This window comes from Sphingobium phenoxybenzoativorans (genome assembly GCF_001757355.1).
In the GTDB taxonomy this organism is placed as follows: domain Bacteria; phylum Pseudomonadota; class Alphaproteobacteria; order Sphingomonadales; family Sphingomonadaceae; genus Sphingobium; species Sphingobium phenoxybenzoativorans.
In genome coordinates, this window is the sequence record NZ_MINO01000036.1 from 1 (window position 1) to 40,512 (window position 40,512).

The following is a 40,512-nucleotide window of genomic DNA, read 5'->3' on the forward strand; positions in this document are numbered from 1 at the left end:
CCAATATGGGCGATCACGGCGCTGACCCTTAGCCCGATCGCCCTCATTCGCCATCTGCTGCGCGTCGCGGCCCTGTTCCTGATCGTCGCCCTGGTGCTGGGGCTGGGGATGCCGCTCATCGCGGAAAAGCTGCTCGGCCTGCCCCGCGATTCCCTGATCTACCAGGCATTGATGATGCTGACGGGCCTAGTCGTCATCCTCATCGTCCTGCGCGCCCTCTTTCAACCGCTAATCCTGCGCTATGGTGGCCTTGACGGCGACGACACGCACGGCTCGGCCCGCTTCGCCACGGCGAACGAGACGCGCGCCCTCGCCCGCGCCGATACCGGCCTGCTGATCGGCCGCGACATGAAAACCCGCAAGCTGCTGCGCTATCCCGGCCCCGCCCATCTGCTGACGATCGCGCCGACGCGCACCGGCAAGGGGGTGGGCACGATCATTCCCAACCTGATCGACTATCCCGGCCCGGTCGTGTGCATCGACCCCAAGGGCGAGAACGCCATCGTCACCGCGCGCGAGCGCGCCAGGTTCGGTCCGGTCCATATCCTCGATCCGTTCGGCATCACCGGCCTGCCCTCGGCCGCCTTCAATCCGCTGGATCGGATCGACCCCGCCGGTCTCGATCTCGCCGACGACGCCATGACGCTCGCCGACGCGCTGGTCTATGACGCTCCCGGCGAAGCGGGCGAGGCGCATTGGAACGACGAAGCCAAGGCGCTGATCGCCGGCCTGATCCTCCATATCGTCGCCAGCGAGCCGCCCGCGACCCGCACCCTCGCCACGCTGCGCGATCATCTGACGCTCGCCCCGCAAGCCTTCGCCGCCCTGCTCTCCGACATGCAAGGCTGCGGCGGCCTGGTCGCGCGCGCCGCCAATCGCCATCTCGGCAAGTCCGACAAGGAAGCCTCCGGCGTGCTGTCGGCCGCGCAGCGCCATACCCATTTCCTCGATTCCCCACGCATGGGCCGGGTTCTCGGCCGCTCGGATTTCGCGTTCGCCGACATGAAGGCGTCGCCGGCGACAATCTTCCTCGTCCTGCCGCCCGATCGCATCGCCGCCTATGCCCGCTGGCTGCGCCTGATGATCGCGCAAGCCCTCACCGATCTGTCGCGCGGCGCGGTCCCTGCCCGCCCCGTCCTGTTCCTGCTCGATGAATTTGCCGCGCTCGGCCGCCTCGATCCGGTCGAACGCGCTATGGGCCTGATGGCCGGCTACGGCGTCCAGCTCTGGCCGATTTGCCAAGATATTCACCAGCTCCGCACGCTCTACCGCGAGCGCGCCGGCACCTTCTTCTCCAATGCCGGGGCGTTACAGATATTCGGCGTCAACGACCATGACAGCGCCAAGCTCGTCTCCGATCTGCTCGGCCAGGAAACGGTGATGTTCGAGACGATGAGCCGCGCTCTCGATGCCGACGAAACCGGAATCTCGTTCGGCGTGCAACATGTCGGCCGCCCGCTGCTGACCCCCGATGAAGTCCGCACCCTGCGGCCCGATTTGCAGCTCCTGTTCCTCGCCGGCCAGCGCCCGATCGTCGCCACCAAGCTCGCCTATTATGTCGATCGCGAGTTCGCGGGACGGTTCGATCCGGTGCAGCCCGTTTAAACGGCTTCAAGCGCAAGCATCATAATATCATTTGTATATCTAACCGATGGCGTTCCGCCATATATCGGCATCCGTGAAATCGTCCGAAAGCGTTGAAAATCTACCGCTGCCGCGCGAAAGGTGAGTTTTGGGGTATCGGCTCACTTTTCGCGGGTCGGCGCGGCGAGGCGACAAGGATCTACTTTCAGAAAAATCCTGCCCTGGGACGCCCATAGAGCGGCTTAGCACGTTCGACTCTCCCCGACCTATCGAACGCCCGAAATGCCGTCCAGCGGCCCGGAAATCGCACCAGTAGCGACGTTTCCGCCTGCCCTGCCCTCTCGAATAGATCGCTGCCCTATCCGCCTGGCTTTTCTGGAAAGCCAATTGCGACAGTGGAGCTGGGCGCGGTGCTGGAAGGTTGGGCGCTACGGTGCGACTAATCTCCCTTTATAATTAAAAGCGTGCCGGCGAAGCCGGCTCATCATGGGGGATGCCGGGTGGGAGGATGGCTTTAGCCATCCGGGGCGGCCGAAGGCCGCGAGCCGGCGGGGGCGAAGCCCCCAAGAGGCGGCGCTTTTCTTCTTCTTCAGCAGCGGCGCGGGATAGCGTGGCGAGTTATCCACAGACGAACCTACCCCAAAGCTCACCGTTCGCGTTCTGATTCAAAGATTCTTCTTAGATTCAAGATTCAGGGTGCCTCAAACCCGCAGAAAACCTAGAGAAATGGCCTCGAAAAGTGAGTGTTGGGGTCGAGTCGCGTGAGTTTTCGGGTAGCCTTCGGTGAGCTTTGGGGTCGGTAAAGGTGAGTGTTGGGGTCGAGTCCGGTGAGTGTTGGGGTATGGGCATTTTCATCGGTGAGTTTTGGGGTATCCCCTCCCTATGGTCGAACGGCGAGCTTTAAGAATTGCCTAGCTCACTTTAATTGCTAAGGTGAGCGCATGAATCATGCAACCTCACCTGTAAATGGCGGAAAGGCAAAGGTTGCCCTGGACGGCGACACCGCTCTGACCCTCGCGCAAAAGGGACGCGGCAATCCCTTTGATCCCGCCAATTATGGAGAAATTGTCAAACCCGGCGAGCTGGTCGATATTGTCGAGCTGTCCCCCCTCACCCTCGCCGATCGGCGAATCTATAACCTGCTGATCGCCAACGCCTGGGAGCGGATCGGCGAGCCGGTCATCCACCGCATCCCGAAAAGCGCGCTCAAAGGCACGCACCAGGGCAATGAGCGCATAGAAAGCTCGCTGCTGCGCCTGATGGGCACCATCGCGATCGTCACGATCCGCAAGGGCGGCAAGAGCTTTAAGCGCCGCGTCCAGCTTCTCGGCCCCAGCGATGAAAGCCTCGAAAAAGACGGGTTCCTGCATTACCGCATCCCCGAAGAACTGATTGAGATTTTGCGTAACAGCGAGGTCTATGCCCGCCTCAAGACGCAAGTGATGTATTGTTTCGAGTCGAAATACGCGCTCTGCCTCTATGAAATGATCGAGCGCCGTATCGGCCTCGAATACAAGCAAAGCGAGGAGTTCACTATCGCGGAGCTGCGCGGCCTGCTCAACGTGCCGGAAGGCAAGTTGGAACGCTTCGCCGATTTCAACAAATACTGCCTCAAGGTCGCTCAAGAGGAAATCAACAAGCTCTGCCCCTTCTGGGTCGAGTTCACCCCGATCAAGAAGGGCCGCAAGGTCGAGCGGGTTTCGATGATGTGGCTTCCCAAGACCATGAGCGGCCGTCGCGACGCGCAAAACCTGATCGACCAGCATAGCATTGTGCGGCGGGCGAAGCTGCGCGGAGACATACCCGAAATGCCGGTGCTGGTGGATTTCAGCGCGCCAGCGGCCCAAAGGTGAGGCCCTACCCCAAAACTCACTTTTCGCGCGCTGCGCCTGCCTAGCCTGCGACGCCCATCTCCTCGCCGGCCCTATCCCTCGCCAGCATCGAGCGCGCGGCTCACCGTGAACTGAATCCATGCGCTGCGGCTGATCCCGCGCCGCTTCGCCGCCGCATCGACCTTCGCCAGCAAAGCGCGATCGAACCGCAACATGACCGGCGACTTGCGCGGCCCGTCCTCGGCCGCCTCCGTGATCGCCGGCGCTGTCGGTTTCGCGGCACCGGCTATGAAGGCGTCGGCCGCGTCGTCGGTAACGGGCGGCTTGGGCTTGCTATTCGGTTTACGAGCGATAGCCATTTTCATTCACTCCGCTATCATTATGCTATACAAATACCGCACTGACCAATGCGGCCAGCTCGTCTATCGCCTTGGCGTCGCGCGGGGATTGCTCGACCACCGCCCTGCCCTCGGCCGCCGCGTTCGGGAACGCTTTGCGGCGCACGATCGACGTGGGCAGCACCTCGATCCCCTCAATATCGCCGATCATCTGCAAGGCCGCCTCATTGTCGCCGCCCTGCGGGTCCGCGCCGTTGAGGACCGCGACGGCGCGCAGCCCCTCGTTGATCTCGCGCGCCTCGGCCACCAGCGCCGCCACCTGGTCGAGCGCCCACACGTCAAAGCTGCGCGGCTGCACCGGCACCAGCAGCGTGTCGGCCACGGTGAGCGCGGCGCGCAGCGAGCCGGTATCGCGTCCGCCTACGTCGATGATGATGTCATCATATTTGGGGGCGAGCTGGCGGACCTGGCTGCGAAGAGCCGCGCCAGTGAGCGCGACGGCGGTATAGCCAGCCTCGCCAAGCCGCTCGGCGCGCAGCTCCGTGAAGGTAAGGGCGGTTCCCTGCTCGTCGCCGTCCACTAGCAGAAGGTCGCGGCCCGCAAGCGCGCGCGCGACCGCGAGGTTCACGGCGAGCGTGGTCTTGCCGACGCCGCCCTTGGTGTTTCCGACCGCCAATATCATTCCGCTCTCGCTCCGCTGGCAATGTGCGCGCTATATAGCAGCGTTTGTAATGCTAGGCGATATACATTTGATGGCGGCGATTATTCGCCGCCCTCCCCCTCGTCCTCGTCGTCCAGCGGTTCGTGCTCCATCTGGCCATGATCCTCGATCGGGCAAAGCGGCGCTCCGGCCAGCTCAAGCCACTTGCGCGCGGTCCTCACCGTATAGCCGCACGTCGCGCACTCACATTTGAGCATCCGGGTTTTCTGCTTCTTGGGAGCGGTGGATTCGCCGTCCGTATCGAGACGGGCATGGGGGAGGGGGCCAACGGCTTTTAGGATCGGCGCGATAGCGACAAGAAACGCCTCGCCCGGTGTCGTCGCCCGCATCGGCCCGACCAGGCCAAGGCCAAGGGCGACCCGTTTAAACGCCTTCCCATGCCCTGCCGGGATGCCCACGGCCGCGTGGACCAGTTCATGCGCGAGGATCGCCGCGATCTGCGCCGGCATGGCGTCGGCCGCGTGGGCGAGGTCGGGACGGATAAAGATTTCAAAATGCCCATCTGCACTAAGCCGGTTGTCCCAGCACTCGCCGATCGCCTTGCCCTTGCGGCCCGTGCTGGTGAAGCCGATCGCCACGCGGATATGCGCGGGCAGGGGGGCGTCCAGCGCCTCGAACAGCGGGGCCATGCCCGCCGCCACCGCATTGAGCCAGCTTTCCCGGTTGTCCTGCGTCATCGTTTTTACTCCCTTCAAATCGCCTGTCCGGCGATGGCCGTGCCATCGGCCGGAACACGGACGCCCAAGAACGACGACAGGAGAGGGGGGCAGCGGGAATCTGCGGGAGTGGTGCGGGCGGGCGCTTCGCGCCAACCCGGTCCCGCTGATTCCCGTTGCTGGGGAGAGGGGGACGGAACGCCCTCTCCCCACGCAAATAAACGACACGCCGGCGCACGCCGGCACGACAGGGCAGGGGCAAGGCCCCTGCCTCACGCGAGGATCGTCACGCTTATGCGCCAAGACCGCTTGCGGGCTTGGTCGGAGCGGTCACGCGGAGATAGAGCCGTGCCCGAAGGGTCGCGCCCGATATTGCCTTTTAATGTCCATATGACAGCGTAACGATAGCGTTATGATATACAGATGATTGATTTCTACTCGCCTTGTCGCCGGCTCATCGCTTCGCCAGTGGCGGACTAGAGCCATCTAGAAAAACATCCCATAGGATGTTATATTAAGCGCGATGCAAAGAGTCGTATTAGATACCTCGGTTATCGCCACGGCGCTGCGGAGCCAAACGGGAGCGAGCTTCGCCCTACTGCGCGCCGTCGAGTATGGCCGCTTGAAGATACTCGCCACGCCGTCGCTGTTCCTCGAATATGAGGACGTGCTGAAACGACCGGAGCAGCGGCAAGTGTCGGGGCTGACGTTGGAGGCCGTGGACGAACTGCTTGGCGAGCTGGCGGCGCTGATCGAGCCGGTGGAGGTGCATTTGCTGTGGCGGCCGCAACTACGCGACCCCGACGACGAAATGGTGTTGGAAGCGGCGATTAACGGGCGGGCCGATGCGCTTGTGACTTATAATATCCGCGATTTCCGGGGCGCAGCCCCGCGCTTCGGAATCCGGTTGATGCAGCCCGCCGATCTGTTGAAGGAGTTATGACAATGAGCAAGGCGACCTACCCGCTCAAGCTGCCAACCTCGATCAAGGCGGCAGCGGCGCGACTGGCAAAGGAAGATGGCGTTAGCCTCAATCAATGGATCGCAACGGCGGTCGCGCAGAAAATTGGCGCGGTCGAGACGGCGGCCGAGTTCTTCACGCGCCGCGCGAAGGGCCACACCGGCAGCGGCCTGGGCCGTATTCTCGACAAGGTGCCTAATCGGCCGCCCGAAGCCGGCGACGAATTGCCGGAAGGCTGGACGCTCGATCGCCTGCGCCAGTAATCCGGCATGAGGGCCATCTTCATCCGGCACGGCGAAAGCACCGGCAACGCCGGCGTGCCGTGTCACGATCTGGCGACGATCGAGCTGACGGAGCGCGGCCAGGAACAGGCCCGCGCGGTCGCGGCGAGCTGGACGGAAGCGCCCGCGCTTATCGTCACGTCGCCTTATACCCGCACCCGGCAGACGGCCGCGCCGACGATCGCGCGCTTTCCCGGCGTGCCGGTGGAGACGTGGCCGATCGAAGAATTTACCTATCTCCAACCCTCCCGATGGAACGGCACGCGCAGCGCCGAAAGGATGCCGCACCTCGAACGCTATTGGAGCGCGGCCGATCCTGATTATTGCGACGGGGAAGGGGCGGAGAGCTTCGGCACGCTGCTACGGCGCTGCGAGGCCGCGCTGGCGCGTCTCGCCGCCATGCCTGCTGACTCGCTGGCCTATGTGTTCGGGCATGGGCAATTCATCCAGGCCGCACGCGCAATCGTCGCCGACGCTCATATGGATGACCGGGCCAAGATGCGCGCGTTCTGGCGCAAGGGGGAGCCGCCCGCGATCGGCAACGCGCAGCGGGTGGGGTTTCATTGGCAGGGCGACCGCTGGGCCTGTGGGCCAGCGGTCGCCGCCTAGATCAACACCCGCTCCACCTCGTCCAGCGTCACGTCATCAGGCCGTCGATCGTAGAGCTGGGTGGTGCGCGTCGAGCTGTGGTTCGCCATCGTCGCGGCCGTCTCCAACGTGCCGCCATTCTTCAAATAGGTGGTGATCCCGGTCGCGCGGAAACTGTGATTGCCGATCGCCGTGCCGATCTCGGCCGCCGCCGCGCGCCGCCGCACCATCGCGAAGGCATTGGCTTGGGGCAGGGGGGTATCGCTTAGTCGCTTAGTGCCGCGCGCGATGGTGCGGAACAGCGGCCCTTTGCGGTCCTCGCGCAAACCGCACCCGTCGATATATTCGACCAGGTAATGCTCAAGATTGTGATGGCAGGGCATTTCATGGCGCTTGCCACCCTTTTCGTGCAGCCGCACCCATAGGCGGCGGTTCTGCACGAACACGTCCTCGACGCGCATGGAGAGCGCGGCACCAATCCGGGCGAAGCTATAGACCATGAGGCCGATCAGGGCGCGGTCGCGCAGGCCGGCATGGGTGGTCACGTCAATGCTGTCGAGCAACCGCCGCGCCTCGTCGGGGGCCAGCACCGGCGTCTTGCCGCGCCGCTGGCTATGCGCCGGTCCGCGCACCGATCCGGCGGGATTCACCGGCACGATATGGCCCGTCACCAGCCAGTCGAACAGGTGACGCACGCCGGCGAGCTGCTGTTTGACGCTGGGCGCGGCCAGCTCGCGCCCCAGCGCCTCGACCCAGGCCGCGACATGAAGCGGCTGCACGCCGGCGAGCGAGGCGACGCCGCGCGCCTCACACCAGGCGAGGAAGTCGCCCGCTGCGCGCGCATAAGCGCGCCGCGTGTGGGGGTTGCGGATGGTGACGGCGAAGAACTCAAGGAAGCGCCGCCGCGTGTCATCGTCGGCCGCCGCGATCAACGCCGGCAGCGCCGGCGACGATGCGGGCGAGGGCAGGGGGGCGAGCTGGTTCATCGCGCGATCTTCTCCCATCGTGCCGGATCGGGGCGAGGCTCGGCAAGCAAGCGATCGATTCTGGCGCAAGCCTCATCATGCGGAATCCCCGGCCTCGGATCGTCAATGCGGGCCTGCAATATCCGGCGCAGCAGCTCGTCCTGTAGGTCGCGGTGCGGCTCCATTTCGATGAAGTTCTGGACGATCAGGAACACCGCCTCGGAAGGGTCGGCGAACCTACCCCGCTCGATCTGCGCCAGCAGCCAATCGGCCATGCTGCCGGGTAGATACGCCTCGAAGCGCAAGCCGCCCGCGCGGGCCTGCTCGCGCAGCGCCTTGGCCTGGGCGCGCTCGGCGGGGTTGTCGTCGGGCAACTCGTCGTCGGTCATAGGACTCCCTTTTGGTCGTGGATCTCCGGCACGTTTAAACGCTCTCGGTAGGATCGCCGCGATACCGCACCCAAAGGTCGTGCATCGCGTCGCGATAGCCCCATGCGTCGGCGTAGGTGGTCGGCTCCTGCGCCAGATAGGCCATGATGGTCAGCATATCCTCGGCAATGACGGCATCGACGTTGCAAAGGTGCAGGATCGGGAAATGCCCGCACTCGTCGCCGTTCCACCAGGCCAACAAGAAATCGGCGACCTTCGCCGATGCGCCCGTCTCGGCCGCGCGCGTGGGCGGCATGGCGATCGGGAGCAAGCGGCCGATCGCCTCGCCGACTTCATCGAAGCTCACGGCCCGGATGATCGGGCGGCGCTGCGGGGGTGTCGTGGCGGCCTTCTCGGTCATGCAATCCCGGTCCTTTTGAATGTATGATAAAGGACATTATCATACATAAACTGGCAGGGGAATCGGGCCACCAAAATTTGACGGAAGCGCGGCTGCGTGCCTGCTTACACGCAGCCGCGCGGCAACCTATCGCATCGACGGGGGGGGTCGATGGTGGTCGCCTATCTGTTTGCAGGTTCGGCGTGTTCGTTCAGCACAACGGTAAATTTAGAGCCGGCGAATGTTGTGCTGGGCCGGTGCCAAGCATCGACCACGATCAGGGATTTCGCATCAATGTCCACTCTCTCGCCGATCGCGGGATGCTTCGTGAAATGATAATCACCAAGCGCCGTAGCCGAGCTGCGCTCCGTCCCGATCATGACTTCCACAAGGTTTGACATCAAAGTTTCCCTTTCTCTGGTTTTGGGGATTGGGGGGAATCAGCCACATCCGATCGGTCATCGCCGCCCACGCTGGACCGTTGCTGCCTGCGGGCGCGGCGGCGGGCATTTGCATTGGATACCGCGAAGGAAAATCTCGACGGCTTGGTCGACGACATGCCGTATTTCATCTGGTGGCGGGGCGGGGCGGAGTCCTAGAGCCACCTCCAATTGGATATTGGCGCGCACCATTCCCACGAACTGCTGCGCGGCGATCGCGCAGTCATTGACAAAGATTTCCTCCCTCGTCGCGGCGCTCCGAAGCATATGGGCGAGGCCATCGGTCACGGCGCGGGGACCATCATCGAAAAATTGTTTGATAGAATCCGGCGAAATTCCGGGGTCGCCAACCGCTGCCTTGTAGATCGGAAGAAGCGTTGGCGAAGTGATCGCCGTGAGAAGCCGCTGGCCAAATTCGGTGAGGATAGCGCGAAGATCATGGTCATCGCCGCCGCTCCTAAGAGAAACGACCCAACGACCGCTGAAATCGGTGTTCGGACCCGCACCTAGGCGCGCTGTCGCTCCTTCATCGCCGTTCGATTGTTCATCTGGATTTACTGGCTTGCCCATATCCGGGTTTGCAGACGCCACATCATCTTCGTCGGGAGCCTGCTTCGTAGAAAGCAGACGCACCAATACGCGGAAACGCCAAGCCGCTATGGTCGAGAAGATGCCATGTGGCCGGTTGCGAAAGGCCGCGACCCGGCCCGCGATCAGCTCGATCTGCTCCATGTTGAACCCCGCCCTTGCAATTCTCATACGTTCGCCAGGGTCATCAGCGAGGCCGTAGCGAGCCAGAATCGCGAAACGCCGCAGCGCCTCAAGTCGCGGATTCGCGAGCCGGTTGGGCAACCGCGTGGCAACAAGAACGCGATACCATCTGTGCAGGCGGGAAGGCTCGAAAAGGCTCGCCGGACTGTCGGCCTCGGCAAGCGCGATGATAGTCAATTCGAGACGCGACAGACTTTCCGACAGCGACGCCTCATGCGTCTCGACGCGCCCTTCCCGGCACTCCGTGTGCGGTATCGGCTCGTTGTCGTTGGCCACCATCGCGCGAGGCCCCGTCAGGTCTTTAGGGGACAACGTGACGCGACAATCGCGATCATCGTATCCACCAGAATAATGTGCTGAAAACCGCACAAAGCGCTGCGACTACCAAGACAAGCTGTATAGTCGCTCCCATGCTGTTGCTAATGGATAGCATCTCTATGAGACTTTGAATTTCATGCTTCTTAGGGGAACTCATAACATAACGTCCCGATGCTATTTCATTTCCAATATTGTCCAGAATCCCAAGGTCATGGTCGATGAAAATACAAAGGTGCCGATCGCTCCCAAGCGCGCCGTCTTGAGGCGATACCCAGCTCCAATATCCATGACGAAGTGGCGGATGCCCGATGCTAGATGCTGGAACACGCACCAGGACAACCCGAACAGGATGTATGTGCCGAACCAGCTCGTCGCGAAGGCGGTAAAGCGCTCATATGCGTCGGCGCCTTCGGAAATCGACCACAACCACCAAAGCAGCAAGGGCATCCCGACCAGCGATATCGCAATGGCGGAGAAACGATGCATGATCGACGTCATCATTGCGATCGGTGGTCGATAAATCGTCGCGTGCGGCGATAGCGGTCGCTGTTTCGTATTAGCCATTGCTCATCTGCCCCTTCGCTCTCCCTTCCCGGTCCACGCCGTAGATTCCGTGGAGGAAAATCCCGACGGCGGAGGTCACGGCTGCTTCGGCCTCGGGGGGCGATGGCGGCGGTCGGAGGCCAAGAACAACTTGCAGATGGAGATTGTCGCGAAACATGCCGACGAAGTGGTCTGCCGCACCCCGACAATCTTCGAGTTCGATTTCGCCGCGATCGCGGGCTTCTTCCAGAACCTCGGCGAGCCGATCGGAAGCGCGACCCGGCCCCTTCTCGAAAAATTCGCGCGCCAGCTCTGGAAAGCGGCCAGCTTCGGGCATGATCGAACGATAGACGCCGATCAAACCGGGAGACATGTAGATAGCGAGTAAGCGCCGGCCAAATTCAAGTAGAACCTCGCTAAGACTCCGGCCCTCCAGACCATCAACCGCAAGGGCGGAAAGTGCCGTGCCCGCGTTTTCAGAAACCAGGGCGGTGAACAGCCCCTCCTTGCTGCCAAACTCGTTGTAGATCGTTCGCTTCGAGCCGCCGAGACGCTCGATGATCGCGTCGATGCTGGTGGCGGCATAGCCCTGCTCGAAAAAGACCTGCGCTGCCGCTTCGAGGATGGCGGCCCGCCTGGCGTTCTTCGACGGACGGCGCGCGTGGGTGGCTGTGGCCATTTGCAACTCCATTCGCCTTACCTCTTGACTGGTAATGTCCGTTACCTTGCCGGTCAAGCGGTAATCTGAATTACCAACGGTGGACGATGCGGCGAATAGCGACACTTATGCTGGTGGCCGGACTGAGCGGATGTGCGAGCATCCCTAATCTTGGTCCCCGCCCCGACCCGGCCCTGCCCGGCTCATTCTCATCGACGCGCTCGCTCGCGGGTTCGTCGCAGGATTGGCCGAACGATGATTGGTGGCGGTCCTTCGACGACGCGCAACTCGATGCGCTGGTCAGTGAGGCGCTGCGGGATTCACCGACCATCGAGCAAGCGGCCGCACGAATCCGTATGGCGGGCGCGCAGGTCGAGCTGGCGCGGGCGGCCCTCCTGCCTAGCGTCGGCGCTACCGTTACCGGGCGCGAATCGCGCATTACACAAAGCATCGGTCTGCCTACCGATGGCGACTGGCACATGCTGGTGGCGGGCCTCGGAAGCCTCAACTACGACCTTGATCTTTGGGGCAAGAACAGGAAGGCGCTGCGCGCCACTGTCTCGGAGAAAAAGGCGGCCGAAGCCGATGACGCGACGGCCCGCCTCGCCCTCGCGGCGGCCGTGTCCACCACCTATGTCGATTTCGCGCAATTGCTGGTCCGTCAGGACGTCGCCACCGATGCGGTGCGGATACGGCGGGCAACGCTCGATCTGGTGTCACGGCGTTTCGATGCCGGCCTTGAGCCGCGCACGTCGCTGGAACAGGCACAAGGCGGCGTCGAGAGCGCCGAAGCCCAACTCGCGGCGATAAACGAGGCGATCGGGCTTAGCCGCAATGCGCTCGCGGCGCTGGTGGGCGCGGGGCCGGATCGCGGCCTGTCGATCGAAGCCCCTACACTTCGCACCCGACGCCCCGACGCCCTGCCGGCAAACATTCCGGCCGAACTCGTCGGACGTAATCCGCAAGTCGTTTCCGCAAGATGGCGGGTGGAATCCGCCGCCGAGCGCATAGGCGTCGCCCGCGCCGGCTTCTATCCGAACGTCAATATCAGCGGCCTCATCGGTCTTGCCTCGTTCGGCCTCGACAATCTTTTCAAGTCGGAATCGGTGATCGGTTCCTTCGGGCCTGCGATCAGCCTGCCGATCTTCCAGGGCGGGCGATTAAGCGCACGCTATCGCGGTGCGCGGGGCGACTATGACGCGGCGGTCGCGACCTACAACGAAACACTACTCCAGGCACTCCATCAAGCCGCTGACGCGGCAACGTCGCTGCGGGCGCTCCATGAGCGCGTGGATCGGACAGATGCGGCGGTCGCGCGCCAGGACGCGGCTTATGGCCTCGCCAAGATGCGCTATGAAGGGGGCCTCTCCGACTACCAATCGGTCCTCATCAGCGAGGACGCCCTTCTGGCCGCGCGCGAGCAAGCGGCCGCCCTGCGCCTGCGGGGCTTCATCCTCGACATTGCCTTGGCGAAAGCCCTGGGCGGCGGCTTCAAGGCGGCTGTCCCGGCCAGCGATACCAACTCTTGACTGGGAATAACCGATGACCGACGCCACCCTTGAGCAAGACCACGATATGCAGGACACCCCGCCCCCGTCCAAGAGCGGGAAGCGAAAGCGGCTGTTCCTCATCTTCGGCGGCGCAATCGTCCTGATCGCCCTGTGCTGGTGGATATGGGCGACCTTCATCGCCGGCGACACGGAATCGACCGAGAACGCCTACACGAATGTCGAGGTGTCGCAGGTCACGCCGCTTGTCGGCGGCCCGGTCAAGCGGGTGGCTGTCGTCAACACCCAGGCGGTGCGCGCCGGCGACGTGCTGGTGGAGCTGGACGACACCGATCTGCGCCTTGCGGTCGCGCAGGCCGAAGCGGCGCTCGGCCGCGCGCGTCGGCAGGTCCGGCAGGTTCAGGAAAATGACGTGAATCTCGCAGGCCAGGAGGGCGTGGGCGCGGCCGATCTGCTTCGCGCGCAGGCCGATCTCGACAAGGCGTTGCTCGATGAGCGGCGTCGCCAGCGTCTCGCCGCGCCCGGCGCGATCTCGCAGCAGGAATTGTCGGACTCGCAAACGGCGGTTCGGGTGGCGCAAGCCGCCGTCAACCAGGCCAAGGCGCGTGTCGCGGCCGCCGCTGGCGCGCGGCGCGCCAATCAGGTGCTTGTCGAGGACACGACCGTCGAAACCAACCCGGAAGTTCTTGCCGCGAAGGCGCGTCTGGATCAGGCAAAGGTCGACCTCTCACGCGCCGTCATCCGCGCGCCGGTCGATGGCGTCGTGGATCAGCGCCATGTCGCGGTCGGCCAGCGGGTGCAGCCAGGCGTGCCGGTGATGGTCGTTGTTCCCGTGCAGGATATGTATGTCGATGCCAACTTCAAGGAAGGCCAGCTTCGCGGCGTCAAGCCCGGTCAGCCGGTGCATCTCACCTCGGACCTCTACGGCTCGGACGTGGTGTATCATGGCCGCGTGGAAGGGTTCGCAGGCGGTTCCGGCTCGGCCTTTGCCGCGATCCCCGCGCAGAACGCGACCGGCAACTGGATCAAGGTCGTCCAGCGCCTTCCCGTTCGCATCCGGCTCGATCCGAAGGAACTGAAAGAGCATCCGCTGCGCGTCGGCTTGTCGATGCACGCAACGGTCGATCTTTCCGGGGCACGCTGAAATGTCCGCACATAGTGCTGAGGGTTATCCGCCGCTGACAGGCGCGAAACTCGCCATGGCGGCGGCCGCGCTGTCGTTCGGCAATTTCGTGGTGGTGCTCGATACGACGATCGCCAATGTGGCGATGCCGACGATTTCGGGCGATCTTGGTGTCTCAACGACAGAGGGGACGTGGATCATCACGGCCTATGCGGTCGCCGAAGCCATCACCGTTCCCCTGACGGGCTGGCTCTCGCGCCGGTTCGGGGAAGTGCGGCTGTTCACGGCCTGCGTCATCGCCTTCGTGATTTGCTCGATCCTTTGCGGGCTGTCCGGCTCGCTCGGCTTCCTGGTGCTGTTCCGCATCCTGCAAGGTTTCGCGGGTGGCCCGATCATCCCGCTAACGGCCACCCTGCTGATTTCGGTCTTTCCCAAGGACAAGAGCAACATCGCTTTGGCGATATGGGGCATGACGACCGTGGTGGCCCCGATCTTCGGCCCTATCCTCGGAGGCTACATCTCCGACAATTATCATTGGGGCTGGATTTTCTACATCAACATCTTCTTCGGGCTTGCCGTTAGCGGCGTCGCCTGGTGGCTGCTGCACAACCGCGAAACGCCGATCTCGCGCAGCCGGATCGACATAGTGGGCCTCCTTCTCCTCGTCGTGTTCGTGAGCGCGTTCCAGACCATGATCGACAAGGGGCGCGAACTGGACTGGTTCTCATCCTCCTTCATCGTCTGGATGGCGATCGTCGCGGCGATCGCGCTCGGCGCGCTGATCCTGTGGGAGCTGACCGACGATGATCCGGTGATCGACCTTTCGGTGTTCAAAAACCGGACCTGGCTCATCTCCACGCTATCGCTGGGGCTAATGTTCGGGCTGTTCTTCGGAAATATCGTGCTGACCCCGCTCTGGCTGCAACAGATGATGGGCTACACCGCGACCTGGGCGGGCTTTGCGACCGCGCCCATGGGGATTTTGGCGGTCGTGACGGCCCCGATCGTCGGGCGGCTCATGGGCAAGATCGACCCGCGCCTGATCGTCACCTATGTGTAGCGGCTCGCAATGATGATCGCCCGGAACTGCAATAGAGGGGGCTTTCGCGCTTGAATTATGTGAGACGCTGGCGATCAGCCGGCGCACGTTCGGTGAGACGCAAATCACATTCGATGCGACGGACGCGAGATGTTCACCGAGCGGCGCGGGATCGCGGACACGGCGGTCAAAGCGGTAATCCTGCCGCGCGCATATCGTCGGTCAGCTCGCGCGCACGAGCCGGATCAAGCCCGCCCCGGAGCAGTTGCCGTATCTCCGCCGGCTTGGCGTCGAACTGGTCCGCCAGGCTCTTCGTATCGTAGCCGTGGCGGGTAAGCTGGGGTTCGAGGTCGTCAATCTGGCGTGACAGCACACCCTCTACGGTAGCGGCATCGATCGGTTTCACGCTGGCCTCGAACCCGGCTTCGAACGCGCGCACGAGATGGCGGCCGATCTGGAGCGGTGTCTTAAGCTTGGCGGCGAGCAGGATCGCGGCGTCTTCGGTCAGCACGGCATCGGGTTCTATCCCCGGCGACAGTGCGGTGCGCAGCGCCCAGTCGATATAGTCGCGCTGCCGATCGCGCAGGCCGCCAAACTCGAACACGGTCGTCCGGTCGCCGATTTCCTCCATCAGCGGGCGTTTCAGGTCGTTGCGCAGCTTCGGATGGCCGACGAGGATCACGGCCAGTTGACCGCCGCCCTCGGTGACAAGCTCAACGAGGCGCTTGAGCGCGGTCAGCGTCTTTGGGTGGAGGTCGTGGGCGTCGTCGACGAACAGCGCGACCGGTCGCTTGGCCTTGCGAAACAGCTCCTGCAAATCGCGTTCGCGCCGTTCCGATTGGCTTGGGATCGAGACGGTCTTCTCAGACGAAAGATCATAGAACAGCGCTGCAACCAGCAGCGGCACCGATATCTTGGCCTTTTCCAGGCTGAGCGCGCGCGAGACGATCACACGGCCCTCGCGCTCTAGTTCTTCGCGCAGTCGCCGCGTCAGCACGGTCTTGCCCGAGCCGATGGTGGCCGTAAGCGCGATCAGGCGACCACCTGTGATCGCGGTCTTCAGATCATGGGTAAGCTGGGCATGATGCTCGGTCTCGAAGAAGCCGAGATCGACCGGGGGCCGGGCCAGCCCGTAATAGCGCATCACCTCGGTCTGCATCAGCCGCTCCGTCTGTGGCCGGGCGGGAATCGCCTGCGGATTTCATCCATCACTTCGGGCCGGGACAGCGTGCGCGCGAGCAACGCGTCGATGAAGGCGCGGTCCTCTTCGCAAAGGCCGCCAAGCGGCAGGCGCAGTTCCTCGGATATGGCGAAGCGTGCCTTGAGCGGCGTGGCGAAGGTGAGTTCGGCGAACGGATCTGGATCGGCGAATGGCCGGGCCGGCACAGGTGCGATCCCATCGGTGGGCTTGCGACCGATCACCACGATGTCGTCCTCGCCCGTCAAGACCGAGCGAGGGATTCCGATCTTCGTCGCCAGCGCATCGACGCGATCCGCGCGGACCTCGCGCCGGCTCTTGCGATGCTTGCGATAGCGATGCAGCGGCACCGGCCCTCCGACCGGATCGAACGGGCCGTATCGGTCATCGCCATGCTCGACCCATAGCTCCTGGTCGAACAGCCCCCACCAGACGACAACCGTTTCGCCGGCCACTTCGGACGTGACCTCATAGGTAACGCCGGCGACGGTCAGCCGGCAGTCGAGGCCGACCTTGCGGCGCTCTGGCTCGCGCGCGAATGCGCAATAGCGCTCCCAACTGCACATGGCGCAAATGCCGCCATCGGGCAGGTGGCCGAGCCAGTCGTCGATCCGAGAATGCGGCTCGCGACGATGGTCGCCGCTGTTGTAGGTGGCGATGTAGCGCGCCAGCCAGCGATTGGCCTCCTCCTCGCTGGCGGGTTCGTGAAAGTGGTACAGCGTCTCGTGCGCTTCCTTGACAGTGCGGAACGGGCGCTCGACTTTCCCCTTGGCGCGCGCGGTCGTGCGGCGTCCGTCCGACCCTGCTGGCATGTGCGGAGTGACGGTAATCCCGAGACATTCCATGACCCCCTTGAACACGCTCGATTTGCCGACCGGGCCGCCATCGAGCTGGATGTTCTCCGGAATACCTCCAAACGGATTGTCCTCCTTTGGTGCCATCGCACGGAACAGGAAGCGCAGCGCCGCCTCGGCATCCTCCCCATAGACGAGCGCATATTCCTGGTAGACGACGCCCGACCGGTCATCGACCACCGAGAACAGCATCAACGTAGGCGCGCCATTACGATCGGGATCGATCCAGGTCGGGGCCTTCAACTGCTTGAGATCCGACGGGCTCATGTCGAAATGCCAGAGCATGTTGGCGCGTTCGGCCTGATAGCGCACCGCAGCCGGCTCGCGCGTCATCCGCTCGGTGTCGTATCCCCGTTGCCGCATGTGCCGGTTGAGTGTCGAGGCAGCCAACCGACCTGCCGGCAGCTTCACCAGACCGCGATCGGGGGTCTCGACACCGTGTTCGGTGACGATTTCGAGGATACGCTTCGTCGAGAGACGACGGCCTTGACGGTTGGTCGTGCGGCTCTTCATCGCCGCAACGACCTCACACCACCATTCGATCTCGCCGGCAGGCATGGTGCGCGACAGGCCACGATCGGCACGGTGTGCGTCCTTCGGCCTTCGCTCGCCGCGCAACAGCCGGTAGAGCGTAGCGCGGCTGATGTCGTAGAGTTCGGCGGTCGATGTCATCAGCGGCTGCCGCTCGGGATGCCTTGCCGGCAATGCCGCCAAACGACGTCGGAGCGTCACGATCGCCTCGATGGGGACCGTGACGCCCGCGCTCATTATGCAGCCTGGCTTTGCGGTTGCCGAGTGGGACCCGCATCGAGCAACGCCTGCCCCGGCGCCTTGGGGGTGCCGTCGCCGTTGACATAGACATACAGGGTCGTGGTCGTGATCCCGAGCCGCTTAGCGACATCAGCCGCGACGACACCTCGATCGGACATCGCCGCCATCGCCATCGTCAGCGTCGCCCGGTTCATCTTGCGCGGCCGACCGCCCATGCGACCGCGCGCGCGCGCCGCAGCAAGGCCGGCATGGGTACGCTCGGCGATCAACTCGCGCTCGAACTCGGCGAACGCCGCGAAGATGCCGAAAGCGAGACGGCCATTGGCAGACGTCGTGTCGATCTGCGCGCCGGCACCTGCCAGCACCTTCAACCCGATCCCGCGCGACCGGAGATCCTCCGCCGTCGTCACCAGATGGCGCAGATCGCGGCCGAGGCGGTCCAGCTTCCAGATGACGAGCGTGTTGCCCGGCTGAAGCGCCTTCAGGCAGGCGGTCAGGCCAGGCCGCGCATCGTGGCGACCCGATGCCATATCCTCATAGATGCGCGACGGATCAATGCCGGCCGCGAACAGCGCGTCGCGCTGCGGCTCCAGCGTTTGCGTGCCGTCCGACTTGGACACTCGGATATAGCCAATGAGCAATGCGTACCCCGCCAGAAAAGACTACCGGCATGGTGCAAGATGGCGCTGGTTTTCACAACGGGTTTTCTTGCTCTTTTCGGATTGCCGGGACCGGCATTGTCAGACCGCGAGAAAACCGCTCGTTTTCCTTGCGGAGCCAACGTCGGCACGGTCGGCAGAATTCGCCAACTATCGGCTTAGCCGATGCATTCAGAGCTTCTGGAAGCGGACGCTTTCTGATGCGGGATTGTGGCACCGTAAACTTGCCGAAAGCTATGGTAGTCTGCTGGTGTCACAACCGACCGGTTATGACACCAGCAGCGTTACGGACTGGAATGATGAAACAGGAAAGGTGTCGGCGATCAGTCTGGGATCAGCACCCAACCACGCAGCTGCAACGTCGCCATTGTTGTCAGCGCAGACACGTCGGTTTCGACACTTTTCCCTACCGTAGCGGGGTCAATCCCGTTTCCAATAAGAGCCTGGCTGCATACCCGAACGGATACACCCGCCTTTTTCAACGCCTCAATTAAGGCAAGGTTGGGGTTCGCAGCTACTCCCGTCTTTGTCGCATAGGCGCGATCTTCGGTAACGATGGGCGTCGCCGGACCGTGGACGATCACGACGACATCGCCTTGTTCTGGACGAACGCCATCGTTGCCCAGCAGGTTCAAAAAGCGGGCGACCTTCTCCAGCGATGGATTGATTTTATCCGGCGTTGCCGCGGCCTTGGTCACATTGAACAGCACGCGATAGCGCAACTTGCGATCGGGCCGTTCCGCAGCACCTTCGACGGGTGTGATCGCGCCATATCCCGGTATCACCGCCTGCCTAGGCACGCCGGCTGAAGCACTGACGCTGCTCATGAGTGACAAGCATCCTGCAAGAGCAATGATTGGCATACGCATCCGCTTTTTCCTTCTTCAGCCGAAATGATCAGCCAACTCTCGCAAAAACGGCCGCACCGATGTTTTGCGGTCGAACCACGGACGGCGTCTCGCGCGGTCGCACTGGGCGGGGGGCCGGGGCCGTTTGGGGAGCCGACAGATCGTCGGCTCCGAACATCGCCTCCAGGGTTCGCACACACAGTGCGGCTGCATCGTCGGCAAGACGGTAGTGAACCTGCTTCGCCTCACGCCTGGTCTTCACCAGATCGGCGCGCCGCAGCTCGGCAAGCTGCTGACTGAGCGCTGGTTGGGTCACGCCCGTGGCCGCCTCGATGTCCGCCACCTGCCGTTCGCCACCCAGCAGATAGGACAGGATCATAAGGCGCTGCGGCTGCGCGAACACGCGCAGCTTCTCGACTGCAACGTCGGCAAGCGCGCGGGACTGGTAGATCGCCATCACCGGTCAGCCTTCGTCTGGTGAAACCAGTCGGCGCCTGCGTTCCCCGGCAAAGCGGGAGGCAGGAGCACGTCGTCGCCCGGCTGCCAGTCAGCGGGCGTATAGGCCTCGCCATCGGCCGAACGCTGCAACGCCCTGACCGTGCGAAGCATCTCGTCGACCGAGCGCCCGACATTCATCGGATACCAGCTGAGTGCGCGGATAATGCCTTTGGGATCGATGAAGTAGGTTGCACGTACCGTTGAGGCATCGCCAGCCTGCTCGTCGAGCATGCCGTAGGCATACCCAACCGCCATCGACGGATCCTCGATCACCGGAAACGGCACCTCGACATCAAAAACGTCGTGGATCGCGCGAAGCCAGGCGACATGAGAGTAGAGGCTGTCGACCGACAGCCCCAACAATACGCAATCCAGCTCCTCGAATTGAGGGGCCGCTTTAGCCAAGGCCACAAACTCGCTCGTGCAAACCGGCGTGAAGTCAGCAGGGTGCGAGAAAAACACAATCCAGCGCCCACGATACTGATCGAGCGCAATCTCGCCCTGAGTGGTGCGGGCGGTGAAGTTCGGGGCTGCATCCCCGATGCGCAGCGAGCGCGGCATGTTCGCTTCCATCATTTCCATTCCTCCCAAATGGCACGAACACCCCGTTGACGCAATACGCTTACACAGCTACATAAACCATGAGTTTGTTTAAATGGAGATGGTCATGGACCCGGTTTTGAGCGAAGCCAACGCCCAGATCAGACGCGCAAAAGCGGCCGGATCGCCGGTCGTTCAGTCCTTCTTTGATGAGCCTACCAACACAGCGACCTACGTCGTTTGGGACGTGGCGACGAAAAAGGCTGCGATCGTCGACAGCGTCCTCGATTTTGACGCCGCGGCTGGCCGGACCAAAACCGCGTCGGCGGACGCAGTGATCGCTTACGTGCGGGATCAGGGACTGACGGTCGATTGGCTGCTGGAAACCCATGCTCATGCCGATCACCTGTCTGCGGCACCTTATCTTCAGCAGGCGCTTGGCGGGCAGCTCGCGATCGGTCGTGAGATCATCCGGGTTCAGAACGTGTTCGGCAAAATCTTCAACGCCGGCACCGATTTTGAGCGCAACGGTTCCGAGTTCGACCGGCTGTTCGAGGACGGCGACCGCTTTGCCATCGGCAACATCGACGCCATTGCGCTGCACGTGCCCGGCCATACGCCGGCGGACATGGCCTATGCGATTGGGGACGCGGTCTTCACCGGCGATACGCTCTTCATGCCCGATTACGGCACCGCGCGGGCAGACTTCCCTGGTGGCGACGCACGCCAGCTATTCCGCTCGATCCGCCGGCTCATGCAGCTGCCGGACGAGACGCGCCTGTTCCTCTGCCACGACTACAAGGCGGTGGGTCGCGACCAATATGTCTGGGAGACGACTGTAGGCGCACAGCGTGTCGGCAACGTGCATGTCCACGAAGGGGTCAGCGAAGACGACTTCGTCGCGATGCGGACCAGTCGCGACGCCACCTTGTCGATGCCGAAGCTCATCCTGCCCTCGATCCAGGTGAACATGCGCGGTGGTCATCTGCCGGAGCCGGAAGCCAACGGCACCCGCTACCTCAAAATTCCGCTGGATGCGCTGTGATGCCAGGCTTTCCCCATGCCATGCCGCTCGAAGGCTTCATCGGCGGGCTGATGATCGGTGTCGCCGCGGCGATCATGCTGCTGGGCAACGGGCGCATCGCCGGTGTCAGCGGCATGTTCGCAAGAGTTTTGGGTCTTACCGATGGAGGTCCACCATGGGCCCTCGCGCTGCTCTTTACCGCGGGTCTGCCCTTGGGCGCGGGTATTGCTGCGGCCAGTTTGGGCGTGAAAGCCAGCTTTCCGGCATCGCTTTCGCTGATTGCCGTCGCCGGTCTGGTCGTCGGTATCGGAACGCGGCTTGGGTCCGGGTGCACCAGTGGTCACGGCGTATGCGGCCTGTCCCGCCTGTCGCCCCGGTCCATCGCCGCGACCGTCACGTTCATGGCGACCGGCGTCGTCACGGTCACGATCATGCGTCTGTCCGGGGTGATACTGTGATGCGCCAGAACCTCATTTCACTCGCTAGCGGGACGCTGTTCGGCGCCGGCCTTGCCATCTCCGGAATGATCGATCCGGCGCGGGTGCGCGCGTTCCTCGATGTCACCGGCGCGTGGGACCCGACCTTGGCGTTCGTCATGGCAGGCGCGATCCTGCCGATGGCGATAGCCTGGTTCGTCGTGCGGCGTCGCTCGACCCCGATCGCGGCCGAACAATTCCACACGCCCGCCACCTCGCCGATCGACCGGCGCCTCATCGGCGGTGCGGCCTTGTTCGGCATAGGCTGGGGCATCGTCGGATTGTGCCCAGGTCCCGCCATTGCCGCACTGGCGATCCAGCCTCTGCCGGCACTGGTCTTCATCGCTGCAATGGCCCTCGGCGTTGCCGTCCACCGCTTTGCATTCACTTCCCGCCGTTCGGCCTGATCAGACAGGAGACATCACATGGCTTTCAAGCAAATCACCTCGTCCTTCTCTGCCGCCCCCCAGCTGACGCAAGACGACCTCGCCGCTGCCGCGAAGGCAGGATATCGCTCGATCATCTCAAGCCGCCCGGACGGCGAGGAGGCGGGCCAGCCAAGCGCGGAAGAAATGGCCCGAATGGCAGGCGACCACGGTCTCGCGTTTGCCCATGTCCCTATCGTACCGGGCAAGGCGACTGACGCCGATGCGGATCGCATGAAGGAGGCGCTAGCCACGCTGCCACAGCCGACGCTCGGCTTCTGCCGTAGCGGGACGCGCGCGGCGACCTTGTGGGCGTTGGCCGAGGCCGATCGCGCCGACCCGGCGACGATCGTCGACCAAGCAAAGGCAGCCGGGTACGACCTTGCCGATCTCACGCCTGCGCTGAAGCGCCGTTCCGAAAGGGCTGATCAATGACCTACGACATCGTCATCATCGGGGGCGGTGCCGCCGGCATCGCGACCGCTTCCAGCATTCTGAAGCGCAACGCCAAAGTGACGATCGCGGTCGTCGATCCGGCGACCGACCATTATTACCAGCCCGGCTGGACGATGGTGGGGGCCGGCGTCTTCACTCCCGAACAGACGCGCAAGGCCGAATCCGACATAATGCCAAAGGGCGTTAAGTGGGTACGGTTGCCCGCCGTTGCCATCGACCCCGACCGTAACACGGTCGAGCTCGAATACGGTGACACATTGACCTATCGCGTTCTGGTCGTCGCGCCCGGGCTGCGCCTGGCGTGGGAGAAGATCGAAGGGCTGCCTGAGGCTCTCGGCCGCAACGGCGTCACCTCCAACTATCGCTACGATCTGGCACCCTACACCTACCAGCTCGTCAAGGAATTGCGGCAGGGGCGGGCGCTGTTCTCGCAGCCACCCATGCCGATCAAGTGCGCCGGCGCACCGCAGAAAGCAATGTATCTCTCCTGCGACATCTGGCGCGATAGCGGCGTTCTCCCGGCTATCGACGTCGAGTTCCATAATGCCGGCGCAGCCCTGTTCGGGGTCCCGACCTACGTCCCGGCGCTGATGGAATATGTCGAGAAGTACGGCATCGATCTCAGGCTTGAGTCCAACCTGGTCGCAGTCGACGCCGATCGTCGTGTCGCCACGTTCGAGCGCAAGCAGGACGGCGTCTCCGAGCGGATCGAACGCCCGTTTGACATGCTCCACGTCGTTCCGCCCCAAGTGTCGCATGCCGTCGTTGCCAATAGCCCGCTCGCGGCTGCGAGCGGCTTCGTCGAGGTCGACGAGACTACGCTGCGGCACAAGCGATTTGAAAACATCTTTGGCCTTGGCGATGCCGCTGGCACCAGCAATGCCAAGACCGCCGCTGCTGCTCGCGTCCAGGCGCCCGTGGTCGCGGTCAACGCGCTGGCCGCGCTCGACGGCAGACCCCCCGTTGCCGACTATAATGGTTACGGCTCATGCCCGCTCACGGTCGAACGCGGTAAGATCGTCCTCGCCGAGTTCGGCTATGGCGGAAAGCTGCTGCCCAGCTTCCCATCCTGGCTGCTGGACGGAACGCGTCCGACGCGCGCCGCCTGGTTCCTGAAGGAGCGCATGCTGCCCCCGATCTACTGGCAGGGCATGCTGAAAGGCCGCGAGTGGATGGCCGCTCCACACGAGATCGGCAAGGCGGCATGATCCTCGAACCAATCCAGTATCTGCTTGGCGCCTTGTCCGGCAGCCTGATCGGTTTCACCCTCGGGCTCGTTGGTGGCGGTGGCTCGATCCTCGCCGTGCCGCTCATGGTGTATCTGGTGCGCGTTCCCGACGCGCACCTCGCCATCGGTACGAGCGCGTTTGCCGTGGCGGCCAATGCCGCGACCGGTCTGATCGGTCATGCCAAGGCACATACCGTCAAATGGCGGTGCGGCGGCATGTATGCGACTGCCGGCGTCATCGGTGCGCTGCTCGGATCCACCGCGGGCAAGGCCGTCGATGGCGGCAAGCTCCTCTTTCTGTTCGCGCTCGTCATGATCGTCGTCGGCGTTGTAATGCTGCGCGGGCGGGGTGACGTTGGTAATCCCGGTGCAGAATGCAACCGGGAGAAGGCGCCCAAGGTGCTGGGTTATGGCCTCGGCACCGGACTGTTTTCGGGCTTCTTCGGCATCGGTGGTGGCTTCCTGATCGTTCCCGGACTGATCGGATCGACGGGCATGCCGATCCTCAACGCCGTCGGCACGTCGCTGATCGCCGTCACCGCGTTCGGGCTGACGACCGCTGCCAACTACGCGTTCTCCGGGCTTGTGGATTGGCCGCTCGCCTTCGCCTTCATCGGCGGTGGGGTTATCGGCGGGTTGATCGGCACGCGGATCGCTAAGCGTCTGGGCACGGGCAGTACACTCACCACGGTCTTCGCAACGCTGATCTTCGTGGTCGCAGCCTATATGCTCTGGAAGAGCGCAGGCGCGTTTCTGTGATGGGCAGCGCAATTGCCATCGGGCCGCTGATGATGGCGGTCGATCGCGGATTGGCGGTTCTGTGCGTCGCCGTGTTCCTCGGTTTGACGGCGCTGGCGGGACGGTTCCGCTTCCCGCGAGTGTCGATGGTCGCGACCAGTGCTATTGTCGTCGGGCTGGTGACGGCCCGGATCGGCTATGTCGCGACGCATTGGGCGAGCTACGCCGATGCTCCACTCTCCATCCTAGCTATATGGCAGGGAGGCTTCTCGGCCGTCGCCGGCCTCGCCGGCGCTGCGGTAACGCTGGCGTTCCGGCTCGGCCGAACGCGCGCTCTGGCGATAGGCTGGGCAGCGCTTGCCGTAGCTGGCGGCCTCTGGTTCACGCTTCAGGCGCTGATCCCGCCCGTGACCTACGGCCCCTTTCCCTATCATCTCGCCTTAACGACGCCATCCGGCGCTCCGCTCCCGCTTGATCGATTCCGGGGTCGTCCCTTCGTGGTCAATCTGTGGGCGACATGGTGCGGCCCATGCCGGCGCGAGCTGCCAATGCTCGATGCTGCTGCGTCGCGCCGTGGAGAGGTGCCGATTCTGCTCGCCGATCAGGGTGAGGCGCCGGCGACCGTTACCCGGTTCCTTACCCGCGAAGGCATCGGTGCTGGCAACGTCGCGCTTGATCCCGACCGTAGGCTTTCCCGAGCCTTCGAGGTCGCCGGCTATCCCGCAACCGCCTTCGTCGCCGCGGATGGCACGATCGTGCAGCTCCAGCTCGGAGAGTTGTCGCGCGCCGCGCTCGCCGATGGAATTGATAAGGCAAGGAAACATCGATGAACCGCCGCAACCTTCTCTTTCCCGGCATTCTAGCCGCGCTTGCTTTTGCCGTGCCGATGACACCTGCGGTCGGGCAGCAGCAGCCTGATTTGTCGCGCAAGGCAGTCATCGACGATCCCGTAGCCCCCAAGCGGGCCGGCACAGCCTATGACGTCACCGTTGTCGAGTTCTTCGACTACAACTGCCCCTATTGCCGTCGCATGGAGCCGGTGCTGAACGCGCTGCTTCGCTCCGACCCGAAGGTGCGGATCGTGTATCGGGACTGGCCGATATTCGGACCCGCCTCCCGCGAGGCGTCCCGGGCGGCCGTCGCGAGCCAGTGGCAAGGCAGGCATGCCGCCTTCCATGGAGCGCTGCTTGCCTCACCGGCGCGGCTCGACAGCGCCGCTATCAGGGCAGCTGCTGTGAAAGCCAAGGTGGATTGGCCGCGTCTGCAACGTGACCTGAAGACGCGTGGCGCGGAGATCGATGCGCTGCTGACGCGCACCAATGGCATTGCCGAGGCGATCGGATTTAACGGGACCCCGGCGCTGATCGTCGGCTCGCAGGTCGTGGCCGGCGCGGTCGATCTACCAACACTGCGCCGCCTCGTCGCAACGGCGCGCAGCAAGCCCGCAGGGCGTTGAGCGTGCCGGGGCCACTCAATCGGAGGCAGGCAGTCGGGCTCGGCGCTGTAGTCGTGGGGGGCTGGGCGGTCGGACAGGTACTGCGACGCACCGCCCCGATTGGGCGTGACGTTGGTCCAACCGCCGACCTGATCCTGGCAGGCGGCAGTTCGCCTGAACACGGTCCTGCCGATGCGACGCTGCGGCTTGCCGTCTTCACCGATTATCGTTGCCCGGCCTGCCGTCACGCCTTCCCCGCGTTGGAAGAGGCCGTGCGACGCGATGGCAAAGTTAGGGTCATCTACAAGGATTGGCCGATCTTCGGTCCACCGTCTGAACGTGCCGCGAGCGTTGCGCTCAGCTGTGCCGAACAGGGCATCTACCCGGTCGTCCATCGCCAGCTGATGGCCGACAACCGTACGATTGACGACGACATGCTGCGGGACGTCGTAATCGGCGCTGGCGGTGACTGGCTGAGCGCAACGACGTGGCTTGCTTCGCATGCACAGGCTGTCGCGGCGCGCCTGCGTGCGAACGGCCAAGAGGCCTATTCGATCGGCTTGGCCGGCACCCCGGGCTTTCTTGCCGGACGCATGCTGGTGATGGGCGCGATCGATCCGGGTGATTTCGAGCGGTTGTTCGCGCGGGCGCGGGCAGAAAGCTAACAGAGCGAAAGGATGAAAACATGATTGAGTATAAGCACGATGGTATGACCGTTGCGTCGCTCCATGACGAACGCACTGGTAGCTTCCAATATGTTGTCGTCGACGACACTACGAAGACGGCCGCGATCATCGATCCAGTCCTGGATTTTGACCCGCGCGCTGGCGCGACCGCGACCCGCAACGCCGATCTTATCCTCGACTATGTGCGCGAGAAGGGGCTGACCGTCGAATGGGTGCTCGACACCCACCCACACGCCGATCATTTTTCGGCCGTTCCGTACCTCGCCGGCAAGACCAGTGGCAAAACCGCGATCGGCAACAAGGTCGTGGAAGTGCAAAAGCTGTGGCGGGACATCTACTGCCTGCCCGATCTCGCCGTCGACGGCAGCCAGTGGGACCGGTTGTTTGCGGATGGCGAGCGTTTCCGGATCGGCACGCTCGATGCTCATGTCATGCTGTCGCCGGGCCATACGCTTGCCTCGATCACTTATGTCGTCGGTGACGCCGCGTTCGTTCACGATACGCTGATGGTTCCCGATAGTGGCACAAGCCGAGCGGACTTCCCGGGTGGTGATGCTCATTCGCTGTGGTGCTCGATCCGCGCCATCCTCGATCTGCCACCCGAAACCGCAACCTATGTTGGGCATGACTATGGCAAGGATGGCAGGGACGTACTTGGTCGCTCGACCGTCGCCGATCAGCGTCGCGACAACATCCATGTTCACGATGGCATCGACGAAGCCGAGTTCGTCGCGACCCGCGAGAAACGCGACGCATCGCTCCCACTACCCGACCTGATGCTCGCCGCGCTTCAGGTGAACATACGTGGCGGCCGGCTGCCGGATGCGGACAAGTGTGGGACGGCGTTTCTCAAGGTGCCTCTGAACCGGTTTGGACCTGGTGCTTCATAGCTCAGTCCGCGCTAGGGCAGCTGCTGTTTCAAGTGTCAGAACCGAACGGTTATGACCCTCGGAGGGCGGCGGTATTCGACCATGCCGGCTCGGAAAGCTGCCCGGGCGCTAACCACCGCTTTTTGCCGTCCGTAAGCCAACGGATCAGCATTGCGCGTCGGTCGCACCGAATGTGGTTTCTGTCTCACGGAGCGTGCGTTCCCCGCATCGATCCGTCTCACGCAATGCGAGCCGAAAACCGCCCTATATTGCAGTTCCGGGCGATCATCATTGCGAGCCGCTACAGCTACGCAATCGGGAGCTGGCGCAGGCCGCCAAGGACATTGCCGCCGAAACGGGCCTGGAGCATCGCCCCATCACGGACGGGCAGCGCGTGGCCGGCATCTACCGGCGTTCCGTCATGCTCGCCAGCGGGCGCTACGCGATGCTCGATGACGGCATGGGCTTCTCACTGGTGCCGTGGCGGCCGGTGATCGAGCAACGGCTTGGTCAGCAACTCGCAGCTACGGTGCGCGGCGGCGGGGCGTCATGGGAAGTCGGACGGACGCGCGGCCCCGGAATCGACTGAAGTTCAGGCAGCAACATAGGGCGCTGGTCAATGGACACCTTCGTCCATCGTGGCCAGAATCCGGTGCAGATACTCCCTGAATTGACCAGCTTCTTCGGGCTGAAACTCCGTCAGCATCTGCGTGTTGATCTCGCGCACGATTGTCGGAATCGCGCTGGCGATCAACCGTCCTTTTTCGGTGAGTTCCAAGTTGATGATGCGGCGATCGTCGTGCGAACGTGTGCGCGACACGATGCGCTTGGCTTCCAAGCGATCAAGCGCGCGCGTCATGCCGCTGGAGTTGCGCATACAGATGCGCGAGAGATCGGACGCCGTGCTTGATCCATTCTTGGCCAGTTGCAGCACCAAGCCCCACTGCGCGTCAGTGAGCGAGATGGCTTTCATTCGCTGATTGATCTTGGCGCGCATTTGTCCGTGAATGGACTGAATCAGCCAGATGATGCTATCGCCTTGGCCCGGCAATGACCCATTGCAATCTGAGGGAGGGGAACTTACGGACATGGACTGATCCTGGCAGAGTCCCCCCGAGGGGACTTCGGCTATTTCCTATCGCCAAATGCGTCTAGGAAGGTTGTTACCGCGATCTGCACCCAGTGATCCTTTTGAGCAGCAGATGGCCGGGTTTCGGGGTGTGTCAGGCACTCCATTTGCGCCTGAGCACGAACCATGCTGAGGAACAGCGTCGCGGCAGCGTCGATGCCTACCGACTGGACGTTGATCTCTCCGGCTTGTGCTGCCACGTTCAGTCGTTCGGCCAACATTGAAGTAACGACTTTCAACCCAGCCAAGAAGAACCGTCGGCCCAAGTCCGGGAACCTGGGCGCTTCCGCCATGACCACTCGATACAACGCCAGCGCAGTCGGCGAAAGCACGATGTCGAGGTAGGACATGCCAAGGTCGGTCAGGGTCTTGGCGATGTTGCCAGGGGACGTGCGCATCGCCCTGAACGTCGCGGTCATCGACGCACATTCGTGTTCCATCACCGCAGCGAACAAAGCCTCTTTATTGGGAAAGCAGGCATACATGGTCGCCTTCGAGACACCCGCCTCACGCTGAATCATGTCCGTGGTCGCAGCGCTGAAGCCATGCGTCAGGAACACCGACGTGGCTGCCTTCAATACGGCAACTTCCTTGTCGTTTCGCTCTAGAGCGGCGGTGGCGGGCATCTGGTTACTCAACAGGTTGAAAAAAGGCGAGACCATAACTATACCGAACGGTTTTGGTTGAGGCAAAGCGGCAACGTCACGCCCACAGAAGCCCCGTGTATTTCAAGTGTAAAGTTGACGAATTCTCTGAATGTGACTAGAGTACCGCTCGGTATAGTACCGTTCGGTACAGCGGTCAGGAAAACTTGCATTCGCAACCTTTACCGGGCCGCATCGCTAGAGGACTTCTATGAAACGCGCTTTTCGAGGCTGGGGACTTCGCCGAATCGCATACGGAGCGCCAGCGCTGGCCTTGGTGCTGGCTGGTTGCGTGACGGCTCCCGATGTCCGCGAGCCGTCGCTTGCCTCGCCCGACGCAGCCTTGCGCGCACGCGCGGCGGCGGTGGCGACCCAGCCCGCGCTGGTCGAGGCGTCGGCGCCGTCCGAATGGTGGCAACTGTTCGGCGATGCGACGCTGAGCGCGTTGCAAGCCGAAGCCGCCGCATCCAACCTGGATCTGCTGGCCGCCACCGCGCGCGTCGAGGAAAGCCGTGCGCAGCTTGGCTTGGCCAACGCGGCACGCAGACCCCAACTGTCCGCAGACGCCAGCTACGCACGCTCGGCCCTCAGCGAGCACTCGCCAATGGTGTTGCTCGGCGCGCCGACCGAGCCCACCAGCACTTGGTCGCTGGGCCTGCAAGCGGGCTGGGAACTGGATCTGTGGGGGTATCTGCGCCACCTCAGCGATTCGGCCGAGGCCAGACTGCAAGCCAGTGGCTTCGGCATGGAGGCGGTCAGGGTCTCCGTCTCCGGCGACGTGGCGCGCACCTACCTGTTACTGCGTGGCGTGCAGGCGCAGGAGGCCATCGTCGAGGAAAACCGAGGTATCGCCGAAGACCTGTTGCGCATGGCCGAAAGCCGCGAGCGCAACGGCGTTGCCACACGCTTCGATGCGGCGGCGGCGCGCGCCGAGGTGGCCGGCATCGAGGCCCGCCTGTCGCAACTGCGGCACCAGCGCGATGCGCTGATGAACGCGCTGGCCCTGCTGCTGGGCCTGCCGCCGCGGGAACTGGACGACCGCCTTGCCGCGGCCGGCCTGCCGCCGATGCCGCAGCGCCTGCCCGTGGGCATCCCGTCGGAACTGGCGCGGCAGCGGCCGGACATCCTGCAAGCGGAAGCGCGGCTGCGCGCCGCCGTGGCCGACATCGGCGCGGCGACCGCCGACTTCTACCCGCGCATCAGCCTGACCGGAAGCCTGGGCGTGCAAGCGTTCGACCTGTCCGACCTGGGCAGTTGGGATTCCCGGCGCTTCTCGATCGGGCCGACGCTGCACCTGCCGATCTTCCAGGGCGGCCGGCTCAAGAGCAATCTGGCGCTGAGCGAGACCCGTCACCGTTTGGCGGGCATTGCCTACCAGCAGACCGTGCTGCGCGCCTGGCACGAAGTCGATGATGCGCTGAACGCCTACGGCACCGAGTTGAAGCGGCACGAGCAGTTGCAGCTCGCCCTGGCGCAGAACCAGACCGCGTTGAATGTGGCGCAACGCGCCTACCAACAGGGCACGGCCGATTTCACCGCGGTTCTGGTCGCCCGGCGTTCGCTGCTGGCAAGCCAGACCGAGTTGAGCGACTGCGCGACGGCCTCCGCGCTTTCCGTCGTTGCGCTCTACCGTGCGCTCGGCGGCGGCTGGTCGTCCGCGCTGCGCCCCGAAACCGCATCGGTGGGCGACAGGTCATGAGCACGCCGGGCTCCGCCCCGCCATCCAGCCCACCGTCGCCGCCGGTCTTCAATGCACGCCTGGCCGTGGGCCTGCTGGGCGCGCTGCTGGCGGCCATGGTCGCTGGTTTGAACGGTCGTATTCCCGGCCTGGTGCTGGCCGACCTGCGCGGCGCGCTCGGCTTCGGCCTGGACGATGCTTCCTGGCTGAGCACGGCCTATTCGGCCGGCGAGCTGGCCGCGATGCCGTTCGCGACCTGGCTGGCCATCACGTTCTCGTTGCGTCGCTTCCATCTGGCGATGTTGTCGGCCGCGCTGCTGTTGTCGGCCGTCCTGCCGTTCGTGCGAGACCTGCACCTGTTGCTGGCCTTGCGCGTGCTGCACGGGTTCTTCGGCGGAGCGCTGATTCCCTTGCTGATGATGTCCTGCCTGCGCTTCCTGCCGCCGCCCATCCGCCTGCATGGCCTGGCGGTGTTCGCGCTGGTCGCCACCTTCTCGCCCAATGTCGCGCTCTGGCTGGCCGCCCTGTGGGTGGATCGTCTGGAGGACTGGCGCCTGGTCTACTGGCACGTGATTCCCTTGGGCCTGATCGCCGCCGCGCTGGTGGCATGGGGCATCCCGAAGCTGCCGCTGGCACTGCCGCGGCTAAAACAGGCCAACTGGTTCGGCATGGTCTTGGGCGTGCCCGGCCTAATGCTGCTGGTGGTCGGCGTGGACCAGGGCGTGCGGCTGGACTGGTTCCATTCACCCTTGATCGTCGCCGCGCTGCTGGTCGGCACCGTGTTCACCGCGCTGTTCCTGGCGAGCGAATGGAGCCATCCAGCGCCCTTCAACCGGCTGCAACTGTTGGAGCGCCGCAACGTCTGGCTCGGATTCGCCAGCCTCGTAGTCCTGCTGATGGTGATGGCGACGGCCGTCACCTTACCGGCCAGTGTGCTGGGGCAGCTCCAGGGATTCCGCATGCAGCAGAGCGCGACCCTCGGCCTGATGGTCGGGCTGCCGCAACTGGTGCTCGGACCTTGCGTGGCGCTGCTGCTGTACCAGCGCTGGGTCGATGCGCGCCATGTCTTTGCGGCGGGACTGGCCTGTATGGCGGCGGCTTGCTGGCTGGCGTCCGGCATCACCAGCGAATGGATGGTGCAGCAGTTCCTGTGGGCCGAGATCCTGCATGCCGTCGGCCAGCCCATGGCTTTCGTCGCGATTCTGTTCCTGGTGACGGCTGTGGTCCAGCCCATGGAAGGTCCTTTTCTCTCCGGCATGGTCAACATCGTGCGCGTGTTCAGCGCGACCGTCGGCGGCGCCGTCATCGGTCAGCTCACGGCGGTGCGTACCCGCTTCCATACCGACATGCTGCTCGACAGCGCGGCCCAGGCATTGCTGCGACTGCCGCCATCCGACCCTTCCCTGGTCACGCTGTCGTCCACGGTCGCGCAGCAGGCCGGCGTGCTGGCCACGGCGGATGTCTACCGGGTGTTCGCGGTGCTGGCGCTGCTGCTGATTCCGGCGGTGCTCAAGCTGCAATACATCCCCGCACCGGTCGTGAATCGAATGCCCCAGGCGGTGCCGTCCAGCGCACCGGCCGGTGCAGCCACTTGATCTTCTCTTGGTGAAAACAGTTTCCTATGGCCACGAATCTTCGCTTTCGCATCACGGTCGGCACGATTGCCGCCGTCGCCCTCGTGGGCGCGTTCCTCATCCTGAACCGCTCGGAATCCAGCGCATCCCGGCAAAGCACCGACGACGCCTATGTACAAGCCGACTTCACGGTGATCGTCCCCCAGGTGGGGGGCGTCATCACCGAGGTCGCAGTCGCCGACCATCAGGAAGTCCAGGCCGGCGCCCCGCTGGTCAGTATTGACGAACGCGACCTGCGCATCGCGGTGGACAACGCGAACGCGCACGTCGCCAGCGCGCAGGCCGCCATCGGCAGCCTGCAGGCGCAGATCGCGCGCCAGCAAAGCATCATCGAGCAGGCCCGCGCCGCGGTGGCCGCCGCCGGCGCCAATCTCAAGCTCGCGGAGGCCAATCGCAGCCGCTTCACCAATCTGGCCCGCGATGGTTCCGGCACGGTGCAGGCCCAGCAGCAGGCCGAGGCGCAGTGGGAAATCCAGCGCGCCGCGCATGAGCGGGATCGCGCCGGACTGCATTCGGCCGAGCAGCAGACCGCCATCCTGCGCGCCGATCTGGAGAAGGCGCAGGCCGCCTTGCTGGCAGCGCAGGCGGAAAAGGCGGCCGCCGACTTGAACCTGTCCTATGCCCGCGTGACCGCGCCCGTCAGCGGCATCGTCGCCCAGCGTAAAGCACGGGTTGGCGGCTATTCCCGAGTGGGAGAACCATTGCTGACGTTGGTGCCGCTGGATGCGGTCTATGTGGAAGCCAACTTCCGTGAGACACAACTGGCCCGCGTGCGGGTCGGTCAGCCGGTAGAGATCGCCGTGGATGCGCTGCCGGGCGTCCAGATCAAGGGGCGAGTCCAAAGCCTGGGACCGGCCAGCGGCGTGAGCTTCTCGGCGGTGCCGCCGCACAACGCCACCGGCAACTTCACCAAGATCGTGCAGCGCCTGCCGGTACGCATCCAGTTGGAGCCGGGCCAGGAGGATGTGCGCCGCCTGCGCGTCGGTATGTCGGTACGCCCGGTCATCGACGTCGATGCAAAGGTTGTCGAGGCACCTGGATCTGAACAAGGTGCATCACGACCGACGGCTTCGCGGTAAAGAGATTCTTCCCATGTCCATCTTCCTCCCTTCCTCATTCGTGCCCGCTTTCGTCCGGGCTCTGCTGATTGGACTGCTCCTGTGTGGCACGGCGCAGGCCGGGAAGCCGGCGCGAGCCGATATCGTCATTGAGCGTCCTCACATTGCGTTGGCGGCCGCCCGTCGCGTCATCGCGGCGGCGAACGCCGAGGCAGAGCGCAACAATTGGGCGATCAGTGTGGCCGTCGTCGATGTCGCGGGCGAACTTGTCGCTTTTGAAAAGAACGACACGGCGATCGGCATAAGCCCCTCGGTAGCCGTCGGCAAGGCGCGCACGGCAGCCTTGTTGCGCGCGCCATCCAAGCAATTCGAGGATTTCGTCAACGAAGGGCGGCCCAGCTTTTTGTCCACGCCCGGCGTCACTGCGCTGGAAGGCGGGGTGCCCATCGTCGTTGATGGCCGAGTGATCGGGGCTGTCGGCATCAGCGGCGCACACGGCGCCAACGACTCGCACGTCGCAACAGTCGCCGCAGCCGCCATCGAACATTCAAAAGAATGAGAGTGCAGCCATGAATACCTTGAAAGACAAGGCATTGGTCATCATCGGTGGCAGTTCCGGCATCGGCTTTCGCGTTGCCCAACTCGCAGCCGACGAGGGCGCCCGGCTACTGATCGTCGGTCGAGATGTCGGGCGCCTGCAAATTGCGCAAGCCGACCTCGAAGCGCGTGGCGTGACTGTCGAAACCCGTCAGGTGGATGCCCACGACCCCGCGGCGCTGGAATCGTTGTTCAACGAACTGCCCGTGTTCGACCATCTTGTCTCGATGATCGGCGACGTAATGGGTGGCGGCTTCGTCGGTGCCGACATCGCGGTGATCCGCCACGTGATCGAATCCAAGTTCTTCACCAACGTGCGTATCGGGCAACTGGCCGCAACCAAAGTGCGCGAGGGCGGCAGCCTGGTTTTCACTTCCGGCACCGGCGGTCGCGCCCAGGATGCCTGCGCCAGCTACGTCGGCAACCTCGGCATCAATGCACTGGTCGAGGGGCTGGCGGTGGAGCTGGCACCGAGGGCGCGGGTCAACGCGGTTTCACCGACTTGGACTGTCACGCCGTTCTGGCGTGATGTGCCGCCAGCGCAGATCGAGGCCACGCGCGATCACTTCGAGCAAGTCATTCCCCTCAAGCGCACCGCCAACATCGACGAACTGGCTTCGGCCTACCTGTTCCTGATGAACAACGGCTTCGTCACCGGACAGCACATCGCCGTGGACGGCGGAATCATGCTCGGCGCCTGATGCCAGTACGTCCCTATTCTTTCGGAGATCATCATGCACGGGTTCCAAGTCACCTTTTTCACCCAGCAGGATCGTATGCACGGTCACATGCCCCTCGCGCAATGGTTGCTCGATGAGGCGAAGAAGCTGAGTATTCGCGGAGCGACGCTGGATGGTGCCATCCAGGGTCTGGGACACGATGGAACGATCCACGCGATCAATATGTTCGACTTCTCCGACCAGCCGGTTCAGGTCACGATGGTGGTCACTGCCGAGGAAGTAGAACGTCTGTTCACGCAACTTGCCCAGGAACAGGTGCATGTGTTCTACATGAAGGTTCCGGTGGAGTTCGGAACCTTGGGAAAGCAGGATTGAACACATGAAAAAGCACCTCTACCGCATCACCGTCGAGCATCTGGCTGATGCCAACGGCCACCCCTCCGTCTACGACAAGCCGATGCAGTTCGAGGTAGGCAACCACGATGACGTGTTTGCGGTGGTGGAGCGCATAAAGTGGCGCGGTGAGTTCGACGACACCACGACGGCCGCTTTCGCAGTTGGACTCAAGCTGTTCAGCGAAGTCATGATTGAGAACCGGAGCAACTTACTTTTCCAGGAATTCTCGCCTCATTTCTTTGAGTTCATGAAGAAACTGAAGAAGGGAATACCGTCAGACGTGATTCCACGTTATCGTTGCCCTAGACGCTCGCGCAGAAACTCAATGAAGCGTTGCGTTTTTGCGGGAAGCAGGCGGGTTTCGGTCATGGCATAAACAGGCATCGGAGTTCCGTGCCATCCCGGCATGATTTGACGCAGTTTCCCGCTGGACAGTTCATCAGCAACGAGTTCCTTCGACATCAGAATGATGCCCATGTCGAGTGTGGCCAGGCGGCGGATCATGCCGACACTATTGAGCTTGAATCGCCCGCCTACCGACACCGTGGCGGTTCGCTTCCCGTCATGCAACGCCCACGAACCCGACTTCAAGATGGTCAGGCACTCGTGCTTTTCCAACTCAGCGGGCTTGCTTGGTTCGCCCGATCGTTCAAGGTAGCCGGGCGAGGCATAGAGGTAAGGTTTGAGCGATGTCAGCGTGCGCGCGATCAGTTGCGAGTTCTCGGACTCGCCCATGCGGATCGCCACGTCGAAGGGTTCACTGACCAGATCGACCCGGCGTGGCGTCACATCGAAATCGAAGGTGATGCCGGGATAGAGGCTGGCGAACTCGGTAATCAAATGCGCCAGGTAGGTGGTTGCAAAATCCACCGGCAGTGAAGCATGAAGCACGCCGCTGGGCTGGGTGAGCATTTCGCCGAGTTGCTCATGCGCCAAACGGGCTTCATCGACGATGCGTTTGCATCGCTCGAAGTAGATCTGGCCGGCTTCGGTCAGTTCGATCTTTCGCGTCGTTCGATGCAGCAAACGCAGCCCGATCGCCTTCTCCAATGCGCTGATCCGCCGCGACAGGGTCGAGTTCGGCATTCCCATCACGTCCGCGGCGCTACGAAAGCCTTTGGCTTTGACGACCTCCACGAACAAGGCCATATCATTCAACAGTTCCACAGAAATTGCTCCATTAGGGGATCAATGTTCTCCAAAATACCATATTTATCCCGCATGAGAAGCAGACGATGATAGTGCTTTCACAAGAAATCAGAGGCCATCGTCATGAACATCTCCAAAGGAACGGCAGTCGTAACCGGAGCGGCTCTGTTGCAAAAATCGTGAAGCTTGAGCATGCTTGGCGGAGATTGGACGGACGGAACGATGACGGATTTCAAGTGGCGCCATTTCCAGGGTGATGTGATCCTGTGGGCGGTGCGCTGGTATTGTCGCTATCCGATCAGCTATCGCGACCTTGAGGAAATGCTGGCGGAACGCGGCATTTCGGTCGACCATACGACGATCTATCGCTGGGTCCAGTGCTACGCCCCGGAGATGGAGAAGCGGCTGCGCTGGTTCTGGCGGCGTGGCTTTGATCCGAGCTGGCGCCTGGATGAAACCTACGTCAAGGTGCGGGGCAAGTGGACCTACCTGTACCGGGCAGTCGACAAGCGGGGCGACACGATCGATTTCTACCTGTCGCCGACCCGCAGCGCCAAGGCAGCGAAGCGGTTCCTGGGCAAGGCCCTGCGAGGCCTGAAGCACTGGGAAAAGCCTGCCACGCTCAATACCGACAAAGCGCCGAGCTATGGTGCAGCGATCACCGAATTGAAGCGCGAAGGAAAGCTGGACCGGGAGACGGCCCACCGGCAGGTGAAGTATCTCAATAACGTGATCGAGGCCGATCACGGAAAGCTCAAGATACTGATCAAGCCGGTGCGCGGTTTCAAATCGATCCCCACGGCCTATGCCACGATCAAGGGATTCGAAGTCATGCGAGCCCTGCGCAAAGGACAGGCTCGCCCCTGGTGCCTGCAGCCCGGCATCAGGGGCGAGGTGCGCCTTGTGGAGAGAGCTTTTGGCATTGGGCCCTCGGCGCTGACGGAGGCCATGGGCATGCTCAACCACCATTTCGCAGCAGCCGCCTGATCGGCGCAGAGCGACAGCCTACCTCTGACTGCCGCCAATCTTTGCAACAGAGCCCGGACAAGTGTGGGACGGCGTTTCTCAAGGTGCCTCTGAACCGGTTTGGACCTGGTGCTTCATAGCTCAGTCCGCGCTAGGGCAGCTGCTGTTTCAAGTGTCAGAACCGAACGGTTATGACCCTCGGAGGGCGGCGGTATTCGACCATGCCGGCTCGGAAAGCTGCCCGGGCGCTAACCACCGCTTTTTGCCGTCCGTAAGCCAACGGATCAGCATTGCGCGTCGGTCGCACCGAATGTGGTTTCTGTCTCACGGAGCGTGCGTTCCCCGCATCGATCCGTCTCACGCAATGCGAGCCGAAAACCGCCCTATATTGCAGTTCCGGGCGATCATCATTGCGAGCCGCTACACCTATGGTATGGTGGTTCTCGCCATCTCCTTCTTCATGCGCGCGCTGCTGAACGCGCAGGCTGATTTCATGTCGGTCGCGATCCCCATGTTCGTGCTTGGCGCTGGTGTGCCGGCCTGTCTGGTCACGCTCACGTCGCTGGGCGTGTCGGAGCTTCCCCCCGAAAAGATCGCCAACGGTTCGGGGTTGCAAAACTTCATCCGCATCATGGCGATGGCGGTGGGCGCGTCGCTGACTTCGACCTATTGGGAGAATGCGACGAAAGGAAATCGCGCCGAGCTGGTCGCGATCATTGACCCGACAATGGCTCCTGCGTCTCTGCCCGGATTGCAGCCCGGTTCCGGCCTCGCCGCCTTCTCCCGAATGGTGGACATGCAGGCCGTGATGCTCGCCACCAACGATTTCTATGCGATGGCGACGATCCTTATTCTGGTGTTCGCAGGGGTAATCTGGCTCGCGAAACGACCCAAAGGACCGCTCCAACAAGTCAGCCATTGAGGCGGTTCCGTGCCGCGCAATCTTGATGGCGAGGCACCCCGGCGCGGGATCAAACGCGAAGAGCGCCGCTGCGCGATCGTGACGATCGCGCAGCGGCACTTTGCTGAACATGGGTTCGGCGGTGCTTCCATGTCCGCCATCGCGGCCGAGATTGGCGGGTCCAAAGCCACGCTTTGGGCCTATTTCCAATCAAAGGAGGATTTGTTCGCGGCCGCCCTCTCCGCCTGGCTGGACGAAATCGAGCCGCGCAGCGTCGCCCCTTCGCAGGGCGACGCGCGGCAACGGCTGATCGACTATTGCACGGCGTTCATGTCGGCCATGCTGACGCCGGTGGCCGAGACGATTTTCCGCCTCATCGTCGCGGAGGGCCAACGCTTTCCAGAGTTGGGCCGCGCTTATTATCGGCGGGTGCTACTGGCGCATCATCTGATGCTGTCCGAGCTTCTGGAAGGACAGCTCCGCGCAGGCCGACTCTTGCCCCGCTCGCGCGCGCCGTCCAGTTTGCGGGCGGCGGAACAGCTTCTGGAGATATGCATGTGCCGGTTGCTGGTGCGGCGGGTGTGCGGGCTGGAACTGGACAGCTCGGCCGACGCGATCGCCAGAGAAGCGGCCGAGGCCGTGGACATGTTCTTGCATGGCTATGGCTCCCGCCCCCGGAGAGCAAGGTGAGCCATTGCGGAACGGGGCGTGAATCCCGCATGACGGGGGCAGGTGCGGCGGCGACAGGCTTGAAAACTCCACCTATTGCGCGGTCGCGGGCCTCACTTCGATCGTGCAGCGCACCGGCTTCTTCGCCTTCTCGGCCTGCTCGCGGCACGCCTGCACCGCTTCGCGGTTGCCATCGGCGAGCGGGGCGGCCGCGACGATCAAGCCCCAGCTCTCCGGCGCGGCCGTCTGCATCAACCGTTGCCCCGCATCCCATGCCGACTTTTCGCCAAGCGCCCGCGTCGCCATGCTCTCGGGCCAAAGCCAGCTCGCCGGCATCATCCGGGCGATCGGGCCGGCGAGCAGCGCATAGAGCAACAGCCCCAGCACCAGGCCACCGCCCCCGGCGATAGCGAGCCAGCGATTTTGCACATCGCCGCGCCGCGCAGACGCGACCATTTTTTGCAAGTCGAAGGTCGCGGACGACAAGGCCGATTTCGTGGATTGGACCTGATGCTGCAATTCGCGGGTCGCCTCGGCAACGGAAGCGTTTAAACGGCCCCCCATATTCTCCGGGGTGAGCGTCATGGCGGGGCTTTTCCGCACGCCGTCGATCTGCTGCACCAGGATACCCAGCACCTTTTCGGTGCGCTCTAGCGTCGGCTCGTAATCGGGAATGTCGATGGACTCGCGCGCCGTGGTCAGCGCCTCGACCGCATGGCGCAACAACGACACCTCGCCGCGCAACCGCTCGAACGCCAGCGCCGGGTCGTCGCGCTCCTGGCTATCCTCATCCATCGTTCTTTTCTCCTTACCGGCTCAATCCACGATCACGGCCTATCCCCAAATCCTGCGTCAACTGGCGGCCCAAATCGCCCCGCCCCATGTCGCGGCTGCGGTTCATGCCGATCTCAAGCCCCAGCTCGCGGACACGGCCGCGCAGGATCGATTCCACCTGGGGATCGCGCTCAAGGCTTTTCGCCATGCCCGCCATTTCCTTGCCCGCCTTCTCGCGCCCCGTCATGTCGCCGGCGCGATAAAGCCGGTCGCGGTCCTGGCGAAGCGCCTGCCAGCGTTCCACGAAGCGATCGGCGCGCAGGGCAGGATCGGCGCGCACGCGGGCCTCATGCCGCATCGCCTCGACCATCGGGCCGCTGCGCCCCGCCGCCGCCTCGCGCAGCAAGGCGGGGTCGCGCTGGAACGCCGACGCCATAT

General features: G+C 63.5%; 49 protein-coding genes and 1 pseudogene. 29 read left to right on the top strand and 21 right to left on the bottom strand.

The features are described 5' to 3' along the window. Together BHQ40_RS15575 and BHQ40_RS15580 are read left to right on the top strand one after the other, a co-directional pair. Positions 1 to 1,605 (top strand): type IV secretory system conjugative DNA transfer family protein (locus BHQ40_RS15575; RefSeq protein WP_070156780.1); only part of this gene is annotated, 1,605 nt, incomplete at its 5' end. A gap of 920 nt (positions 1,606 to 2,525) precedes the next feature. Beyond that, the gene (locus BHQ40_RS15580) at positions 2,526 to 3,437 is read left to right on the top strand and encodes a replication initiation protein (RefSeq protein ID WP_015063480.1); all 912 of its coding nucleotides are present in this window, start codon (positions 2,526 to 2,528) and stop codon (positions 3,435 to 3,437) included. Between the two features lie 71 nt (positions 3,438 to 3,508). Here the strand turns inward: BHQ40_RS15580 and BHQ40_RS15585 are convergent, their stop codons facing one another. The 3 genes from BHQ40_RS15585 to BHQ40_RS15595 form a co-directional block, all read right to left on the bottom strand. Continuing rightward, positions 3,509 to 3,775: a hypothetical protein gene (locus BHQ40_RS15585; RefSeq protein WP_020817760.1), complete on the bottom strand. Its 267-nt coding sequence runs from the start codon at positions 3,773 to 3,775 to the stop codon at positions 3,509 to 3,511. A 25-nt stretch (positions 3,776 to 3,800) separates the two neighbouring features. Beyond that, entirely contained in the window at positions 3,801 to 4,436 is a 636-nt protein-coding gene (locus tag BHQ40_RS15590) for an AAA family ATPase (RefSeq protein WP_015063478.1), read from the bottom strand. Positions 4,437 to 4,516: 80 nt separating this feature from the next. Then, on the bottom strand, positions 4,517 to 5,152 hold the full coding sequence (locus BHQ40_RS15595) for a transcription elongation protein SprT (RefSeq protein WP_020817759.1): 636 nt from the start codon (positions 5,150 to 5,152) through the stop codon (positions 4,517 to 4,519). A 502-nt stretch (positions 5,153 to 5,654) separates the two neighbouring features. Here BHQ40_RS15595 and BHQ40_RS15600 point away from each other — a divergent pair. Genes BHQ40_RS15600 through BHQ40_RS15610 form a run of 3 tightly spaced genes read left to right on the top strand, consistent with a single transcriptional unit; the run spans position 5,655 to position 6,982 of the window. After that, complete coding sequence (locus BHQ40_RS15600; RefSeq protein ID WP_020817758.1) at positions 5,655 to 6,074, top strand: putative toxin-antitoxin system toxin component, PIN family; 420 nt, start codon at positions 5,655 to 5,657, stop codon at positions 6,072 to 6,074. Positions 6,075 to 6,076: 2 nt separating this feature from the next. Next, a complete protein-coding gene (locus tag BHQ40_RS15605; RefSeq protein ID WP_020817757.1) occupies positions 6,077 to 6,355 on the top strand; it encodes a toxin-antitoxin system HicB family antitoxin in 279 nt (92 codons plus the stop codon). 6 nt (positions 6,356 to 6,361) lie between these two features. Next, on the top strand, positions 6,362 to 6,982 hold the full coding sequence (locus tag BHQ40_RS15610; RefSeq protein ID WP_015063474.1) for a histidine phosphatase family protein: 621 nt from the start codon (positions 6,362 to 6,364) through the stop codon (positions 6,980 to 6,982). Here the strand turns inward: BHQ40_RS15610 and BHQ40_RS15615 are convergent. The 7 genes from BHQ40_RS15615 to BHQ40_RS15645 all read right to left on the bottom strand — a co-directional run bounded on the left by BHQ40_RS15615 (position 6,979) and on the right by BHQ40_RS15645 (position 11,445). Beyond that, positions 6,979 to 7,947 carry a tyrosine-type recombinase/integrase gene (locus tag BHQ40_RS15615; RefSeq protein ID WP_020817756.1) on the bottom strand — a complete coding sequence of 323 codons (969 nt, stop codon included), beginning with the start codon at positions 7,945 to 7,947 and terminating at the stop codon, positions 6,979 to 6,981. The genes BHQ40_RS15610 and BHQ40_RS15615 overlap by 4 nt on opposite strands. Then, the gene (locus BHQ40_RS15620) at positions 7,944 to 8,315 is read right to left on the bottom strand and encodes a hypothetical protein (protein WP_015063472.1); all 372 of its coding nucleotides are present in this window, start codon (positions 8,313 to 8,315) and stop codon (positions 7,944 to 7,946) included. The genes BHQ40_RS15615 and BHQ40_RS15620 overlap by 4 nt, the downstream gene beginning before the upstream one ends. Before the next feature lie 34 nt (positions 8,316 to 8,349). Beyond that, a complete protein-coding gene (locus BHQ40_RS15625) occupies positions 8,350 to 8,715 on the bottom strand; it encodes a DUF7673 family protein (RefSeq protein WP_015063471.1) in 366 nt (121 codons plus the stop codon). Between the two features lie 161 nt (positions 8,716 to 8,876). After that, positions 8,877 to 9,095, bottom strand: a complete 219-nt coding sequence (locus BHQ40_RS15630; protein WP_020817755.1) for a hypothetical protein — start codon at positions 9,093 to 9,095, stop codon at positions 8,877 to 8,879. A 57-nt stretch (positions 9,096 to 9,152) separates the two neighbouring features. Continuing rightward, complete coding sequence (locus BHQ40_RS15635) at positions 9,153 to 10,274, bottom strand: TetR/AcrR family transcriptional regulator C-terminal domain-containing protein (RefSeq protein WP_139139322.1); 1,122 nt, start codon at positions 10,272 to 10,274, stop codon at positions 9,153 to 9,155. A 123-nt stretch (positions 10,275 to 10,397) separates the two neighbouring features. After that, complete coding sequence (gene sdhC, locus BHQ40_RS15640) at positions 10,398 to 10,787, bottom strand: succinate dehydrogenase, cytochrome b556 subunit (protein ID WP_029986468.1); 390 nt, start codon at positions 10,785 to 10,787, stop codon at positions 10,398 to 10,400. Next, on the bottom strand, positions 10,780 to 11,445 hold the full coding sequence (locus BHQ40_RS15645; RefSeq protein ID WP_020817752.1) for a TetR/AcrR family transcriptional regulator: 666 nt from the start codon (positions 11,443 to 11,445) through the stop codon (positions 10,780 to 10,782). The genes sdhC and BHQ40_RS15645 overlap by 8 nt, the downstream gene beginning before the upstream one ends. Positions 11,446 to 11,552: 107 nt before the next feature. On the opposite strand from BHQ40_RS15645, the gene BHQ40_RS15650 reads away from it, so the two are divergent. Genes BHQ40_RS15650 through BHQ40_RS15660 form a run of 3 tightly spaced genes read left to right on the top strand, consistent with a single transcriptional unit; the run spans position 11,553 to position 15,115 of the window. Continuing rightward, positions 11,553 to 12,953, top strand: coding sequence for an efflux transporter outer membrane subunit (locus tag BHQ40_RS15650; RefSeq protein WP_020817751.1), 1,401 nt, complete (start codon positions 11,553 to 11,555; stop codon positions 12,951 to 12,953). Positions 12,954 to 12,966: 13 nt separating this feature from the next. Continuing rightward, entirely contained in the window at positions 12,967 to 14,076 is a 1,110-nt protein-coding gene (locus BHQ40_RS15655; RefSeq protein WP_021224645.1) for an HlyD family secretion protein, read from the top strand. A gap of 1 nt (position 14,077) precedes the next feature. Beyond that, complete coding sequence (locus BHQ40_RS15660; RefSeq protein WP_253183382.1) at positions 14,078 to 15,115, top strand: DHA2 family efflux MFS transporter permease subunit; 1,038 nt, start codon at positions 14,078 to 14,080, stop codon at positions 15,113 to 15,115. A 166-nt stretch (positions 15,116 to 15,281) separates the two neighbouring features. Here the strand turns inward: BHQ40_RS15660 and BHQ40_RS15665 are convergent, their stop codons facing one another. The 6 genes from BHQ40_RS15665 to BHQ40_RS15690 form a co-directional block, all read right to left on the bottom strand. Further along, positions 15,282 to 16,253 (bottom strand): ExeA family protein, encoded by a 972-nt coding sequence (locus tag BHQ40_RS15665; RefSeq protein ID WP_008830441.1) that lies wholly within the window; start codon positions 16,251 to 16,253, stop codon positions 15,282 to 15,284. Beyond that, the gene (locus BHQ40_RS15670) at positions 16,253 to 17,914 is read right to left on the bottom strand and encodes an IS481 family transposase (RefSeq protein WP_008830442.1); all 1,662 of its coding nucleotides are present in this window, start codon (positions 17,912 to 17,914) and stop codon (positions 16,253 to 16,255) included. The genes BHQ40_RS15665 and BHQ40_RS15670 overlap by 1 nt, the downstream gene beginning before the upstream one ends. Beyond that, entirely contained in the window at positions 17,914 to 18,558 is a 645-nt protein-coding gene (locus BHQ40_RS15675; protein WP_037519505.1) for a recombinase family protein, read from the bottom strand. The genes BHQ40_RS15670 and BHQ40_RS15675 overlap by 1 nt, the downstream gene beginning before the upstream one ends. Before the next feature lie 341 nt (positions 18,559 to 18,899). After that, the gene (locus BHQ40_RS15680; protein WP_435593923.1) at positions 18,900 to 19,445 is read right to left on the bottom strand and encodes a DsrE family protein; all 546 of its coding nucleotides are present in this window, start codon (positions 19,443 to 19,445) and stop codon (positions 18,900 to 18,902) included. Between the two features lie 28 nt (positions 19,446 to 19,473). Continuing rightward, on the bottom strand, positions 19,474 to 19,881 hold the full coding sequence (locus BHQ40_RS15685) for an ArsR/SmtB family transcription factor (RefSeq protein WP_008830445.1): 408 nt from the start codon (positions 19,879 to 19,881) through the stop codon (positions 19,474 to 19,476). Continuing rightward, positions 19,881 to 20,504, bottom strand: coding sequence for a peroxiredoxin (locus BHQ40_RS15690; RefSeq protein WP_037519507.1), 624 nt, complete (start codon positions 20,502 to 20,504; stop codon positions 19,881 to 19,883). Before BHQ40_RS15690 ends, BHQ40_RS15685 begins: the two co-directional genes overlap by 1 nt. An 85-nt stretch (positions 20,505 to 20,589) precedes the next feature. Between BHQ40_RS15690 and BHQ40_RS15695 the strand changes: the two genes are divergently transcribed. From BHQ40_RS15695 to BHQ40_RS15745, 11 genes are all read left to right on the top strand, one after another. After that, positions 20,590 to 21,507: an MBL fold metallo-hydrolase gene (locus BHQ40_RS15695; RefSeq protein WP_037519521.1), complete on the top strand. Its 918-nt coding sequence runs from the start codon at positions 20,590 to 20,592 to the stop codon at positions 21,505 to 21,507. Then, a complete protein-coding gene (locus BHQ40_RS15700) occupies positions 21,507 to 21,944 on the top strand; it encodes a YeeE/YedE family protein (RefSeq protein ID WP_008830448.1) in 438 nt (145 codons plus the stop codon). The genes BHQ40_RS15695 and BHQ40_RS15700 overlap by 1 nt, the downstream gene beginning before the upstream one ends. After that, on the top strand, positions 21,944 to 22,369 hold the full coding sequence (locus BHQ40_RS15705; protein WP_008830449.1) for a DUF6691 family protein: 426 nt from the start codon (positions 21,944 to 21,946) through the stop codon (positions 22,367 to 22,369). The genes BHQ40_RS15700 and BHQ40_RS15705 overlap by 1 nt, the downstream gene beginning before the upstream one ends. 18 nt (positions 22,370 to 22,387) lie before the next feature. Beyond that, the gene (locus tag BHQ40_RS15710) at positions 22,388 to 22,822 is read left to right on the top strand and encodes a protein tyrosine phosphatase family protein (RefSeq protein WP_046406874.1); all 435 of its coding nucleotides are present in this window, start codon (positions 22,388 to 22,390) and stop codon (positions 22,820 to 22,822) included. Continuing rightward, entirely contained in the window at positions 22,819 to 24,051 is a 1,233-nt protein-coding gene (locus BHQ40_RS15715; RefSeq protein ID WP_070156781.1) for an NAD(P)/FAD-dependent oxidoreductase, read from the top strand. Before BHQ40_RS15710 ends, BHQ40_RS15715 begins: the two co-directional genes overlap by 4 nt. Next, on the top strand, positions 24,048 to 24,830 hold the full coding sequence (locus tag BHQ40_RS15720) for a sulfite exporter TauE/SafE family protein (protein ID WP_171905871.1): 783 nt from the start codon (positions 24,048 to 24,050) through the stop codon (positions 24,828 to 24,830). The genes BHQ40_RS15715 and BHQ40_RS15720 overlap by 4 nt, the downstream gene beginning before the upstream one ends. Next, on the top strand, positions 24,830 to 25,639 hold the full coding sequence (locus BHQ40_RS15725; protein ID WP_048939563.1) for a TlpA disulfide reductase family protein: 810 nt from the start codon (positions 24,830 to 24,832) through the stop codon (positions 25,637 to 25,639). Before BHQ40_RS15720 ends, BHQ40_RS15725 begins: the two co-directional genes overlap by 1 nt. After that, the gene (locus BHQ40_RS15730) at positions 25,636 to 26,265 is read left to right on the top strand and encodes a DsbA family protein (protein WP_048939562.1); all 630 of its coding nucleotides are present in this window, start codon (positions 25,636 to 25,638) and stop codon (positions 26,263 to 26,265) included. Before BHQ40_RS15725 ends, BHQ40_RS15730 begins: the two co-directional genes overlap by 4 nt. Before the next feature lie 53 nt (positions 26,266 to 26,318). Beyond that, entirely contained in the window at positions 26,319 to 26,909 is a 591-nt protein-coding gene (locus BHQ40_RS15735) for a DsbA family protein (protein ID WP_234415796.1), read from the top strand. Positions 26,910 to 26,929: 20 nt separating this feature from the next. Further along, positions 26,930 to 27,820 carry an MBL fold metallo-hydrolase gene (locus tag BHQ40_RS15740; RefSeq protein WP_048939560.1) on the top strand — a complete coding sequence of 297 codons (891 nt, stop codon included), beginning with the start codon at positions 26,930 to 26,932 and terminating at the stop codon, positions 27,818 to 27,820. A 193-nt stretch (positions 27,821 to 28,013) separates the two neighbouring features. Next, positions 28,014 to 28,388, top strand: a complete 375-nt coding sequence (locus tag BHQ40_RS15745) for a DUF3363 domain-containing protein (RefSeq protein ID WP_070156782.1) — start codon at positions 28,014 to 28,016, stop codon at positions 28,386 to 28,388. Positions 28,389 to 28,415: 27 nt separating this feature from the next. Here the strand turns inward: BHQ40_RS15745 and BHQ40_RS15750 are convergent, their stop codons facing one another. Together BHQ40_RS15750 and BHQ40_RS15755 are read right to left on the bottom strand one after the other, a co-directional pair. Continuing rightward, complete coding sequence (locus BHQ40_RS15750; RefSeq protein WP_171905872.1) at positions 28,416 to 28,796, bottom strand: MarR family winged helix-turn-helix transcriptional regulator; 381 nt, start codon at positions 28,794 to 28,796, stop codon at positions 28,416 to 28,418. 131 nt (positions 28,797 to 28,927) lie between these two features. After that, complete coding sequence (locus tag BHQ40_RS15755) at positions 28,928 to 29,554, bottom strand: TetR/AcrR family transcriptional regulator (protein ID WP_070156784.1); 627 nt, start codon at positions 29,552 to 29,554, stop codon at positions 28,928 to 28,930. Between the two features lie 229 nt (positions 29,555 to 29,783). Between BHQ40_RS15755 and BHQ40_RS15760 the strand changes: the two genes are divergently transcribed. From BHQ40_RS15760 to BHQ40_RS25220, 7 genes are read left to right on the top strand one after another with little or no spacing between them, the layout of a single operon-like run. After that, a complete protein-coding gene (locus BHQ40_RS15760) occupies positions 29,784 to 31,271 on the top strand; it encodes an efflux transporter outer membrane subunit (protein WP_070156785.1) in 1,488 nt (495 codons plus the stop codon). After that, positions 31,268 to 32,845, top strand: a complete 1,578-nt coding sequence (locus tag BHQ40_RS15765) for an MFS transporter (protein WP_083276974.1) — start codon at positions 31,268 to 31,270, stop codon at positions 32,843 to 32,845. The genes BHQ40_RS15760 and BHQ40_RS15765 overlap by 4 nt, the downstream gene beginning before the upstream one ends. A 26-nt stretch (positions 32,846 to 32,871) precedes the next feature. Next, a complete protein-coding gene (locus tag BHQ40_RS15770) occupies positions 32,872 to 33,963 on the top strand; it encodes an HlyD family secretion protein (RefSeq protein ID WP_070156786.1) in 1,092 nt (363 codons plus the stop codon). A 13-nt stretch (positions 33,964 to 33,976) separates the two neighbouring features. Continuing rightward, positions 33,977 to 34,501: a GlcG/HbpS family heme-binding protein gene (locus tag BHQ40_RS15775; protein WP_083276975.1), complete on the top strand. Its 525-nt coding sequence runs from the start codon at positions 33,977 to 33,979 to the stop codon at positions 34,499 to 34,501. A gap of 10 nt (positions 34,502 to 34,511) precedes the next feature. Then, a complete protein-coding gene (locus BHQ40_RS15780) occupies positions 34,512 to 35,240 on the top strand; it encodes an SDR family oxidoreductase (protein WP_070156787.1) in 729 nt (242 codons plus the stop codon). Positions 35,241 to 35,273: 33 nt separating this feature from the next. Beyond that, positions 35,274 to 35,594, top strand: a complete 321-nt coding sequence (locus BHQ40_RS15785; RefSeq protein WP_070156788.1) for a DUF190 domain-containing protein — start codon at positions 35,274 to 35,276, stop codon at positions 35,592 to 35,594. A gap of 4 nt (positions 35,595 to 35,598) precedes the next feature. Next, on the top strand, positions 35,599 to 35,991 hold the full coding sequence (locus BHQ40_RS25220) for a DUF3861 domain-containing protein (RefSeq protein ID WP_083276976.1): 393 nt from the start codon (positions 35,599 to 35,601) through the stop codon (positions 35,989 to 35,991). On the opposite strand, the gene BHQ40_RS15790 is transcribed toward BHQ40_RS25220, so the two are convergent. Then, complete coding sequence (locus BHQ40_RS15790; protein WP_253183383.1) at positions 35,907 to 36,782, bottom strand: LysR family transcriptional regulator; 876 nt, start codon at positions 36,780 to 36,782, stop codon at positions 35,907 to 35,909. The two genes, BHQ40_RS25220 and BHQ40_RS15790, sit on opposite strands and share 85 nt — an antisense overlap. A 204-nt stretch (positions 36,783 to 36,986) precedes the next feature. On the opposite strand from BHQ40_RS15790, the gene BHQ40_RS15795 reads away from it, so the two are divergent. The 3 genes from BHQ40_RS15795 (at position 36,987) to BHQ40_RS15805 (ending at position 39,321) form a co-directional block, all read left to right on the top strand. Beyond that, the gene (locus BHQ40_RS15795; protein ID WP_001389365.1) at positions 36,987 to 37,751 is read left to right on the top strand and encodes an IS6-like element IS6100 family transposase; all 765 of its coding nucleotides are present in this window, start codon (positions 36,987 to 36,989) and stop codon (positions 37,749 to 37,751) included. Between the two features lie 343 nt (positions 37,752 to 38,094). Then, complete coding sequence (locus BHQ40_RS15800; protein ID WP_070156789.1) at positions 38,095 to 38,652, top strand: MFS transporter; 558 nt, start codon at positions 38,095 to 38,097, stop codon at positions 38,650 to 38,652. A gap of 9 nt (positions 38,653 to 38,661) precedes the next feature. Beyond that, the gene (locus BHQ40_RS15805) at positions 38,662 to 39,321 is read left to right on the top strand and encodes a TetR/AcrR family transcriptional regulator (RefSeq protein ID WP_020817748.1); all 660 of its coding nucleotides are present in this window, start codon (positions 38,662 to 38,664) and stop codon (positions 39,319 to 39,321) included. Between the two features lie 72 nt (positions 39,322 to 39,393). Here BHQ40_RS15805 and BHQ40_RS15810 read toward each other — a convergent pair whose 3' ends face one another. Then, a complete protein-coding gene (locus BHQ40_RS15810) occupies positions 39,394 to 40,095 on the bottom strand; it encodes a DUF6118 family protein (protein ID WP_020817747.1) in 702 nt (233 codons plus the stop codon). A 13-nt stretch (positions 40,096 to 40,108) separates the two neighbouring features. Then, positions 40,109 to 40,512 (bottom strand): annotated as a pseudogene (locus BHQ40_RS15815) (Ti-type conjugative transfer relaxase TraA); the annotation flags it as partial.

Coding starts and splice junctions, on each gene's coding strand:
- BHQ40_RS15580 (WP_015063480.1), top strand. CDS start 2,526: ATGAATCATGCAACCTCACCTGTAAATGGCGGAAAGGCAAAGGTTGCC.
- BHQ40_RS15585 (WP_020817760.1), bottom strand. CDS start 3,775: ATGGCTATCGCTCGTAAACCGAATAGCAAGCCCAAGCCGCCCGTTACC.
- BHQ40_RS15590 (WP_015063478.1), bottom strand. CDS start 4,436: ATGATATTGGCGGTCGGAAACACCAAGGGCGGCGTCGGCAAGACCACG.
- BHQ40_RS15595 (WP_020817759.1), bottom strand. CDS start 5,152: ATGACGCAGGACAACCGGGAAAGCTGGCTCAATGCGGTGGCGGCGGGC.
- BHQ40_RS15600 (WP_020817758.1), top strand. CDS start 5,655: ATGCAAAGAGTCGTATTAGATACCTCGGTTATCGCCACGGCGCTGCGG.
- BHQ40_RS15605 (WP_020817757.1), top strand. CDS start 6,077: ATGAGCAAGGCGACCTACCCGCTCAAGCTGCCAACCTCGATCAAGGCG.
- BHQ40_RS15610 (WP_015063474.1), top strand. CDS start 6,362: ATGAGGGCCATCTTCATCCGGCACGGCGAAAGCACCGGCAACGCCGGC.
- BHQ40_RS15615 (WP_020817756.1), bottom strand. CDS start 7,947: ATGAACCAGCTCGCCCCCCTGCCCTCGCCCGCATCGTCGCCGGCGCTG.
- BHQ40_RS15620 (WP_015063472.1), bottom strand. CDS start 8,315: ATGACCGACGACGAGTTGCCCGACGACAACCCCGCCGAGCGCGCCCAG.
- BHQ40_RS15625 (WP_015063471.1), bottom strand. CDS start 8,715: ATGACCGAGAAGGCCGCCACGACACCCCCGCAGCGCCGCCCGATCATC.
- BHQ40_RS15630 (WP_020817755.1), bottom strand. CDS start 9,095: ATGTCAAACCTTGTGGAAGTCATGATCGGGACGGAGCGCAGCTCGGCT.
- sdhC (WP_029986468.1), bottom strand. CDS start 10,787: ATGGCTAATACGAAACAGCGACCGCTATCGCCGCACGCGACGATTTAT.
- BHQ40_RS15645 (WP_020817752.1), bottom strand. CDS start 11,445: ATGGCCACAGCCACCCACGCGCGCCGTCCGTCGAAGAACGCCAGGCGG.
- BHQ40_RS15650 (WP_020817751.1), top strand. CDS start 11,553: ATGCTGGTGGCCGGACTGAGCGGATGTGCGAGCATCCCTAATCTTGGT.
- BHQ40_RS15655 (WP_021224645.1), top strand. CDS start 12,967: ATGACCGACGCCACCCTTGAGCAAGACCACGATATGCAGGACACCCCG.
- BHQ40_RS15660 (WP_253183382.1), top strand. CDS start 14,078: ATGTCCGCACATAGTGCTGAGGGTTATCCGCCGCTGACAGGCGCGAAA.
- BHQ40_RS15665 (WP_008830441.1), bottom strand. CDS start 16,253: ATGCAGACCGAGGTGATGCGCTATTACGGGCTGGCCCGGCCCCCGGTC.
- BHQ40_RS15670 (WP_008830442.1), bottom strand. CDS start 17,914: ATGAGCGCGGGCGTCACGGTCCCCATCGAGGCGATCGTGACGCTCCGA.
- BHQ40_RS15680 (WP_435593923.1), bottom strand. CDS start 19,445: ATGCGTATGCCAATCATTGCTCTTGCAGGATGCTTGTCACTCATGAGC.
- BHQ40_RS15685 (WP_008830445.1), bottom strand. CDS start 19,881: ATGGCGATCTACCAGTCCCGCGCGCTTGCCGACGTTGCAGTCGAGAAG.
- BHQ40_RS15690 (WP_037519507.1), bottom strand. CDS start 20,504: ATGGAAATGATGGAAGCGAACATGCCGCGCTCGCTGCGCATCGGGGAT.
- BHQ40_RS15695 (WP_037519521.1), top strand. CDS start 20,590: ATGGACCCGGTTTTGAGCGAAGCCAACGCCCAGATCAGACGCGCAAAA.
- BHQ40_RS15700 (WP_008830448.1), top strand. CDS start 21,507: ATGCCAGGCTTTCCCCATGCCATGCCGCTCGAAGGCTTCATCGGCGGG.
- BHQ40_RS15705 (WP_008830449.1), top strand. CDS start 21,944: ATGCGCCAGAACCTCATTTCACTCGCTAGCGGGACGCTGTTCGGCGCC.
- BHQ40_RS15710 (WP_046406874.1), top strand. CDS start 22,388: ATGGCTTTCAAGCAAATCACCTCGTCCTTCTCTGCCGCCCCCCAGCTG.
- BHQ40_RS15715 (WP_070156781.1), top strand. CDS start 22,819: ATGACCTACGACATCGTCATCATCGGGGGCGGTGCCGCCGGCATCGCG.
- BHQ40_RS15720 (WP_171905871.1), top strand. CDS start 24,048: ATGATCCTCGAACCAATCCAGTATCTGCTTGGCGCCTTGTCCGGCAGC.
- BHQ40_RS15725 (WP_048939563.1), top strand. CDS start 24,830: ATGGGCAGCGCAATTGCCATCGGGCCGCTGATGATGGCGGTCGATCGC.
- BHQ40_RS15730 (WP_048939562.1), top strand. CDS start 25,636: ATGAACCGCCGCAACCTTCTCTTTCCCGGCATTCTAGCCGCGCTTGCT.
- BHQ40_RS15740 (WP_048939560.1), top strand. CDS start 26,930: ATGATTGAGTATAAGCACGATGGTATGACCGTTGCGTCGCTCCATGAC.
- BHQ40_RS15750 (WP_171905872.1), bottom strand. CDS start 28,796: ATGCGCGCCAAGATCAATCAGCGAATGAAAGCCATCTCGCTCACTGAC.
- BHQ40_RS15755 (WP_070156784.1), bottom strand. CDS start 29,554: ATGCCCGCCACCGCCGCTCTAGAGCGAAACGACAAGGAAGTTGCCGTA.
- BHQ40_RS15760 (WP_070156785.1), top strand. CDS start 29,784: ATGAAACGCGCTTTTCGAGGCTGGGGACTTCGCCGAATCGCATACGGA.
- BHQ40_RS15765 (WP_083276974.1), top strand. CDS start 31,268: ATGAGCACGCCGGGCTCCGCCCCGCCATCCAGCCCACCGTCGCCGCCG.
- BHQ40_RS15770 (WP_070156786.1), top strand. CDS start 32,872: ATGGCCACGAATCTTCGCTTTCGCATCACGGTCGGCACGATTGCCGCC.
- BHQ40_RS15775 (WP_083276975.1), top strand. CDS start 33,977: ATGTCCATCTTCCTCCCTTCCTCATTCGTGCCCGCTTTCGTCCGGGCT.
- BHQ40_RS15780 (WP_070156787.1), top strand. CDS start 34,512: ATGAATACCTTGAAAGACAAGGCATTGGTCATCATCGGTGGCAGTTCC.
- BHQ40_RS15785 (WP_070156788.1), top strand. CDS start 35,274: ATGCACGGGTTCCAAGTCACCTTTTTCACCCAGCAGGATCGTATGCAC.
- BHQ40_RS25220 (WP_083276976.1), top strand. CDS start 35,599: ATGAAAAAGCACCTCTACCGCATCACCGTCGAGCATCTGGCTGATGCC.
- BHQ40_RS15795 (WP_001389365.1), top strand. CDS start 36,987: ATGACGGATTTCAAGTGGCGCCATTTCCAGGGTGATGTGATCCTGTGG.
- BHQ40_RS15800 (WP_070156789.1), top strand. CDS start 38,095: ATGCGAGCCGAAAACCGCCCTATATTGCAGTTCCGGGCGATCATCATT.
- BHQ40_RS15810 (WP_020817747.1), bottom strand. CDS start 40,095: ATGGATGAGGATAGCCAGGAGCGCGACGACCCGGCGCTGGCGTTCGAG.